This window comes from Streptomyces bugieae (assembly GCF_036352915.1).
Classification (GTDB): Bacteria; Actinomycetota; Actinomycetes; order Streptomycetales; family Streptomycetaceae; genus Streptomyces; species Streptomyces endophytica.
Genome location: NZ_JAZBJP010000044.1, coordinates 1 through 54,288 on the forward strand (window position 1 = coordinate 1; position 54,288 = coordinate 54,288).

Below are 54,288 nucleotides of genomic sequence, written 5' to 3' on the forward strand. Positions count from 1 at the left end.
CGTCGTGGCGCGGCCGAGCCCCTGGTCTTTGACTTTTCTCCCCACCGGGCAGGGGCGCGATTCCGGCCGCAGGGGGTGGGCCGGAGGGGGCGGGTTTCCGGGCTTCGCTTCCAAAGGCCTAATCAGAGCGAAGGCGGAGCGCCAGCGGAGCGTGAAGCGTCAGCAGTCCGGAAACCCGCCCCCGGAGGACCACACCCGGCACCACCCACCAAGCGAGCGCCCCCGGCCCAACAACCCCCACGCCCGCCGAAGGCGGAAGAAACAGCAACCCCCACGGCGGGAAAGCCGAAAACGTACGGCTACGTCAAAACCGTCGTGAGGAACTCGCCCACCCAGGCGAGCAACTCACGTCCCACCACCGGCTTGCCGCCGATCTTGGCCGTCGTGGGACGCGGAACCAGGATCTGGTGAGCGGCCGGCTTGAGGACCGTACGGGGGTACAACCGCTTCAGGCGGAGTTCCTGGGACTCGCGGAGGTCGACCGGGCCGAAGCGGATGTTGGCGCCCTGGAGGGTGATGTCCGAGACGCCGCAGGAACGGGCCAGCATCCGCAGGCCGGCGACGAGCAGGAGGTTCTCGACCGGCTCGGGCAGCTTGCCGTAGCGGTCGGTGAGCTCCTCGCGGACCGCCGCGATGTCCTCCTCGGAGTTCGCGGAAGCGATGGCGCGGTACGCCTGGAGACGCAGCCGCTCGCCGGGGGCGTAGTCGTGCGGGACGTGCGCGTCGACCGGCAGCTCGATCTTGACCTCCAGGGGCGGCTCCTCCTCGACACCGCCCTCCAGCGAGGCCCGGTAGTCGGCGACCGCCTCGCCCACCATCCGCACGTACAGGTCGAAGCCGACGCCGGCGATGTGGCCGGACTGCTCGCCGCCGAGGAGGTTTCCGGCGCCGCGGATCTCCAGGTCCTTCATGGCGACGTACATGCCGGCGCCCATCTCCGTGTGCTGGGCGATGGTGGCGAGACGCTCGTGGGCGGTCTCGGTCAGCGGCTTCTCGGGCGGGTAGAGGAAGTACGCGTAGCCGCGTTCGCGGCCGCGGCCGACCCGGCCGCGGAGCTGGTGCAGCTGCGAGAGGCCGAAGTTGTCGCCGCGCTCCACGATCAGGGTGTTGGCGTTGGAGATGTCGATGCCGGATTCGACGATCGTGGTGGAGACCAGGACGTCGAACTTCTTCTCCCAGAAGTCGACGACGACCTGTTCGAGGGCGGATTCCGACATCTGGCCGTGGGCGGTGGCGATCCGCGCCTCGGGGACGATCTCGCGGAGGCGGGCGGCGGCGCGGTCGATGGACTCGACGCGGTTGTGGATGTAGAAGACCTGGCCCTCGCGGAGCAGTTCGCGGCGGATGGCGGCGCCGATCTGCTTCTGCTCGTAGGGGCCGACGAAGGTCAGGACCGGGTGCCGCTCCTCCGGCGGGGTGGTGATCGTGGACATCTCGCGGATGCCGGTGACCGCCATTTCGAGGGTCCGGGGGATCGGGGTCGCGGACATCGTCAGGACGTCGACGTTGGCGCGGAGCTTCTTGAGCTGTTCCTTGTGCTCGACGCCGAAGCGCTGCTCCTCGTCGACGATGACCAGGCCCAGGTCCTTGAACTTGGTCTCGGAGGAGAACAGACGGTGGGTGCCGATGACGATGTCGACGGCGCCGTCCCGCAGGCCCTCCAGGGTCGCCTTGGCCTCGGTGTCGGTCTGGAAGCGGGACAGCGCCTTGACGCTGACCGGGAACTGGCCGTACCGCTCGGTGAAGGTGCCGTAGTGCTGCTGGACGAGCAGCGTGGTCGGGACCAGGACGGCGACCTGCTTGCCGTCCTGGACCGCCTTGAAGGCCGCGCGGACCGCGATCTCGGTCTTGCCGTAGCCGACGTCGCCGCAGATCAGCCGGTCCATCGGGACCGACTTCTCCATGTCCTCCTTGACCTCGGCGATGGTGGTGAGCTGGTCGGGCGTCTCCGCGTACGGGAAGGCGTCCTCCAGCTCGCGCTGCCAGGGGGTGTCCGGGCCGAAGGTGTGGCCGGGGGCCGCCATCCGGGCCGAGTACAGCTTGATCAGGTCGGCCGCGATCTCCTTGACGGCCTTCTTCGCGCGCGCCTTGGTCTTCGTCCAGTCGGCGCCGCCGAGGCGGTGCAGGGTCGGGGCCTCGCCGCCCACGTACTTGGTGACCTGCTCCAGCTGGTCGGTGGGGATGTAGAGGCGGTCGCCGGGCTGGCCGCGCTTGGCGGGGGCGTACTCGACGAGGAGGTACTCGCGGGTGGCGCCCTGGACCGTGCGCTGCACCATCTCGATGTAGCGGCCCACGCCGTGCTGTTCGTGGACGATGTAGTCGCCCGCTTCGAGGGTGAGCGGGTCGATGGTCTTGCGGCGGCGGGCCGGCATCCGCTGGCCGTCCTTGCCGGCGGCCTTCTGGCCGGACAGGTCGGTCTCGGTCAGCACGGCGAGCTGGAGCTGCGGGGCGACGAAGCCGTTGTCGAGGGAGCCGCAGGCGACGTGGACGAGGGCCGGCGAGATCTCGGGGAGGTCGGCGTCCAGGCGGGCGGCGATGCCCTCGCCGCCGAGCACCTCGACCGTACGGGCCGCGGGGCCGTGCGCCTCGGTGACGTAGACCGTGCGCCAGCCGTCGGCGAGCCACTGCTTGGTGTCGGCCAGCGCCCGCTGGGTGTCGCCGCGGTACGTCTCGGGGGCCTGCAGGCCCAGCTTGAGGGTGTCGCCGTCGTCCCCGCCGGCCAGGTCCTCGTCGCCGTCGGCACCGGGCCCGATGTCGCCGGAGGCGAACGGCGTCACCGACCACCACATCATGTCCAGCTCACGGGCGCGGTCGCGGACGTCCGCGATGCCCCACAGGGACGCCGCGCCGACGTCGATGGGCGCGTCGCCGCCGCCCGCCGTCGCGGCCCAGCTGGCCTGTAGGAACTCCTGACTGGTCGCGACCAGGTCGGCGGCCCGGGTGCGCACCCGCTCCGGGTCGCAGACCACGGCCATGGAGCCCTTGGGCAGGACGTCGAGCAGCAGCTCCATCTCGTCGACGAGGACCGGTGCGAGCGACTCCATGCCCTCGACCGCGATGCCCTCGGCGATCTTGCCGAGGAGTTCGCCCAGCTCCGGGTGGAGCTCGGCGAGGGTCGCGGCCCGGTCGCGGACGTCCGCGGTGAGCAGCAGCTCACGGCACGGCGGCGCCCACAGGCCGTGCTCGGCGATCTCCAGGGAGCGCTGGTCGGCGACCTTGAAGTAGCGGATCTCCTCGACGTCGTCGCCCCAGAACTCGATCCGGAGGGGGTGCTCCTCGGTGGGCGGGAAGACGTCCAGGATGCCGCCGCGGACCGCGAACTCGCCGCGCTTCTCGACCAGTTCGACGCGGGCGTAGGCGGCCGCCGCCAGGCCGTCGACGATCTCCTCCAGATCGGCGGTCTGGCCCGTGCGCAGACTGACCGGCTCCAGGTCGCCCAGGCCCTTGACCTGCGGCTGGAGCACCGAGCGGATCGGCGCGACGACGACGGAGACGGGGCCCGCGGTGGGGTCGTCCTGGCTGGGGTGGGTGAGCCGGCGGAGCACCGCCAGGCGCCGGCCGACGGTGTCCGAGCGCGGGGAGAGCCGCTCGTGCGGCAGCGTCTCCCAGGACGGGTACTCGACGACGGAGTTGTCCTCGCCGGCCGGCATCAGGCTGCGCAGCGCGGCGGCGAGGTCCTCGGCCTCCCGGCCGGTGGCGGTGACCGCCAGCACCGGGCGCTTCGCCTCGCGGGCGAGCGCGGCGATCACGAACGGGCGGGCGGCCGGCGGGCCCACGAGATCCACGTGCGGGCGGCGTCCGTCGGTCGCGGCCCGGACCGCTTCGGCGAGCGCCGGGTCCCGTACGACGGCGTCGAGCAGACCAGTCAGGCTCATGAAAGGCTTCCGTCCCAGAAAGCGAGGCGAACAACGCGAACAGCCCGCGGCGTCACACGGGCGGGGGTTGCCCACGATACGCCCGACCGCCGACAAACCGCCGACCGAGCGGACGGCGCCCGGCCAGGGGCGGACCGCCCGGTCCCGTTCCGGATCCCGGTCCGGCATGGAAGGCTGTGACGGGAACGGTGTCCACTACACACAACGGTGGCACGGAAGCGGAGGGGGACCCATGAGCCGCACGACCAGGGGCAGCGACAGCCCCACGGACCGGGGGACGGACGGCCCGCGGACGCCGGCACCGGACACCGGGGACGCCCGCACCGGGCGGCGCGGCCCGGTCGTCGCCGCCCTGATGCTCGGCATGGCGCTGGCCGCGCTGGACTCCACGATCATCGCCACCGCCGTCCCCCAGATCGTCGGCGACCTCGGCGGCTTCGCGGTCTTCTCCTGGCTGTTCTCCGGCTACCTGCTGGCCGTCACCGTCACCCTGCCGGTCTACGGCAAGCTCTCCGACACCTTCGGCCGCAAGCCCATCCTGATCACCGGCATCGTGCTCTTCCTGGCCGGCTCGCTGGCCTGCGCCGCGGCCTGGAACATGGCGTCGCTGATCGCCTTCCGGGTGCTGCAGGGCCTGGGTGGCGGCGCCCTCCAGGGCACCGTGCAGACCATCGCCGCCGACCTCTACCCGATGAAGGAACGCCCCAAGATCCAGGCCAAGCTCTCCGGTGTCTGGGCCACCTCGGCGGTCGCCGGGCCGGCGCTCGGCGGACTGCTCGCCGCGTACGCGGACTGGCGGTGGATCTTCCTGGTCAACCTGCCGGTCGGCGCGGTGGCGCTGTGGCTGATCGGGCGGCACTTCACGGAGCCGCGGCGCGCCGCGGACCGCAGCGGCGGCCCGGCCGGCCGGCCCCGGGTGGACTGGCCCGGCGCCCTGGCGATCTTCGCCTGCGGCGGGCTGCTGCTGACCGCCCTGGTCCAGGGCGGCGTCGCCTGGGCCTGGCTCTCCACCCCGTCCCTGCTGCTGTTCGCCGGCAGCGCGCTGTGCGCCGCGGCCACCGTCCTGATCGAACGGCGCGCCGCCGAGCCGATCATCCCCGGCTGGGTGTGGCGCCGCCGCACCATCTCCGCGGTCAACCTCGCCCTGGGCGCGCTCGGCCTGCTGATGGTCGCCCCCACCGTCTTCCTGCCCACCTACGCCCAGTCGGTGCTGGGCCTGGGCCCGATCGCGGCCGGTTTCGTGCTGTCCGTGATGACCCTGAGCTGGCCGGTCTCGGCCGCGCTGAGCAGCCACGTCTACAACCGCCTCGGGATCCGCAACTGCGCCCTGCTCGGCATCGGCGCGGCCGGGCTGATCCTGCTCGCCTTCCCGCTGCTGCCCTACCCCGGCGCGGCCTGGCAGCCCGCGCTGATCATGCTGGCGCTGGGCGCCGCCCTCGGCCTCTTCCAGCTGCCGCTGATCATCGGCGTGCAGTCGTCCGTCGGCTACGCCGAGCGCGGCACCGCCACCGCGTCCATACTCTTCTGCCGCCAGGTCGGCCAGTCCGTCGGCGCCGCCCTCTTCGGCGCCGTCGCCAACACCACCCTCAAGGACCGCCTCGCCGACGCCCCGGCCGACATCCGCCCCGGCCTGCCCGGCGACCTCGACGCGGTCTCGCACGCCCTGGAGCACGCCGGCACGCTCACCGCGCACGCCACCGACTACCTCCGCCGCGCGGTCGCCACCACCGTCGGCCATGTCTACCTCGGCGCCGCCACGGCCGCCGCGCTCGCCGTGCTCGCCCTGCTCCTGCTCGCCCCGCGGCGCTTCCCGGTGCACGCGGACGCCGGTACGGCGGAGGCCGAGCCCGGCGGGAAGTAGCCGGGCCGGAACCCTTGCGGGTCAGCCGCCGGCCTGGCGCGGCAGCTGGCTCTCCACGGTGTCCTCCTCGTCGGGGCCGAAGGGGCCGGCCGCCGGGCGGTCGTCCTCCGGCACCGGGGCCTTCCCGGTCAGCGCCGCCAGGCTGTTGCGGACGTGCGCCATGTGGGAACGGAGCTCCTCGCGCTCCTCGTCGTGCTCCCGCAGCACCCGCTCCGTGGACCGCTCGACGCGCTCCGCCGCGACCCGGGCCTGCGCCAGCAGTTCGGCGGCCTGGTCCTCGGCGGCCTCCTGGTGGTGCCGGGCGGCCTCCTCGGCCTGGGCGTAGCGCCGGCGCTCGTCGGCGAGCAGCGCCTGGCCCCGCTCGTCCAGCTCGGCCACCAGCCGGTCCAGCGCCGCCTCCCGCTCGGCGATCTCCCGCCCGGCCGCGTCCCACTCCTCCGCCTGCCGCTTCTCCTGGTCGCCGAGCAGCTGGTCGGTGCGCCGCACCACGTCCGCGAGCACCTCGGCGGCCTCCGTGCGCAGCTGCCCGGCCTCCCGGGACGCCGTCGCCACCAGCTTCGTGGCGTTGTCCCGGGCCACCTCCTCGGTGTGCCGGGCCCGTTCGTCGGCGTCGGCGCGCAGCACGGACGCCGCCTTGTCCGCCGACTCCCGGACCTTCTTGGCGTGCGCGTCGGCCGCGTCCCGCTCCTGCTCGGCGGCCTCCTCGGCCTCCGCGCGCAGCCGCGCCGCCTCGGACTCCGCCGTGGTCAGGATCAACCGGGCCTCGCTGCCGAGGGATTCGTACGTCTGCGGGGGCAGCTTGGCCAGATAGAGCCGCAGCTCGGCGAGTTCGGCCTCCATCTCGTTGCCCAGGACGGTGAGCCGCGCGGCCCGCTCCCAGCAGGAGTCACGGTCGATGGAGAGCCCCTCGAAGCGGCGGTCCACATCCTCCGGCCGGTACCCACGGCCCCGTACGATCTCGAACCCGTGAGGCGAAACCGATGCACTCATCCCTCAAGCCCCTCTGTGCAGTTGCGCGCACTTCTCCTCGGACCGGCCGGCGGCGGCGTCCTCGCGACCCTCCGGCCGACCCACTGCACCAGGATGCGTTATTTATCGACAGAAGTCGGAATTGGATCATCGTGGCGCAACGCCCGGAACAACCGGCTCGCCCCGTTTTCGTCCCACAGCAGTACCGACCCGGCCCCGGCCACCATCACCCCCGGCTGCCGCACCGGCACCGTCGTCGCCGCCCCGCTCCCGCCCGCGAGCCGCTTCATCGCCCAGCCCATGTCCAGCAACTGCGCCATTCCGGCCTGCTGATCCACCCTCAGCGCCGCCACCGACACATCCAGCACCCGCCGCAGCCGGAACGGATCGAGCAGCACCCGGGAGTCCGTCATCCCGTCCGCCAGCGCACCGATCAGCCGGCGCTGCCGCTTCACCCGTCCGAGGTCCCCCTGCGGGTCGGCATACCGCGCCCGGACGTACGCCAGCGCCTGGGTGCCGTTCATCCGCCGGCAGCCGGCCGGGAAGTCCGCCCCCGACCTCTCGTCCCGCAGCGGCCGCTCCAGACACAGCCGCACGCCGTCCGGCAGCGCGTCCACCACCTGCACCAGCCCCAGGAAGTTGACCTCCGCGTAGCGGTCGATCCGCAGCCCCGTCGCCTGCTCCACCGTCCGGGTGAGCAGCCGCGGGCCGCCGTCCGCGTATGCCTCGTTGATCTTCCGGCTGCCGTACCCCGGCACCGGCACGTAACTGTCACGCGGCAGGCTGACCAGCGAGGGACCGTGCTCGCCGTAGTGCAGCACCATGATCGTGTCGGTGTTCCGCACCTGGTTGTTGCCGACGTGCAGCTCCTTGCGCTGCTGTGGGGTCAGCTCGGCCCGGCTGTCCGAACCGACCAGCAGCCAGTTCGTGCCCCGGCCCGCGGCCGGCCGCCCCGCGTAGTCACCCAGCGCATCGACGTGCTGCAGCTGCCGCCCCGCCCGCACATACAGCCCCGCCCCGCCCGCCACCACCAGCAGGACCAGCACCAGCAGCGCCACCAGCAGCCACCTCAGCCAGGACAGCCGGGACGACCGGGGCCCCGTCCCCCGGCGCCGCGGCGGGCGCCGGGGCGGCAGCGAACGGTCGATCCGCCGCCGGTGCCACCACGGCGGCCGCCGCGCCCGGTACAGCGTCGTCGACGAGGCAGGCCACGGCGACGGCCACGACGGGGGGATCGGACGGCCCATACAGGCATGGTCAGGGCGCCGGGCCCGGCCCGCAGGTCGAGCGCCCCCGCCCTAGCCGGGAGCGCCCGTTACAGCAGGCCGTCCCACATCTGCTCCAGCAGCACCGACCACCAGGTCTCCGGCGAACCGAGCGCCGGCGGATCCAGCGCCACCAGCTGCGCCTGGAAGTCCACCGTCCAGCGGCCCGCCTGCTCCGGCGTGAGCCCGTACCGCAGCCGCCACATCCGGCCCAGCATCGCCAGACAGCGCACGAACTCCGGCAGCCCGGAGTTCACGAACTGCGGCGCGGCCGGCTGACCGCCCGGACCGGCCTCCATCGGCACCGCCACGATGTTCGCGGTCCCGTACTGGACGCACAGCTGACGGCCGAAGTCGTTGCCCATCACCAGGTACGACCCGGCGTCCGACGCCGGCTGCACCCCGCGCTCCGCCGCCAGCTCCGCCAGCGTCGGCACCGGACGGCCCGGCTGCGCCTGCGCCCAGAAGAACGGCCCGAAGTCCACCGGCAGCCCGGCCCACACCAGCATCTGCGCCACCACGTCGGGCACGCCGTGCCGGGAGACCGCCCGCTGGTCGAACCGGAAGATGCCCTGCGGCCCGAAGGACTGCTCCAGCTCCTGCCCGATCACCTGCGGCGGCACCGGCGGAACCGGCGGCACCTGCGACGGATGCGGCAACGGCACCCGCACCGGGGCCGGCCGCGCCGGACCGTCCGCGACCTGGTGCAACTCGCCCTGGTGCTCGACGAGATGACGCACACCCTGCTGACGCGAGGCGTGGTCCCGGCCGTACGCGGCGGTGTGGCTGATCCGCACCTGCGGCCAGTTGTCCCGGATCATCCGCGCGCAGTAGCCGCCCGGCAGATCACAGCACTCCAGCTCGGTGTGCAGCTCCAGCACCTGCTGCGGCGGGACGTTCATCCCGCGCAGCTCGTGCAGCAGCTGCCACTCCGGATGCGGCGTACCGGGCGCCGAGCGGCGCACGATCTTCTGCTCCGAACCGTCCGGGGCGCGATAGCTCAGCACCGCCATGTAGCCCGGGCCGACCGTCGGCTGACCACTGGGCGCCGGCGGGTAGCCGTACGCACCGGGAGCCGCACCACCGGGGCCCGGCACACCGGGCGGCGGGGCGGACTGCCCTTGCGGCGGACCCGGCACACCGGGCGGCGGAACACCGGGACCGGCGGCCGGCGGCACACCGGGCGCGCCCGGACCACCGGGGCCGCCCGGACCACCGGGCAGCGCCGCGCCACTGGCCAGCATCGTCGCCGCGGCGTGCACCCCACCGGAGGCACCGCCCGTGGCGGGCGCCGGCGGGGGCGGCGGCGGACCGCCCGGCGCACCCTGGCCCCCCTGCGCGCCCTGAGCGCCGTGCGCCCCCTGGCCGGGCCGCCCCGGCGGACCGGGCGGCTTGGGCACACCGGGTACGCCCGGAGGCGAGGGCGGCGGCGGCACACCCGGCCCCGCACCCGCACCACCCGGACCACCGGCACCACCGGCACCACCGGCACCCACGAGATCCTGCAGCGACGCCCCGTCGGCGAGCATCGTCGCCGCGGCGTGCACTCCGCCGCCCGGACCGCCGGCACCCGTACCGCCGGAACCCGCCGCGTCACCCGCACCGGGTCCGTCCGCGCCGCCCGGCCCGTCCACCGCACTCAGATCGAGACCGTCCGCATCCAGCTGCGAGACCAGCTGCGTCGGCACGTACCCGCCGGCCGGCGCACCGGCCGCGGGCCCACCGGACGGACCCGCGCCGGTCCCGCCCGTGCCCGCGGCCGGGGGTTCCGCGGCCCGCGGGGCGGGCGGGGGCGTGCCGGGGCCGGGAGCGCCCGGTGCCGCGACACCGGGCGGCGGCGGGACGTCCGCGACCGGCGGCCCCGACGGCGGCGGCAGGTCCGGCAGCCCCGGAACGGCCGGCGGCGCGGACGGCATCGGCGGCAGCGGCGCGCCGGGACCGCCGGCACCGTCGGACGGCAGGTCCAGCGCCGGCGCGACCTGGGTACGCGGCAACTGGCTGCCGCCCTGCAGCAGTTCGGTCTTGGCGTCCGGCCGCGCCCGCGGCGCCACCGGGGCGTCCTCCTCGTCGCAACCGGCCAGCGGCGGCGCGAAGACCGTCGCGGGCAGCCCCACCGAACGGTCCCCGCCCCCCGCGTCGGAATGGGTCGTGTCCGCCGCCGCCCAGGGGGTGTCGTCGCCGGCACCCGAAGCGGGGGCGGGGGCAGGAGCGGGCGCGGGCGTCGCGGACGGCTGCGGGGCGGCGGCCTGGTGCGGCACCGACGGGGCCGCCGGGCCGGCACCCGCGCCGGTCCCCTCCCCCGCACTCCCCGCGCCGCCGTGCCGGTCCGGGATGCCGATCGCGTCCGCCGCCTCCTGCAGCCACTCCGGCGGCGTCAGCAGGAACGACGTCGCCTCCAGATCGATCCGCTGCGGCGGCGGCTCGGCAGCGCCGTACCCGCCGTCCACCGGCGAGCCGTACTCCTCCTCGTAACGGCGGATCACCTCGCCCACCGGCAGCCCCGGCCACAGCGTGGTCTCCCCGCTGTCCCGCGCGATCACCATCCGGGCCCGGCCGCCCTCCGACGCCGGACCCCCCTCACGGTCCTCCGCCCAGGCCACGAAACCCAGGTCGAACTCCCGCACCCGCACATCACGGTGGAGCTCCGCCGGCACCTCGCCGTTCACCCACCGCTCGGCGCGCTCCTGCGCCTGCGCGAACGTCACCACCGCGATCAGCCCCCCACCGCGACGGCCTGCGCGAAACCGCCGTCCACCATCAGGTTCGCCACCGTCTCCAGCTCCGGCGGGTTACCCGCCAGCCGCTGCAGGAAATCGTCGAAATCCGCCCCGCACGGCAACAACAGCCGCTCCACCCGCTCCTGCACCGTCCAGCCGTCCCGGTCCCGCGCATCGTCGTACGGGCAGAACCACACCGAACCCCGCCCCTCACCGCGCACCTTCACCGCGACCACACCGCCCTGCGCGAACGCCACCCCCAGATAGTCCTTGGTGAAGTGGTCCCGCAGGCACTTGTTCACGTACACCAGGTCGTTGACCGCCGCGTCGTCCCGCACCGTGAAGAACGGCTGGTCCACCAGCAGCCCCAACTCCGCGTCCAGCGCCGCACCCACCGGCGCGCACCCGCCGGCCGCCTTCACGAACGACCGGTACGCACCCGGCAGCCGGTACCCCAGCGCCTCCTCGGCCTGGACCACCTGCTCCTCACCCACCGACAGATCGCGGTGCGGCAACCCGAAGTGCGCCGGCCGGGTCTCCTGCAACGGCCGCGTCCCGCGCTTGTCGTGCGCCACCGCCGCCGTCGCCAGCCCACCGTGATGCCGCAGCAGCGCCTTCACCTCGACCGGGATCAGCTCCATCCGCCGCGTACCGGCCACGTGGTGCCAGGTCCAGCCGTGCGGCGTGGCCACCGACGGCACATCTATCCACAGCTCATGGCCCTGCGCGTGCAGCGCCGCGTTCGCCGACACGTAGTCCGTCAGCCTCAGCTCGTCGACCCCGAAGCCCTCCGGCGGCTCGGCGATCTCCGCCGCGGCCCGGGCGTACGGCGTGAACTCCGGGAAGCCCCGCCCGTCCATCCGCACTCCCGCGGGATACCGCGCGGCACGCACCGGATCCGGAAAATGCACGACCTGTCCGGCATAGGCCGCATTCGGTGGCGCGGCATGTCCCGCCGCCTGGGGGCCGGGTGGAACCCCCAGCCCTGGCCGACCTGTCGTCATCGCGGTTGCCCCCTGGCTGAAGCTGGCTTTGAGGCACAGCCTATGCCGTACCGCAACACCCTCCGCCGCCCCCGCCCCGCACGTCAGCGCCGCCCCCCGGGCCCGCGACACGGCACCTCCGCCCCCGCGGAACCTCACCCTCCGCCCGCACGCCCCCCGCCCGTCAGCCCCGCGACACACCGGCGTCACCCGCCGGCCCACCACCCCCGAACCCCGCACACCACCCCGCCCACCAGCCCCGTTGACCCCCGACCGACACCCCGTCAGCTCGTGGTGATCACCGCGACAGGCCGTCCGACTACCGGAACACCCAGCACATTTGGCAGGCTGACCCCCGCAACCGGGGGGTTTGCAGGGAGGGAAAGCACCACGGATGAGCACCACGGCACGCCACGGCACCGGCACCGAAGCCGGCGACCCCCGCATCGGCTGGAGCGGCACCGCCGACACGCACCGCCCGCCCACGCTGCACCACCGCCGCGACGGCATCCTCCCCACCATCGGCGCCGCCCTGTCCGTACGCGGACACACCCTCACCTGCACCGCCAGCAAGGCCGAACAGCCCCCGCCGCTGCACCCGCTCGTCCAGGACTTCCTCGACACCCTCGCCACCGCACAACGCGAACGCTTCACCGGACGATGTCCCGAGGCCGTCCTGCTCTCCCGCCACCTCACCGCCGTCGAGGCCAACCGCGGCAAACGCGCCTCCCGCAAGCCCCTCACCAACGGCGAAGCCCGCCGCTCCCTGAAACACTCCAAGATCACCGCACGCCACATCCGCGAGGACGGCGACCCCCAGCACGGCAGCTACGCCCCACCCTGCCGCTCCTGCGACGCCCTCCTCGCCCACTTCGGCGTCATGCCGATCGGCGCGACGCCCACAGGGAGCTGAACCGCCACCATGCCGCCCACCACCCCCGGACCCCGGGACGCCGCCCACGACCGGACCCCCGGCCCCGGCCGCACCGACTCCACCCGGTTCCCCGCCGCCGTCGACGTCGCCCTCCAGGAAGCCGGCTGGCAACCCGGCCGCTGGGACATAAAGCAGGCCGAACGCTGGGCCGACACCCTCCGCGCCCACACCTCCCCCGCCGGCCACCGCCACACCGTCTTCCCCGCCGCCGTCGAAGCCTGGGCCGAATTCGGCGGCCTGCGCATCGCCGGCCCCGGACCCGGCCGCCACATCGCCCCCGCGCCCTTCGTCATCGACCCCCTGCACGGCCTCCACCTCGCCCGCACCCTCGGCGACCTCGGCCGCGCCCTCGCCACCGACGTCGCCCCCCTCGGCCGCGAGGAACTCACCACCCACGACGGCGTCCACCCCCAGGCCACCCTCGCCATCGACGCCGAAGGCCGCGTCTACAGCCTCGACCACACCGGCGACTGGTACCTCGGCGCGGACATCGACACGGCGCTGGGCACCCTCGTGCTCGGCACACGACCGGGCCGGCTCTCCACACAAGGGGCGGACTGACCGCGGCGGCGCACCACGGCACCTCCCGCGGACGAGACACCCCGCCCACAGGGCAGGGCAGAAAGGACGTCCGGGTCAGCCCGCGACGTGCGGAGCCGGCTGCGGCGTCGGCAGCACCGCCGAGACCCGGAAACCACCGGTGTCCGTCGGACCCGAGACGAAGACGCCCCCCAGGGCCGTCACCCGCTCCCGCATCCCGACCAGACCGTTGCCACCGCTCGGCAACCCGGCATCCGCCGCCCCGCCCTCACACGGACCGTTCTCCACCTGCACCGCCAGCTCACCCTCACGATGCGCCAGCCGCACCCGCGCCCGGGCACCCGGCGCATGCTTGTGGACGTTCGTCAGCGCCTCCTGGACCACGCGGTACACCGCCCGCTCCACCCGCGCCGCATAGCGCGGACGCGACGACTCCCCCTCGTCGCCGTCCACCGACAGCTCCACCACCATCCCGGCCGCCCGGGACTGCCCCACCAGGTCCCCCAGGTCATCCAGACCTGGCCCGTCCGGATCCCCCTCCACCGCCGACGAGGACTCCACGGCGGACCGGTCCCGCGCCCCCTCGGCCGCCTCCTGCGCCCGCACCCGCGACGCCACCGCCGCCAGCCGCTCCGGCACGTCCGCCCCGGCGGCACCCCGCACCGCCGACCCCTCGGCCGTCCGCAGCACCCCCAGCATCTCCCGCAGCTCCGTCAGCGCCTGCCGGCCCATGTCCCCCACCAGAGCCGCGTTCTTCGACGCCTTCTCCGGGTCCTTCAACGCCACCGCCTGCAGCGCCGCCGCATGCACCACCATCAGGCTCACCCGGTGCGCGACCACGTCGTGCATCTCCCGCGCGATCCGCGTCCGCTCCTCGTTACGGGCCCACTCCGCCCGCTCCTCGGCCCGGTCCGCCAACAGCGACAGCTCACGCTCCAGACCGTCCGCACGCTCCCGCAGACTCTCCACCAACCGCCGCCGCGCACCGACGTACAGACCCCACAGCACCGGCGGCGCCGTCAGCACCAGCCCCAGCGCCAGCGCCATCACCGGCACCAGCCACACCGGCGGATTGAAGTCCGGCTGCGACGCGATGTCCTGCCGCATGCTGAGGAACGTCATCACCAACGTCCCCGTCACCGTCATGCCGGCCAGCAGCGCGGTGATCCGCCGCGGCACATCCGACGCGGCCAGGGTGTACAGCCCCACGACGCTCAGCAGCCCGCCCATCTCCGCAGGCATCACCGCTATCGAGACCAGCACCACCACCACGGGCCACCGGCGACGCACCAGCAACACCGGGCCCACCAGCAGACCGAGCAGCATCCCCAGCAGCTCCGGCAGATCCGCCCCATGCGCGAAACTCGCGCCTTCGAGCAGGCACTCCACCGTCGAAGCGGCCGCCAGCGACGCGTCCAGTACGGCGCTGCGCCGCCGCGCCCACCACCACGGCCCACCTATCGGCGCACCCCGCGCCCCCACACCTTCACTTGCCCCCGTCGCGGTCATACCGACCAGCCTACGGGGGCCCACCCCCGTTCCTCCGCCCTCTTGTGGACGCCCGCTCGCCCGGATACCAGCCTTACCCTCGGTTATCCCTCGAACTGTTGAATCGCCCACATTTTCGACTCATTCCACCGCCTTGCCCCCCATGCCGAACACTCATCCCACCCACCGCGACTACGAAGTGTTACGCCACCGGACCGCCACCCTCCCGCCGCGCCGTGACCCACGAATCCGCCGACGCGGCAGGGGGCGAGCAGCGCCGGACGGATCACCCGGGCTCCACCCTCCGGGTTCTCCAGCGCGCGGAGCTATACCGTCGCGTCGAAGGCCGCTGGTACGGCATAGTGTTGGGTGCCAAGCGGCCAGCCTGACGGAATGTCCGGTTTGAACCGCCCTACCATCCCCTGTGGTGTAATTGGCAGCACTGAGGCTTTTGGTGCCTTATGTCCGGGTTCGAGTCCTGGCAGGGGAGCCAAGCAAAGTTCGGGTCCTGATCGCAAGATCAGGACCCGCCGTCGTTTCGCCCGCAATACGCCCCGGTATCCTTCGGGTGACCACCACCCGAAGTAGCCAAGAAGCCGAAGGGCATCCCCGTGAGCGCCAACCGCCCGGCAGCCGTCGTCGTTCTCGCAGCGGGTGAAGGTACCCGCATGAAGTCGGCGACCCCCAAGGTCCTGCACGCACTCTGCGGCCGCTCCCTCGTCGGCCACGTCGTCGCCGCCTCCCGTGAGCTGGATCCCGAGCATCTCGTCGTGGTCGTCGGCCATGCCCGTGAGCAGGTGCGGGCACACCTCTCCGAGGTCGATCCCGGGGTGCGGACCGCCGTCCAGCACGAGCAGCTGGGTACCGGGCACGCGGTCCGTACGGCGCTGGAGGAGCTGAGCGACAGCGGTGTCGTGCTCGACGGCACGGTGATCGTGGTCTGCGGTGACACCCCGCTGCTGACCGGGGAGACCCTGCAGCGGCTCGCGAAGACGCACGCGGCGGACGGGAACGCGGTGACCGTGCTGTCGGCGGAGGTGCCGGATGCGACGGGTTACGGGCGCATCGTGCGGGATGCGGCGTCGGGCGCGGTGACGGCGATCGTCGAGCACAAGGACGCGTCCGAGGCGCAGCGGGCGGTCCGGGAGATCAATTCGGGGGTGTTCGCCTTCGACGCCCGGCTGCTGGTGGATGCGCTGGGGAAGGTGCGGACGGACAACAGCCAGGGTGAGGAGTACCTCACGGATGTGCTGGGGATCGTGCGTGAGGCCGGGCACCGGGTGGGGGCCGCGGTGGCGGTGGACCACCGGGAGATCCTGGGGATCAACAACCGGGTGCAGTTGGCGGAGGCCCGGCGGCTGCTGAACGAGCGGTTGCTGGAGCGGGCGATGCTGGCGGGTGTGACGGTGGTGGATCCGGCGTCGACGTTCGTGGATGTGTCGGTGTCGTTCGAGCAGGACGTGACGGTGCACCCGGGCACGCAGCTGCTGGGTGCGACGCATGTGGCGTCGGGCGCCGAGGTGGGCCCGCATTCCCGGCTGACGGATACGTCGGTGGCCGAGGGTGCGGTGGTCTCCTTCACGGTCGCCGAGGGTGCGCGGATCGGTGTGGGCGCGAATGTGGGCCCGTATGCGTATCTGCGGCCGGGCACGGATCTTGGTCCGCGTTCGAAGGCCGGCGCGTATGTGGAGATGAAGAACGCGTCGGTGGGTGAGGGCACGAAGGTGCCGCATCTTTCGTATGTGGGGGATGCGACCATTGGCGAGTTCACCAATATCGGTGCGGCCAGTGTGTTCGTGAACTACGACGGTGAGGCGAAGCACCACACGACCGTTGGTTCGCATTGCAGGACGGGGTCGGACAACATGTTTGTGGCTCCTGTCACGATCGGGGACGGCGCTTATACGGCGGCGGGCTCGGTCATCACCAAGGATGTGCCCCCGGGTTCGCTGGCGGTCGCGCGTGGCCAGCAGCGGAATATCGAGGGCTGGGTCGCGCGTAAGCGGCCCGGAAGTGCCGCCGCGCAGGCTGCTGCGGCCGCTCGCCGGGAGACGGACGGCGAGCGGTGATCGGAGTGGGGGAACCTCCCAGCGCCAGCTGGGGGAAGGTGCGCCGTGCGGGGCGTACCGTGATGAGCGCACGCAAACTGTGATTCGAGGAGATTTGCTGTGACCGGGATCAAGACGACCGGCGAGAAGAAGCTGATGCTCTTCTCCGGCCGCGCCCACCCCGAGCTGGCGGAGGAGGTCGCGCATCAGCTGGGTGTCGGCCTGGTCCCGACGAAGGCTTTTGACTTCGCCAACGGTGAGATCTACGTCCGCTATCAGGAGTCGGCGCGCGGTGCGGATTGCTTTTTGATTCAGAGCCACACGGCTCCGATCAATAAGTGGATCATGGAGCAGCTGATCATGATTGATGCGTTGAAGCGGGCGTCGGCCCGTAGCATCACGGTGATCGTGCCGTTCTACGGTTATGCGCGTCAGGACAAGAAGCACCGTGGTCGTGAGCCGATTTCGGCGCGACTGATCGCGGATTTGATGAAGACCGCGGGTGCGGACCGTGTGGTGACGGTGGATCTGCACACGGACCAGATCATGGGTTTCTTCGACGGTCCGGTGGATCATCTTTTTGCGCTGCCGGTGCTGGCGGATTACGTCGGCGCGAAGGTGGACCGGGACAAGCTGACCGTGGTGTCGCCGGATGCCGGCCGGGTGCGGGTGGCGGACCGTTGGTGTGACCGTCTGGGTGCGCCGCTGGCGATCGTGCACAAGCGGCGGGACAAGGACGTGGCGAATCAGGTCACGGTGCACGAGGTCGTCGGTGACGTGAAGGGCCGGGTGTGTGTCCTGGTCGACGACATGATCGACACCGGTGGCACGATTTGCGCGGCGGCGGATGCGCTGTTCGCGAATGGCGCGTCGGATGTGATCGTGACGGCGACGCACGGTGTGCTGTCGGGTCCGGCGGCGGACCGGCTGAAGAATTCGAAGGTGAGCGAGTTCGTGTTCACGAATACGCTGCCGACGCCTTCGGAGCTGGAGCTGGACAAGATCACGGTGCTGTCGATGGCGCCGACCATCGCCCGGGCGATCCGTGAGGTGTTCGAGGACGGTTCGGTGACGAGCCTGTTCGAGGAGCAGTGATCGTCGGCGTCCGTGGGCCGGGGTAGGTCCCCGCGTCCGCCGGGCGCTTGAGATCCATTTTGGGGCGGCCTTCCTGCCGGGTAGACTCGTGGAGTTGCTCGGCGAGGGAGGCCGCCTTTTTTGGGTGGTTGTCCGTTATCGACGCGCTCTTCGTAGCAGGTCTGTCGTGGGCCGGGTGACGCCCACCAGATGTTTCTGAGATACGAGGAGTGCTGTCATGGCCGAGATCAAGCTTTCCGGCGAGCTGCGGAGCGACTTCGGTAAGGGTGCGGCCCGCCGTCTGCGTCGTGAGTCCAAGGTTCCGGGTGTCATCTACGGTCACGGCGCGGAGCCGCAGCACGTGGCGATCGACAGCCACGCGCTGATGATGGCGCTGAAGACGCCGAACGCGCTGCTGCGTCTGGAGTTCGACGGCAAGAGCGAGCTGGTCATCCCCAAGGATGTGCAGCGTGAGGCGATCCGCCGCTTCCTGGTGCACGTGGACTTCCTGGCCGTGAAGAAGGGCGAGAAGGTCACCGTCGAGCTGCCGATCCAGACCGAGGGTGAGCTGGCCCCGGGCGGCAACCTGCTGGAGCACGTGCTGAACACGCTGCCGGTCGAGGCCGAGGCGACGCACATCCCGGAGTCGGTGACGGTGTCGATCGCGGGCCTGGACGCGGGTACGTCGGTGCTGGCGAAGGACATCGCGCTGCCGTCGGGCGTGTCGCTGGCTGTCGAGGACGAGGCCGTCGTCCTCCAGGTCGTGTCGGCGCAGGCCGAGGCTCCGGCCGAGGAGGCCGAGGGCGAGGCCGAGGGCGCCGAGGCCTGATTCGCTTCCGGGGCCGGCGTGCCCTGGTGATTCTTTTGGTGACCGTCGTCCCGTGCCGTTGGCGCGGGGCGGCGGTCGTGCCGTTGGAGGAGGGTGCAGATGGCGGATGCGGACAGCCCGTGGCTGGTGATGGGTCTCGGTAATCCGGGTGCGGAGTACGCGGGTAATCGGCACAACGTCGGTTTCATGGTGGCCGATCTTTTGGCGGAGCGGATGGGGAGCCGTTTCAAGGCGCACAAGGCGCGGGCCCAGGTGGTGGAGGGCCGGCTGGGTACGCCGGGGTTGTCGAGCCGCCGGGTGGTGGTGGCGAAGCCGTTGTCGTTCATGAATCTGTCGGGTGGGCCGACCACCGCGCTGCGGGATTTCTACAAGGTGCCGGTGGCGCATGTGGTGGCGGTTCATGACGAGTTGGACATTGATTACGGTGCGCTGCGGCTGAAGCTGGGCGGTGGTGACAACGGTCACAACGGGCTGAAGTCGATCACGAAGTCGCTGGGTGCGGATTACCACCGGGTGCGGTTCGGAATCGGGCGTCCGCCGGGTCGTATGCCGGTGGCGGATTTCGTGTTGAAGGACTTTTCGTCGGCGGAGCGGCGGGAGTTGGACTATTTCGTGGACCGTGCGGCGGATGCGGTGGAAACGTTGATCGTGGACGGTTTGGAGCGGGCGCAGGGTACGTACAACTCGTGATCGAGCACCTTTAGGGGACGGGTCGGGGCAGGGCCTGACGAATTGTTGTCGGAGGTTGACCGGGTGCTGGTGAATGGCCAAGGATCGCGGCCATGCCCAAAAGCAGTACGCGCACCCGTTCGGTCAGACGCAGTCGTTGGCGGCGGCTCGGTGAGAGTGCCTATGGGGTGGTGCTGGTCGCCCGGACGGGGTTGATGGGGCTGCTGGCGTTGCTGTTGCTGGTGGCGGGGGTGTGGACGTCCTGGAGCACGGCGAAGTACGCGATGCTGGTCAAGGGCCGGGAGCACGGGGTGCTGACGGTGTCGGCATGTGCGGGTGAACGGTGTTCGGGCCCGTATGTGCCGATGGCGGGGACGGGTCGGCCGCGGCCTTCGGTGTCGATCGCGCAGGCGGCGGCGCCGGAGAAGGGTGAGCGGGTCGAGGTGGTGCTGAAGCCGGGGACGTCGCGTGCGGTGCGGACGGGGCCGGCGGGGGTGCTGCATGCGTGGGTGCCGTTCGCGGGGGCGTTGTTGCTGGCGGCACTGGTGGTGGCCGGGGGGATGCGGCTGCGGCGTACGGCGTGGGGGATGGGGTTGTTGGGAGCGGCGTTGCTGGGGGCGGCGTTCGCGGCGATGTAGCGCACGGGGAATTGAACGGAATTGATACGGCGGCGACGCCGTTGACGGTGAGGAGCAGGGCGCGGGCGAGCACCGGGTCGGGCTCCTCACCGCGTTCGGCGGCGGTGCGCTGGCGGTGGAGGAGGGAGACCTGGAGGTAGGAGATCGGGTCGAGGTAGGCGTCGCGGATGTGGAAGGTCTGCTTGAGGACGGGGCTGGCGTCGAGGAGTTCCTTCTCGCCGGTGATGCGCAGGACCTCGGCGACGGTGAGTTCGTGTTCGGCCTTGATGACGTCGAAGACGTGCTTCAGCTCGTCCGGCACGAGGGTGTCGACGTAGTGCTGGGCGATCCGCAGGTCGGTCTTGGCCAGCGTCATTTCGACGTTGGAGAGGAAGTTGCGGAAGAAGTGCCAGTGTTCGTGCATTTCGTCGAGGACGGTGTCGAGGCCGGCTTCGCGGGCGGCCTTGAGGCCGGTGCCGACGCCGTACCAGCCGGGGACGATCTGCCGGGACTGGGTCCAGCCGAAGACCCACGGGATGGCGCGGAGGCCGTCGAGGCCGGCGCCGGAGTCGGGGCGGCGGGAGGGCCGGGAGCCGAGGTGGAGTTCGGCGAGCTGGTCGACGGGGGTGGAGGCGAAGAAGTACGCCGGGAGGTCGGGGTCCTCGACGAGGCGGCGGTAGGCGCCGTGGGCGGCTTCGGAGACGGTTTCCATGGCCGCGTCCCACCGGGCGAGGGCCTCGTCGGACTGGCGGGGCGCGGTGTGCAGGGCGGAGGCCTGGAGGGTGGCGGCGACGGTCAGTTCGAGGTTTTCCCGGGCGAGGGACGGGATGAGGTACTTGTCGGAGATGACCTCACCCTGCTCGGTGACCTTGATCTCGCCTTCGAGGGTGCCGTAGGGCTGGGCGAGGATCGCGTCGTGGGAGGGGCCGCCGCCGCGGCCGACGGTGCCGCCGCGGCCGTGGAAGAGGCGGAGGCGTACGCCGTGCCGGTGGGCGACGTCGCGGAGGAGTCGCTGGGCGCGGTGGATCTCCCACTGGGAGGTGGTGATGCCGCCGAACTTGGAGGAGTCGGAGTAGCCGAGCATGACCTCCTGGACGTCGCCGCGGAGGGCGACCAGGCGCCGGTAGGAGGGGTCGGCGAGCATTTCGTCGAGGAGCTGGTCGGCGATCTTGAGCTCGTCGGTGGTTTCGAGGAGCGGGACGATGCCGATCTTGGCCCAGCCGGCGTGCAGGTCGATGAGGCCGGCCTCGCGGGCGAGCACGGCGGCGGCGAAGACGTCGTCGGAGCCCTGGCACATGGAGATGATGTAGGACTCGGTGACCTCGGGGCCGAAGGTTTCCTTGGCCTTGAGGATGGTGCGGAAGACACCGAGGGTCTTGGCGCCGGCTTCGTCGAGGGGGGCCGGGGTGGGGGCGAGCGGGCGCCGGGAGCGGAGTTCCTTGGCGAGGAGCTTGCGGCGGTAGTCGCGCGGCATGTCGGCGTAGCGCCAGGATTCCTCGCCGAGGCGGTCGAAGAGCTGGCCGAGGGTGTGGTGGTGCGCGTCGGCGTGCTCGCGGATGTCCATGGTGGCGAGCTGGAGACCGAAGGCGCCGATGGTGCGGAGGGTGCGTTCGAGGTGGCCGTCGGCGACCAGGCCGCCGCGGTGTTCGCGCAGCGAGGTCTGGAGGAGGGTGAGGTCGTCCAGGAGCTCGGTGGTGCCGAGGTAGTCGCGGCCGGGGACGTGCGGGGTGTCGCCGGCGAGCCGCTCGCGGGTGTTGAGGAGCTTCTGGCGGATGCAGGTGGCCTTGAGGCGGTAGGGCTCCTCGGCGTTGAGGCGCTTGTAGCGGGGGCTGATCTCGGGGAGGACGTCGAGGTCGCGCTGGAGGGATTCCAGCAGCTCGTCGGTGGCGCCGCAGTTGCGGATGGAGTTGGACAGGGCGCCGCGCAGCTCGTCGACGTGCTCGAGGGCGTCGGTGATGCCGTGCTCGTGCTGGAGGATCAGCACGTCCCAGGTGACCTGGGGGGTGACGTTGGGGTTGCCGTCGCGGTCGCCGCCGATCCAGGTGCCGAAGGTGAGCGGGCGGGTGCCGGGGGGCAGCGGGGAGCCGGCGCGTTCGAGCTCGGCGGCGAGGTCTTCGAGGACGTCGCCGACGGCGCCGCGGGCGAGCTCGTCGAGGTAGTAGATGGCGTTGCGGGCCTCGTCCGTGGGCTCGGGGCGGGCGACGCGGAGCTCGTCGGTCTGCCAGATGAGGTCGATGCTCTCGGCGAGGCGGAGGTCGGTGCGGCGCCGCTCGGTGGCGTCGGTCCGGTCGAGCAGCTCGGCGACCTTGCGCAGCTTGGTGAGGACGGAGCGGCGGGCGGCCTCGGTGGGGTGGGCGGTGAAGACGGGGCGTACGCCGAGGTGGCGGGCGGTGTTCCGCAGGTGCTCGGGGTCGGCGTCCTTGAGCATGTCGGCGGTGCGGGCGAGGATGCCGCCCTCGGCGGCGCGCTTGGCGCGCAGCTCGCGGCCGCGGTGGACCTGCTCGGTGACGTTGGCGAGGTGGAAGTACGTCGAGAAGGCGCGGACGAGCTTGGCGGCGGTGGCCAGGTCGGTGTCGCCGAGGAGGCGGGCCGCGGCCTCGCCGTCGGAGCGGGTCAGGGCGCGTACCCGCTCGACGAGGTCGAGGAGCTCGGGGCCTTCCTGCCGGACGAGGGTCTCGCCCAGGAGGTCGCCGAGGCGGCGGATGTCGGCGCGCAGGGCGACGCCGGCGGCCTCGCCGGGCTCGGTGGTCGCGGTCTCGACGGGGGTGTTGTCGGCACTGCTCACTGGTGCTCCTTGCGGCGATCAGGGGCGTCGCTCCGCGGCTCGCGGGGAGGGGTGTGGCGGCGACGCGTGGGCAGGTCTGATGCGGGCGGGTTGCGGACCGCGCTGTCCGACGTCCCCAGGATAGGACTGCCCACTGTCAGCAGATCACACCGTCCGATGGGTGGGCATCCGTGGCGGGAGGTGGTGGTGTGGGGCCTGTCACGGCCTTGCCCGTGGCGGTGTCACTGCCATACTTACGAGACCGTAGGTTACGGTCCCGTAGGCCGTAGCCGTGCCCCCGAGCCCCCGACGAGGGACACCATGACTACTGGTCCTGAAGCTGTAGAAGATGCGCCGCTTTCCACCGATTCACCCGGGCGGGCGGGGGGGCCGGCGCCGTCCGCGACGCTGGGTGGCGAGCAGCGCCGGTCGGTCGAACAGATCACGCTGCTGTTGTTCATCACCGTCCCGTTCGTGGCGCTGGTGGCCTCGGTGCCGCTGGCCTGGGGCTGGGGGGTGAGCTGGCTGGACCTGGCCCTGATGACGGCGATGTATTTCATCGGTTGCCATGGCATCACGATCGGTTTCCACCGTTATTTCACCCATGGGTCGTTCAAGGCGAAGCGTCCGATGCGGATCGCGCTGGCGATCATGGGGTCGCTGGCGGTGGAGGGTCCGCTGGTCCGCTGGGTGGCGGATCACCGCAAGCACCACAAGTTCTCCGACGCGGAGGGTGATCCGCACTCTCCGTGGCGGTTCGGTGAGACGGTGCCGGCCCTGATGAAGGGCCTGTGGTGGGCGCACATCGGCTGGATGTTCGACGAGGAGCAGACACCGCAGCACAAGTACGCGCCGGATCTGATCAAGGACGACGCGATCCGGACCATCTCGCGCCAGTTCGTGCTGTGGACGACGGTGTCGCTGCTGGTCCCGCCGCTGGTGGGCGGGCTGGCGACGTGGTCGTGGCAGGGTGCGGCCACCGCGTTCTTCTGGGGTTCGCTGGTCCGGGTGGCGCTGCTGCATCACGTCACGTGGTCGATCAACTCCATCTGCCACGCGGTGGGCAAGCGCCCGTTCAAGTCCCGCGACCGTTCCGGCAACGTGTGGTGGCTGGCGGTGCTGTCCTGCGGCGAGTCCTGGCACAACCTGCACCACGCGGATCCGACCAGTGCCCGGCACGGCGTGATGAAGGGGCAGCTGGATTCCAGTGCCCGGCTGATCCGCTGGTTCGAGAAGGCGGGCTGGGTGTACGACGTCCGCTGGCCGAACGCGTCGCGCATCGACGCCCGGCGCAAGGAGACCGCCGCTGTGGGGTAGCCCGCGGCGGTGACGGGGGAAGGCATCATTGACGGGTGGCGATCGACGACAGCAGCAGTACGAGCAGCAGCAAGAGCAAGTCTTCCGCCGCCGCGGGCACGCGGCGGGCGCGCAGGGTCCGGATGACCGGCGCGGAGCGCCGTGAGCAGCTGCTGGACATCGGTCGCGCGCTCTTCGCCGAGCGCGGCTTCGAGGGCACGTCGGTGGAGGAGATCGCCGCGAAGGCGGGAGTCTCCAAGCCGGTGGTCTACGAGCACTTCGGCGGCAAGGAGGGGCTGTACGCGGTGGTGGTGGACCGCGAGATGCGTCAGCTGCTGGACATGGTGACCGGCGCGCTGACCGCCGGCCACCCCCGTGAGCTCCTCGAACAGGCCGCGTTCGCGCTGCTCGACTACATCGAGACGTACACCGACGGTTTCCGCATCCTGGTCCGCGATTCGCCGGTCGCCCAGTCGACGGGCACGTTCGCGTCGCTGATCAGCGATATCGCCACCCAGGTCGAGGACATCCTCGGCCTGGAGTTCAAGGCCCGCGGCTTCGACCCGAAGCTGGCCCCGCTCTACGCCCAGGCCCTGGTCGGCATGGTCGCCCTGACCGGCCAGTGGTGGCTCGACGTCCGCAAGCCGAAGAAGGCCGAGGTCGCCGCCCATCTGGTCAACCTGGCCTGGCACGGCCTGGACGGCCTGGAACAGAAGCCGCGGCTGATAGGGCACCGGAAGAACTGAGCGAGGGCATCCCCACGAGGAGGTCCGACGCTTACCCGGGGCTGCGTCCGTGACCTGCCGTTCGGCGGCCACGTGAGCCGTGGTCCCGGTCACGCACCCGGGCCGTACCCCTGATCCGTGCCGGCCTCAAACCAGCGGGCTTGCCTTGCCTCCCCAGGCAGGCGGCGAGCTGGTGTGGTCGAGGCCGGTTTCACGGGGCGTGGATCAGGCCGACGGCTTCTGGGCCACCGCGAAGATGCGGCGGAAGGGGAAGACGGTGCCGTGGGGGCCGGTGGGGTAGGCCTTGCGAAGAGCGTCGCGGTATTCGGCGAGGAATGCCTCGCGGGTCGCGGGGTCGTCTTCCAGGGCCGTCAGGACGGGGCGCAGGGCGGTGCCCTTGACCCAGTCGAGGACCGGGTCGTCGCCCTTCAGGAGCTGGACGTAGGTGGTTTCCCAGACATCGGCGTCACAGCCGAGGTCGGTGAGGCGTTCGAGGTAGCCGGCGGGTTCGAGGATGTGGACGAAGCGCCGGCCGTGGGTGGTGAGGCGTTCGCGCCACTGGGGGGCGTCGCACAGCTCGCCCAGGAGGGCGTGGCTGGGCGAGGTGAAGTTGCCGGGGACCTGGAAGGCGAGGGTGCCGCCGGGCGTGAGGGCGTCGATCCAGCGCGGCAGGGACTCGGGATGGTTGGGCACCCATTGCAGCGCCGCGTTGGAAACGATCAGGTCGAAGGGCTCGTCGGGGGTCCAGTCGGTGGCGTCGGCGGGGGCGAAGTCGAGGTGGCCGCCGCCCGGGGTGGGGCCGGCGTGGGTCTCGGCCTCCTTGAGCATCTCGGGGGAGTTGTCGTAGCCGGTGATGTGCGCGTCGGGCCAGCGGATGGCGAGCTGGGCGGTGACGTTTCCTGGGCCGCAGCCGAGGTCGGCGATGCGGGCGGGGCGGTCCCGCCGGGGCAGCTCCGGTATCCGGGCGAGCAGGTCGAGGAAGGGGCGGGTGCGGTGCCCGGAGTGGCGGAGGTACTGCTGCGGATCCCAGGTTGGTGCGTCGTGCATGTTCATAACCCTTTCGTCGTGCAGGGCTGGCACAGGGCTGGCGCGGTCGGGTGGGCAGGTCCGGTTCGAGCCGTGGCGGCCGGAAACCGAGCCTCCGCCGACGATGCCCCATAGTCCAGCGAAATATATCTCGACGTCAAGAGACTTCATGTCGACAGACCCTTTACACTGATCGTCATGGAGGACGAGGTCGACCGACTGGTCGCAGCATGGCGCCGGGAGCGCCCGGACCTCGACGTGGAACCGCTTGAGGTCCTCAGCCGCGTCTCCAGGCTGGCCAGACACCTCGACCGGGCCCGCCGCATCGCGTTCGCCGAGGTGGGCCTGGAACCCTGGGAGTTCGACGTCCTGACGGCGCTGCGCCGGGCCGGGGCGCCGTATCAGCTCTCCCCCGGAGCGCTGCTGACGCAGACGCTGGTCACCTCGGGGACGATGACCAACCGCATCGACCGGCTCGCCAAGAAGAACCTCGTCGAGCGGCTGCCCGACCCCAGCGACCGGCGCGGAGTGCTGGTCAGACTGACTCCGGAGGGCCGCGACAAGGCCGACCAGTCACTGGCCGGACTGCTGGTACAGGAACGCGCCATCCTGGCCGAACTCTCCCGTCACCAGCGCGGCGAACTGGCCGGCCTGCTGCGGAAGCTGACCGGGCCGTTCGACAACATCCCGGGATAGCCGGTCGCCGACACCCCGGTGCGCCCGTCCGGCTTCCGACGGCGGCCCGACACCCCTGCCCACGTCGACTCTTCGGGGTGGAAGAGGGGCGCGCACTCCCCGGGCAGCGGCGCGGGCGCTGTCGCCAGAGGTCGCAGGGGCGGCGGCACCGCCGCGACAACACACCGTCAGCCCGCGTGCGCCACAGTGTCACAGGCGGCAATTGGGGGCGCGTAAGCCCGCCTAATGCGCCTCCTGATTCGACGCGCGCCCCCTGTGCACCCCGTCCCCTTGCAGCCCGCTCCCGTTGTGCACTTGGATCGCGCCATGAGCCAGCAACGCGCACCGCGCCGGCCCCGCGGCCCGTACGGCAGGCGGTTCGAGGGCCGTACGGTCGTGGTGTCCGGGGCCGCCGCCGGCATCGGGGCGGCCACCGCCGACCGGCTGGCCGCCGAGGGCGCCGGCGTCCTGCTGCTGGACCTCGACGACGCCCGCGGCGAGCACCTCGCCCGACGGATCCGCGCGGCCGGCGGCCGGGCCTCGTTCGAGCACGGCGACGTGGCCGGCGAGGCGGACTGGCAGCGGGCCGTCGAGGCCGCGCGGCGGCGCTACGGCCCGGTGGACGGGCTGGTGAGCAATGCCTACCTGCCGTACGTGGCGCCGGCCGACCGCACCCCGCTCGCCGACTGGGAGCGACAGCTCGCGGTGAACCTGACCGGCTCGTTCCTCGGCGTGCGGGCCGCGCTCGCGGACCTGCGGGAGCGGCACGGCGCGGTGGTGCTGACCTCGTCCGTGCACGCCCTGGTGGGGCTGCCGGGCCGGCCCGCCTACGCGGCGGCGAAGGCCGGGCTGACCGGGCTGGGCCGCCAACTGGCCGTCGAATACGGGCCGGAGATTCGGGTCAACAGCGTGCTGCCGGGCCCCGTGCTGACCGCGGCCTGGGACGGGATCGGCGAGGAGGAACGGCAGGCCGCCGCCGCGGAGACGGCCGCGCGGCGGCTGGGGCGGCCCGAGGAGATCGCCGCCGCGATCGCCTTCCTGCTCTCCCCCGAGGCGTCCTTCATCACCGGCGCGAGCCTCGTCGTGGACGGCGGCTGGAGCGTGTACAAGAACTCGTCCTGACCGGGACACGGGTCCCGGGCGCCCGCGGGCCGCGGACCGGCCCGCCCGAGCTTCGACCCCTGGGGGGACCGATGGGCATCCATTTCGGCGGCGACTACAACCCCGAGCAGTGGCCCGAGGAGGTGTGGGCCGAGGACCTGGAGCTGATGAAGGCGGCCCACGTCACCATGGTCACCGCCGGGATCTTCTCCTGGGCGAAGGTCGAACCCCGGCCCGGGCAATGGGACTTCGGGTGGTTCGACCGGGTCATGGACGGGCTGGCCGGCGCCGGCATCGCCGTCTGTCTGGCGACGATGACCGCCTCACCGCCACCCTGGCTGTCCCGCGCGCACCCCGAGATCCTCCCCGAGGGTCCGGACGGACAGCGCCGCTGGCCCGGTGGCCGGCAGCACTACTGCCCCTCCAGCCCCGTCTACCGCACCCACGCCGTACGCCTCGTCGAGCAGCTCGCCACCCGTTACGCCGACCATCCGGCGCTGGCCATGTGGCACGTCGGCAACGAGTACGGCTGCCACACCCGGCAGTGCTTCTGCGACGTGTCGGCCGCGGACTTCCGGCGCTGGCTGCGCACCCGCTACGGCAGCATCGACGCGCTCAACGCGGCCTGGTCGACGGCCTTCTGGTCGCAGGGCTACGGCGATTTCGACGAGGTGCTGCCGCCGCGCACCGCACCCACCTTCCCCAACCCCGCCCAGCAGCTGGACTACCTGCGGTTCGGCGACGAGGCACTGCGCACCTGCTACCTCGCCGAGAAGGAGGTCCTGGAACGGCTCACCCCCGGGGTACCGGTCACCACCAACCTGATGCCGCAGCACAAACCGGTGGACGCGTTCGCCTGGGCGCCCCATATGGACGCGATGGCGCTGGACTTCTACCAGGACCCGTACGCCGCCGACGACCACGTCCGGGCCGGCTACGTCTTCGACCTGATGCGGTCCGCGCGGTCCGGGCAGCCCTGGCTGCTGCTGGAGCAGGCACCGAGCGCGGTCAACTGGCGGCCCCGCAACGGTCCCAAGCCGCCCGGTGCGATGCGGCTGTGGAGCTGGCAGGCGGTCGCACAGGGCGCGGACGCGGTGCTGTTCTTCCAGTGGCGGCAGTCGCTGGGCGGCGCCGAGAAGTTCCACTCGGCGATGGTGCCGCACGGCGGGACCGGTACCCGGATCTTCCGCGAGGTGACGGAACTGGGACGGGAGCTGGCGGCCGTACCCGGCATCGAGGGCACCCGGTCCCGGGCCGAGGTGGCACTGCTGGCGGACTGGCACAGCTGGTGGGCACTGGAGCTGGACTCCAAACCGTCCACCGCACTGGACCACTCCCGGATCGCGCTGGACCACTACCGCCCGCTGTTCGAGGCCGGCGTGGCCTGCGACGTGCTCCCACCCCAACGCGACCTGACCGGCTACCGCCTGGTCGTCGTCCCCAACCTCTACCTGCTGACCGAACGGGACGCGGAGCGGCTGGCCGACTACGTGCGCGACGGCGGGCGGCTGCTGGTGTCGTTCTTCTCCGGCATCGTCGACGCACACGACCGCGTCCATCCGGGCGGCTACCCGGGACCGCTACGAGAACTGCTGGGCCTGCGCGTCGAGGAATTCTGGCCACTGGCCACACACCAGTCCGTGAGCGTCGGAGACGGCACGTACACCGGCCGGGCAGACCTGTGGTCCGAAGCCGTCGACCTCCAAGGAGCCGAGCCACTGGCCCACTTCACCAACGGCGACCTCACCGGCCGCCCCGCCCTCACCCGCCACACCTACGGCCAGGGCACAGCCTGGTACGTCGCGACCCGCCCCGACCCCGCGCTGCTGCGCGCCCTCCTGGACGACGTACGGTCGGAAGCAGGCGTCACCCCCGTACTCCCGAACCTGCCCCCCGGCGTCCAGGCCACCGTCCGGGAGGGCACCGACGTCCGCTACGTCTTCCTCCTCAACCACGGCGCAGACCCCGCCGACATCACCCTCCCGAGGCCGCTCCGCGACGCACTGACCCCCGACGGCCCGACCGTCACCCAGCTCACCCTGCCACCCCGCGGCGTAGCGGTCCTGACGGGACCTTCCACACCCACCACACACGCATAGGCATGACGCCCACCCCCACCGGCCTCAACTTCCCCCCCACGGGAGGGGACGGGCCGGAGGGGCCTGGTGTGTGGACGTAAAGCGAAGCAGTCCACACACCAGGCCCCGGAGGCCCGTCACCGCACCCGACAACAACCCAGCCCGCCGCAGGCGCAACGGCGAGAACAACCGCGGCGCCGCAGACAGGTACGTGGGAGGCGCCGCAAAGCGCACAACGGCGAGCAACAACCGCGGCGGGACAGCCAAGTACGTGGGGCTACGGCACAGCCGGCACCGGCTCCAGCTCCACCGGCCCCACCCCCGCCCGGCGCGCCAGCGCCACCGCGGCGAGGGTCGAGTGCACCCCCAGCTTGCCGAGCACGTTCTGCATATGCGTGCGGACCGTGTGCGGGGAGAGGAACAGCCGCTCGGCGACGGCCTTGCGGCCCAGGCCGGCCACCATGCAGCGGAGCACCTCGCGTTCGCGCGGGGTGAGCGACTCGACCAGCCGCTCGCTCTCCGAACGGTGTTTGCGGGCGGCCGTCAGCTCGCGCAGCACACCGGTCAGCAGCGCCGGCGGCAGATGCGTTTCGTCACGCAGCACGCCGCGGATCACGGCGAGCAGCCGGGACAGCGAGCAGTCCTTGGCGACCCAGCCGGACGCGCCGGCCTGCAGGGCGGCGGCCGCCCGGCGCGGGTCGTCGCGGTCGGCGACGACGACCGTACGCAGGTACGGGTGGCTGGTGCGCAGGCCGGAGACCAGCGCGATGCCGTCCCGCGGGCAGCTGCGCGGGACGACCGGCTCGCGGGCCGCGCCCTGTGCCGGCACCGCGAGCAGCGGCGCGGCCAGGTCGGCGTCGGCGAGCAGCACGTCGAAGCGGCGGCCGTCGGTGACCGCCCGGTCGAGATTGCGCAGGGCGGCCGGGGCGCTGCCCGCGGCCGCGACGTCCACGTCCTGCTCCGCGGCGAGCGCGGCTGCCAGGGATTCGGCGAAGATGCGGTGGTCGTCGACCACCAGAACCCGGATGCGTTGCACAGAGACCCCCTGTCTCGGTGAACGGACCATAGCGGGCACGACGCCCGGATTGAAGATCGCCTCGGTCGCACGGCCGCCGCCGTGCCGACATGACTACCCCCACCCCAGGCGCCGTACCCGAACGGTCTCGCCCCCTGATCAGCACCGGCCCCCACCGGTGCAGGATCTCAGGGTACGGACGGGCCGCGGCGAGGGAAGGTGAATGGCCAAACTGCTGTCGCACCCGGTCCATTTGGTGACGTGCCGATGGCCGCACGCCGCCCGTCGCGCCCTACTGGAGCCGGTGCGCTCCGGCGCTGGGTACGGCTTCGAAGATCCGCGGTTCCAGATGGCCGGCGGCCGCGAAGGCCTCGGTGACCGCCGTGCCGATCCCGGTGGCGGCCGCTTCCTCGACGAGGACGATCGCCGAGCCGCCGAAGCCGCCGCCGGTCATCCGGGCCCCGAGGGCGCCCGCGGCGAGGGCGGTGTCGACGACGAGGTCGAGTTCCGGGCAGGAGATCGCGAAGTCGTCGCGGAGCGAGGCGTGGCCGGCGGTCAGCAGCGGGCCGATGGCGCGGGTGCGGCCGGCGTCCAGGCAGGCGATGACCTCTTCGACCCGCTGGTTCTCGGTGACGATGTGGCGGACCAGGGCCGGTACGCCGGGTTCGCCGGCGAGCTCGGCGAGGGCCTCGGGGAGATGCGCACCGGACACGTCGCGCAGGGCCCGCACCCCGAGCGCCCGCGCACCGCGCTCGCAGCCGGCGCGCCGCTCCGCGTACGCGCCGTCCCCCAGCTCGTGCTTCACCCGGGTGTCGACGACCAGCAGCCGCAGCCCCTCCCCCGCGAGGTCGAACGGCACCTGGCGGTGGGTCAGGTCGCGGGTGTCCAGGAACAGCGCATGGCCTTCGGTGCAGCAGGCCGCGGCGGTCTGGTCCATGATCCCGCAGGGCACGCCGACGAAGGCGTTCTCGGCCCGCTGGGCGATCCGGGCCAGCCGCTGCGGCTCCAGGCCGAGGGCGTAGAGGTCGTTGAGGGCGAGGGCGGTGGCGACCTCCAGGGCGGCGGAGGAGGAGAGTCCGGCGCCGGTGGGCACGGTGCTGTCGTAGTGCAGGTCCGCGCCGCCCACGGGCAGTCCGGCCTCCCGCATCGCCCAGACGATGCCGGCCGGGTAGGCGGCCCAGCCTCCCTGGGCGGTGGGCCGCAGGGCGTCGATGCGGAGTTCGACGACGCCGCCGTCGGCGCCGCCGGAGTGCAGCCGCAGCACCCCGTCGGTGCGGGGTGCTGCGGCGGCGAGGGTGGTGTGCGGGAGCGCCAGCGGCAGCACGAAGCCGTCGTTGTAGTCGGTGTGTTCACCGATCAGGTTGACCCGGCCGGGCGCCGCCCAGATTCCCGTGGGGGCGGCGCCGTACACCGCGGCGAACCGGTCCGCGGTGTGCCGGGCGCCGTGCGGGCGCCCGGTGGTCGGGGTGGCGGCTTCGTGACCTGCCATCGAGGCTCCTTCGTCCGGTGCGGCTAGCTGGTGTGGTCGAGGCTCTGCGCGAACGCCCAGGCGTCGGCGACGATGCCCGCGAGGTCGGCGCGGCGGGGCTGCCAGCCGAGGCGGTCGGCGGCGGTCTTGGCGGAGGCCACCAGGACGGCCGGGTCGCCGCCGCGGCGCGGGGCGGTGACCTCGGGGATGGGGTGGCCGGTGACCGTGCGGACGGTCTCGATGACCTCGCGGACGGAGAAGCCGTTGCCGTTGCCGAGGTTGCAGATCAGGTGCTCGCCGGCGGTGGCCGCGTCCAGGGCCAGCAGGTGGGCCTCGGCCAGGTCGGCGACGTGGATGTAGTCGCGGACGCAGGTGCCGTCGGGGGTGGGGTAGTCGTCGCCGAAGACGGAGATCGCCTCGCGCCGGCCCTGGGCGACCTGGAGGACGAGCGGGATGAGGTGCGACTCGGGGTCGTGGCGCTCGCCGCAGCTGCCGTAGGCGCCGGCGACGTTGAAGTAGCGCAGCGAGACCGCGGCCAGACCGTGGGCGGCGGCCTCACCGCTGATCATGTGGTCGACGGCGAGCTTGCTGGCGCCGTAGGGGGAGGTGGGGGCGGTCGGGTCGGTCTCGGTGATGGGGGTGTTCACCGGCTCGCCGTAGGTGGCCGCGGTGGAGGAGAAGACCAGCTTGCGCACGCCCGCGGTGCGCATCGCCGCCAGCAGCGCCATGGTGCCGCCGACGTTGTTGTCCCAGTACTTCTCGGGCTTGACGACGGACTCGCCGACCTGGGAGAACGCGGCGAAGTGCAGCACCGCGTCGTAGGAGGCGTCCAGCCACTTCGCGGCGTCGCGGATGTCGCCCTCGATGAAGTCGACGCCCGCGGGGACGCCGGCCCGGAAGCCGGTGGAGAGGTTGTCGAGCACGGTCACGGTGTGGCCGGCCTCCAGCAGATGCTGGGCCACCACACTTCCGACATACCCCGCCCCGCCCGTCACCAGGTACTTGCTCATGGCTTGCTCGCTACCTCTCGCAGTCGCTCGGCCGCGGCTTCCGGCGGCACGTCGTTGATGAACACGTTCATGCCGGATTCGGAACCCGCGAGGAACTTCAGCTTGCCGGAAGTCCGGCGAATGGTGAAAAGCTCAAGGTGGAGGGCGAAGTCCGGGCGCTGTGCGGTGCGGTGCGGCGCCTGGTGCCAGGCGGCGATGTAGGGGGTCGGCGGGGCGCCGGCGCCGGTGTCGAAGATCCGGTCGAAGCGCCGCAGGAGCTCCAGGTAGAGCCGGGGGAATTCGGCGCGGGCGGCGTCGTCGAGGGCGAGCAGGTCGGGCACCCGGCGCTTGGGGTAGAGGTGCACCTCGTAGGGCCAGTGGGCGGCGTACGGGACGAACGCCACCCAGTGGTCGCCGTCGAGGACGATGCGGCGGCCGTCGGCCCGTTCGTCGGCGACGACGTCGTCGAAGAGGTTGCGTCCGGTGGCCTCGCGGTGGGCGGCGAGTGAAGCCAGCATCCGCTCGGTGCGCGGGGTGACGAAGGGGTAGGCGTAGATCTGGCCGTGCGGGTGGCCGAGGGTGACGCCGATCTCCGCGCCGCGGTTCTCGAAGCAGAAGACCTGCTCGACGCCGGGGAGTTGGGAGAGTTCGGCGGTGCGGTCGGTCCAGGCGGCGAGGACCAGGGCGGCCTGTTCCTCGGTGAGGTCGGCGAACGAGGCGTCGTGGTCGGGGGTGAAGCAGACGACCTCGCAGCGGCCGCGGTCCCCGGCGAGGGAGGGGAAGCGGTTCTCGAAGACGACCACGTCGTAGTCGGCGGCGGGGATCTCGGATTGCCGGCCCGCACGGGAGGGGCACAGCGGGCACGCGTCGGCCGGCGGGTGGTAGGTGCGGGCCTGGCGGTGCGAGGCGATGGCGACGCGGTCACCGAGGAGCCGGTCGGCGCGGATCTCGGCGGCGGTGGCGACCGGGTCGAGGGGGCGCCGGTCGACGGCGTCGCGTACGACGTCGTCGCGCGAGTCGTAGTGGATCAGCTCCCGGCCGTCCGCGAGCCGCGTCGTCGTCTTCTTCACCCCGGGGGCTCCTCACCTCACCGACCAAACACAAACAAACACAATGAAGCACAACTAAACAGTTGCGTCAACGCCGGACCGGGCCGCCGCGGTCGCGCGCGCAGTGCCGGACGAGACGGGGCATATGCCTCTTCCTCATCACGATCCAACAACTCAAACGAACAAAAGTGTTCAGTTTCTGACCGCCCGAGCGTAGCTTTCTGTGCGTTCCGACCGCCCGCACCGCCGCACGCAAAGAAGCGAGCTACGACATGATCAATCTGGCCGAAGGGCTACGGCTGCCCACCAACGGGCTCGACTACACGATCCTGGCCCTCTACTTCGTCGTCGTCCTCGGCATCGGCTTCGCGGCCAAGCGCAGCGTGAGGACGAGCCTGGACTTCTTCCTCTCCGGGCGGTCCCTGCCCGCCTGGGTCACCGGCCTGGCGTTCGTCGCCGCCAACCTCGGCGCCACCGAGATCCTCGGGATGGCCGCCAACGGCGCGCAGTACGGCGCCTACACCGTCCACTGGTACTGGATCGGCGCCATCCCGGCGATGGTCTTCCTCGGCCTGGTGATGATGCCGTTCTACTACGGCTCCAAGGTCCGCTCGGTGCCGGAATTCCTGCTGCACCGCTTCGGCCCGTCCTCGCACCTGCTGTCGTCGGTCATCTTCGCGGTCTCGTCCGTGCTCATCGCGGGCGTCAACCTCTACGCGATGGCGATCGTGCTGCAGGCGCTGCTCGGCTGGCCGCAGTGGGTGGCGATCGTCGTCGCCGGCTTCTTCGTGCTGGCGTACATCACCATCGGCGGGCTGTCCTCGGCGATCTACAACGAGGTGCTGCAGTTCTTCGTCATCCTCGCCGCGCTGATCCCGCTGACCGTCGTCGGCCTCAAGCGCGTCGGCGGCTGGCACGGCCTGACCGACTCGCTGACCTCCTCGCACGGCGACGCGTTCCTGACCGCCTGGAAGGGCACCGGCATCGGCGAGGGCAACCCGCTGGGCGCCAACTGGCTGACCATCGTCCTCGGCCTCGGCTTCGTGATGAGTTTCGGCTACTGGACCACCAACTTCGCCGAGGTGCAGCGCGCGCTGTCCGCGAAGAACCTCTCGGCCGCCAAGCGCACCCCGCTGATCGCCGCCTTCCCGAAGATCTTCATACCCATGGTCGTCGTCGTGCCCGGCCTGATCGCGCTGGTCATGGAGCCGACGCTGGGCAAGAGCAAGGACGGGCTGCAGTACAACGACGCGATCCCGGTCCTGATGCGCGACCTGCTCCCCAACGGCGTCCTCGGCATCGCCGTCACCGGTCTGCTCGCCGCCTTCATGGCCGGCATGGCCGCCAACGTGTCGTCCTTCAACACGGTCTTCACCAACGACATCTGGGCCGCGTACCTGAAGAAGGGCCGCGAGGACGCGTACTACCTGAAGACCGGACGCGTGGTCACCGCGGTCGGCGTGCTGATCGGCATGGGCACCGCCTTCATCGCCTCGTCCTTCAGCAACATCATGAACTACCTCCAGACGCTGTTCTCCTTCTTCAACGTCCCGCTGTTCGTGGTGTTCATCATCGGCATGTTCTGGAAGCGGACCAGCGCCGCGGCCGGCTTCTGGGGGCTGCTGTCCGGAACCGCCGCCGCCATGGTCAACTACTTCGGCTTCTACAAGCAGGGCATCATCGCGATCCCCTCGGACCAGGGCGCCAACTTCGTCTCGTCGATCGTCGCGTTCGTCGTCGGCGCGCTGGTGATGGTCGTGGTCACCATGGTCACCAAGCCCAAGCCCGCCGAGTCCCTGGCCGGACTGGTCTACGGCACGAGGTCCCCCGGCATGGAGGAACCGCCCGCCGAGGGCGACGACGCCTGGTACCGCCGCCCGGCCCTGCTGGGCTGGGGCGCGCTCATCCTGTCCGCCGTCTGCTACGTCCCGTTCTCCTTCTGAACCCCGGCCCCCAACAGCGGAGTTGACCCACCATGAGTGATCACCAGCACGAGGTCGAGGAGCTGGAGCGCGAATCGGCGACCGCCGCGCGGCTCTTCGACGTACGGCGCATCATCGGCGGCCTGTTCGTCGTCTACGGCGTGATCGTCACGATCGCCGGAATCACCGCGTCCGACGCGGACCTCAAGAAGGCCCAGGACATCAACATCAACCTCTGGACGGGCCTCGGCATGCTCGTCCTCGGCCTGTTCTTCCTGGTCTGGCTGAAGCTGCGGCCGACCGTGCCGCCCACGGCCGAGGAACTCCGGGCCGCGGCCGGCGACGGGCCCGCCGAGGGCTGACCGGCGCCGGTCTGGCCGCGGCGGCCCGGCCTCACTGCGGCGGCGGGGACGGCTCGTCCGTCCCCGCCGCCGTCGTCGTCCGGGCCGGCCGCCCGCGGCCCGCCCGGTCCAGCAGCCCGGTGCGCGCCGCCAGCGCGGCCGCCTCCAGCCGGGACCCGACCTCCAGCTTCATCAGCACCCGCTGCACGTGCGTGCGCGCGGTGCTCGGCGCGATGTCCATCCCGGCCGCGATCAGCCGGGTGTCCTCGCCGTCCGCGACCCGCATCAGGACCTCGACCTCGCGCGGGGTGAGCAGTTCCAGCAGCCGCGCGCCCTCGTCGTCCGGCTGCGCCGCCGGGTGCAGCAGCTCCTCGAACGCCTGCTGGAGCAGTTGCGGCGAGACCGCCGACTCCCCCGCCCGGGCCTTCATCATGGCCCGCTCGACGCCCTCGATCCGCTCGTCGTTGCGGACGTACCCGGACGCCCCGGCCGCGAACGCCGCGGCGATCCCGCGCGGGCTGGGCACCGGCCCCAGCACCACCACCGCCACCTGCGGCCGCTCCTTCTTGATCCGTACGACCGGGTCGAAGGTGCCCGGCTGGGCGGGCGCCGCGGTCCCCAGCAGGCACACCTCGGGTGCCCGGCTCACCACCAGCTCCGCGGCCCCGGCGCTCGGCGCGGCGGCCGCCAGCACCCGGTGCCCGCGCAGCTTCAGCGCCGAGGCGAGCGCCTCCGCGAGCAGCCGGTGATCGTCGACCACCATGAGCCGCACGCCCATAGAGCAACCCCCTCCCTCCGCCCGCCCCCGGCGCGCCCCGGCCGGGCCGTTCGTCCCCGGGAAGCTACACGCTCGATTGCCGATGCGCGCCCCCTACCGGGCAGAAGCCCCCCGGAATGCTGGAATCCCGGCCATTCGGGGCCGATTGCCGCCTGAACGAGACCCTCCGCCGGGGCCCGGCCCGCGCGAGGAACGCCTCCGGGGGCGGTGTCGGTGCCGTGTGCCACAGTTGACGTCAGCAGGCGGGGGACCGGGGCGACCGGCTCCATGCGGTGCACACGGCACGCGGTTCGATGCCGGGGTGGGGCGAAACGTGAGCGAAGGAAAGTCATGAGTACACCGCAGCAGCCGCACAACGGCTTCGGGGGCGCGCCGGGTTACGGATATCCGCAGCAGGTACCGGGCGGCCAGGTACCGGGCGGTCAGATACCGCCGCTCCCGGGGCCGTACGCGCCGCAGGGGCCCTACGACGCCCCCGCACAGGGCCCGTACGGAGCGCCGCCGCAGCCTCCTTACGGGGTGCCGCCGCAGGGCTACCCCGGTTACGGCGGGCCCGGAATGGTGCCGCCGCCGGTCCCGCCCCGCAACAAGAGCGGAAAGGTGTGGGGAATCATCGGCGCGATCGTCGGTGTGCTGGTGGTCGGGAGCATCGCGTCGACCGTGGCGCTCCGCGGGGGCGGCTCGGGCGGTTCCGGCGGCCCGAAGTACCGGATCACGGTGCCGCAGACGCTGGCGGGCGGGGAGTACAAGCTCGCCAAGGACATCTCCCAGCAGGCCGACAGCGCGGTGCCGCACGACGGGGCCAACGAACACGGCCTACGGACGGTCGGCGGGCAGTACACCAGCGGGACCAAGTCGATGGTGATGCTGGGGATGTACGGCTCCATAGACGACCCGGAGACGAGCGTCGAGCACGCCATCCAGGGGATGACGCGCGACGGGAAGACGGTCGTCGCGGTGCCGGAGAAGAAGTTCACGCCGAGCGGCGGCGGGGACCCGCTGACTTGTGGCGTGGACGTGCGCACGGAGATGGGGCAGAAGGTCACGCTGACCTTCTGCATATGGGCCGACTCCAGCGCGTCCGTGAACGTCGCCCAGACCGACGCCGCGGAGCTGTCCAAGGACCCGCAGTCCGTCGACCTCCAGGCGTTCGCGGACAAGGCGGGCAAGATCCGCAACGAGGTCCGCAAGCCGCTGGACTGAGGGCCCGGTGCGGTGGGCCGCCGGCCCACCGCAGCTGCCCGCCCCTACGCGTCCTCCGCCAGCTCCAGCCAGCGCATCTCCAACTCGTCGCGTTCCCCGGCCAGTTCGCGGAGCTGGGCGTCGAGGCCGGCGACCTTCTCGAAGTCGGTGGCGTGCTCGGCGATCTGGGCGTGCAGCTTCGCCTCCTTGTCACCGATCTTGTCCAGCTGGCGCTCGATCTTCTGGAGCTCCTTCTGGGCCGCGCGGTTGAGCGCCGCGGGCTTCTTCGCCGCCGCGGCCGGCTGCGCGGGCGCCGGGGTGGCGGCCTCGATGACCTTCTGGCGGCGTTCCAGGTACTCGTCCAGGCCGCGCGGCAGCATCCGCAGCGTGGCGTCGCCGAGCAGGGCCTGGACCCGGTCGGTGGTGCGCTCGATGAAGTAGCGGTCGTGGCTGATGACGATCAGCGAGCCGGGCCAGCCGTCGAGCAGGTCCTCCAGCTGCGTCAGCGTCTCGATGTCCAGGTCGTTGGTGGGCTCGTCGAGGAAGAGGACGTTGGGCTCGTCCATCAGCAGCCGTAGGATCTGCAGCCGGCGGCGCTCACCGCCGGACAGGTCGCCGACCGGCGTCCACTGCTTCTCCTTGGTGAAGCCGAACTTCTCGCAGAGCTGGCCGGCGGTCATCTCCCGGCCCTTGCCCAGGTCGACGCGCTCCCGGACCCGCTGTACGGCCTCCAGCACCCGCCAGTCCGGGTCGAGTTCGGCGACCTCCTGCGAGAGGTAGGCCAGCTTCACGGTCTTGCCGACGGCGATCCGGCCGCCGGCCGGCTGCGCCTCGCCCGCTGTACGGGCCGCCTCGGCCAGCGCCCGCAGCAGCGAGGTCTTGCCCGCGCCGTTGACGCCGACCAGGCCGATCCGGTCACCGGGGCCCAGCTGCCAGGTCAGGTGCTTGAGCAGCACCTTCGGGCCGGCCTGGACGGTCACGTCCTCCAGGTCGAAGACGGTCTTGCCCAGCCGGGAGTTGGCGAACTTCATCAGCTCGGCGCTGTCGCGGGGCGGCGGGACGTCCGCGATCAGCTCGTTGGCGGCCTCGATGCGGAAGCGGGGCTTGCTGGTCCGCGCCGGGGCGCCGCGGCGCAGCCAGGCCAGCTCCTTGCGCATCAGGTTCTGCCGTTTGGCCTCCTCGCTGGCCGCGATCCGCTCCCGCTCGGCGCGGGCGAAGACGTAGTCGCTGTAGCCGCCCTCGTACTCGTGCACAGCGCCGCGCTGCACGTCCCACATGCGGGTGCAGACCTGGTCGAGGAACCAGCGGTCGTGGGTGACGACGACCAGGGCCGAGCGCCGGGCCTGCAGGTGCCGGGCCAGCCAGGAGATGCCCTCGACGTCGAGGTGGTTGGTGGGCTCGTCGAGGACGATCAGGTCCTGCTCGGCGATCAGCAGCTTGGCGAGCGCGATCCGGCGCCGCTCGCCGCCGGAGAGCGGGCCGATGACGGTGTCCAGGCCGTGCGTGAAGCCGGGCAGGTGCAGATCGCCGAAGAGGCCGGTCAGCACGTCGCGGATCTTGGCGTTGCCGGCCCACTCGTGGTCGGCGAGGTCGCCGATGACCTCGTGCCGGATGGTGGCGGCCGGGTCGAGCGAGTCGTGCTGGGTCAGCACGCCGAGCCGCAGCCCGCCGGCGTGCGTCACCCGGCCGTCGTCGGCGCCCTCCAGCTTGGCCAGGATCCGGATGAGGGTCGTCTTGCCGTCGCCGTTGCGCCCGACGACGCCGATCCGGTCCCCCTCGTTGACGCCGAGGGAAACACCGTCGAGCAGGGCACGGGTCCCGTAGACCTTGCCGACGGCTTCCAGATTGACGAGGTTGACGGCCATCTCACTCCTGCGCTTCGCATCGATCGACCTTCCCAGCGTAGTCGGCCCACGGAAGCACCCTGACGGGGAAAGCGGCTGAGGGGCAGCGGCGGGGTTGGATAGCGTGATCATCATGACTTCCGCCACTCCTGAGACACCTGACACGGGCACGACAGTGGAAACGGAAAGCGGGCTGGTCTACGGCCCGGACGGCAAACAGCTGGACGTCCACCGCCCCGCGGGGGCGGCCGGACCGCTGCCCACCGTCCTCCTCTGGCACGGCATCGGCCCCGACGAACGCGACGTCCTCGAACCCCTGGCGCGCACCGCGGCGGCGCGCGGTCTGCTGGTCCTCGTACCGGACTGGCGCTCGGACGCCGCGGACGGCGGCCGGTCGCAGCTCCTGGAGTCGCTGGCCTTCGCCCGCAAGGAAGCGGGCGGGCTGGGCGGCAACGGGGAGTCCTTCGTGCTGGCCGGCTGGTCGGCGGGGGCCGGCGCCGCGCTGGGGGTCGCGCTGCGGCCCGAGGTTGCGGAGGAGTGGCGGCCGAGGTCGGTGGTGGGTGTAGCGGGCCGCTACGACCTGCCGGCCCGCACCACCGGGAGCGCCCCGCTGGCCGACCTCGCCGCGGGCCGGGACCCGGCCGTCCCGGTGCACCTCGTCCACGGCAGCCGCGACCCGATCGTGGCACCCCAGTACTCCCGCGACCTTGCCGGGGCGCTGCGCGCCGCGGGCCGCCCGGTGACGTTGCAGGAGCCGGACACCGACCACGCCGGTGTGATCATGACCGCCTACGACCCGACGACGGACCGCTGCGTCCCGACCAACGACGGGTCCGCGGTGGCGGCAGGACACCTGGTGGCAGGAGCACTGGCAGCAGCGGCCGCCGATCAGCCCCAGTAGACCCTGCAAGCCCTGCAAGCCCCGGTCACCGCCGCCCGCACCCACCGGACGACCATGCGTTGAGCATCCGCACCCGCTCCGCCAGCTCCCGGCGCCTGACGTCGTGGGCCGGCGGGCTCTGGCATGCCTTCGGCGCGCGCACGTACGGCCGGACGAGGCGGCTGTCCTCCCCGCACAACAGGAGCAGACCGGGCGGCACCCGGCGGACGTGCACCAGGCGGCGCGGCGCCCGGGGCGCCGTCGAGGCGACGGTGGCGGTCGCGACGGCCGTGCCGCAAAGGACGCCGGTACCGCTGCTCCCTCGATGACCGCCCCGCCCCGGAAGTAACCAACTCAGCAGCGCGTCAAGGCGCGTTCGGAGCCATTCCGCCATGCCGTTCACCGCGCGGCCGCCTTGCGGAGAACCTCGGCGAGCTTGCGCGCGGTGACCGCGTTGCAGTTACCGAGGGCGACGAGCGGGACGGCGTAACTGCCCGCGAGGCCGGGCAGATCGACACCGAGCGACGGCAGCGTGATCCCGTTGTCCTTGAGCGCGGTACGCAGCTCCTCGGCGCTGTCGTGGACGTCTTCGGGGGTGGACTGGTGATGGATGGGCATACGGCTACACCTTCCTGTGCGCTGCGTTCGGTTCGGCGCACTGACGCAGGGACCGCCCCTTGGGCGGCCCAACGGGTATGCAGGCGGCGGCACTTCCGGAGGCCGCGGCGTGCGACGCGGCACTACCCAGACCGTAGGGGCATATATGCCCCGGGGCAAGGTTGTCGCTCGGGATTAATCAGGTTGGGTGGAACGTGGCACCGTTAGGCGCGACACTGTGCGCGGACAGGGGAAGGTGACATGCCGCCAAGGGACAACCCAACGGCCCGCCAAGCCCGACTCGGGGGCGAGCTGCGGAAGTTGCGGGAACGCGCGGGCAAGACCGCCCGAGAGGCGGCGGGGCTGGTTTCGACCGACCAAGCCAAGATCAGTCACATCGAGGCGGGCCGCGTCGGAGTCAGCGAGGACCGCATCCGCCGGCTCGCCGTCTTCTATGCCTGCGACGACGAGGCCCTCGTCGAAGCGCTGTGCGCCATAGCGCGCGAGCATCGCGGACAGCACTGGTGGGACGACTATCGCGGCATCCTCGCTCCCGGATTCCTCGACATCGCCGAGCTTGAACACCACGCCACCGCACTGCGGTGCCTACAACCTGTCACGTTTCCCGGCATTCTCCAGACCGAGGAATACGCGCACGCCCTCTTCGCCAGCGCGATTCCACGGCTTCCCGACGACGAGCTGAAGGCCCGGGTCGAGCATCGCATGAAGCGGCGAGGCATCTTGGAACGAGATGAACCACCGAAATTCGAGGCCATCGTGCATGAGGCAGCGCTGCGCATGCGCGTAGGCGGGCGAAAGGTTGCACGCAGGCAGCTCGAACACCTCTTGTCCATGTCCGAGCGGCCGGGCCTGGCTCTCCGGGTCATCCCATTTACCAGCGAGGACTTCGTCGACGTGACGCAGACGGTGATGTACGCGAGCGGCGTCGTCCCACAGCTCGACACCGCACACATCGACACCCCCTTGGGCGGCCGCTACTTGGATGCAGCCGCTGACCTTGACCGCTATCGCGCGCAGCTCGGCGTCGCTGATCAGGCGGCGCTCACGCCCGAAGAGTCGCGAAATGTTATCCGACACATCGCAAGGGAATTGTGAGAGCCAAGGTATGAGCAGAGAAATCAAGTGGCAGAAGTCCAGCTTCTCCAGCGGCAACAGTGAGCAGTGCCTCGAAACGGCCAGAGATTCGGGTGAAATACTCCTACGCGAAAGCGACGATCCCCACGTGATCGTCAGAACCACCCCGGAGAAGCTCGCCGCCTTCATCCTCGGCGTGAAGAACGGCGAGTTCGACCACTTCGTCAACTGAGGTTACCGAAATGACCAGCAACCGCATTGACTTGAGCACCGCCGTCTGGCGCAAGAGCACCTACACCAACGGTGACGGCGGAAACTGCGTCGAGGTGGTCGACGGCCTCCCCGGCGTCGTCCCCGTCCGTGACTCCAAGGACCCGCACGGGCCGGCGATAGTCTTTCCCGCCGCGGCCTGGGCGTCCTTCGTTTCCGCCGTCAAGGGTGCGGCGCTGCCCCGCAGTTGAGACGTACGGGGCGGGCGGGGGCCGCGGGCCGCGGGAATATTGCCCGCCCCAGCCCCGTTGTGGCCCCGCAGGGGGGCCTCGCGTCCCCTACGGGACCCGTTCGAACGCCCCCTACGGGAGGTAACCGGACCGTCCGCCCCGGCTCACCCCGCCCCGCCCCGCTCTAGATGACGGTCGCCCCCGCCGCTGGAGAGTCCGCCACCCGCACCGCCCGGCAGGTCCCCGAGGCCAGCAGTGCCGCCGCGACGGCCTGGGCGGACTCCGCGTCCTTGGCCAGGAAGGCGGTGGTCGGTCCCGAGCCGGAGACCAGGGACGCCAGGGCGCCGGCCGCGGTGCCGGCGTCCAGGGTGGCGGCCAGGGACGGGCGCAGCGAGAGGGCCGCGGCCTGCAGGTCGTTGGTCAGGGCGGCGGCGAGGGCCGCGGTGTCGCCGGCGGCGAGGGCGGCGAGCAGCGCGGGGTCGGCCTCGGGCTCCGGGACGGCGGTGCCGGCGGTCAGCCGGTCGAACTCGCGGTAGACGGCCGGGGTGGACAGTCCGCCGTCGGCGACCGCGAAGACCCAGTGGAAGGCGCCGCCGAGCGGCAGCGGGGTGAGCAGTTCCCCGCGGCCCCGGCCCAGCGCCGCGCCGCCGACCAGGCTGAACGGCACATCGCTGCCCAACTCGGCGCAGAGGTCGAGGAGTTCGCCCCGGGAGGCGCCGGTGGACCACAGGGCGTCGCAGGCCAGCAGGGCGCCCGCGGCGTCGGCGCTGCCGCCGGCCATGCCGCCGGCGACCGGGATGTCCTTGGTGATGTGGAGGTGGACGTCCGGGCTGCGGCCGTAGCGGGCGGCGAGGAGTTCGGCGGCGCGGGCGGCCAGGTTCGTCCGGTCCAGCGGGATCCGGTCTACGTCGTGGCCCTCGGCGGTGATCCGCAGGGTGTCCGCGAGGGTGGCGGTGACCTCGTCGTAGAGGCCGACCGCGAGGAAGACGTTGGCGAGGTCGTGGAAGCCGTCGGGGCGGGCGGCGCCGACCGCCAGCTGGACGTTGACCTTCGCCGGGACCCGTACGGTCACCGTCGCGGTAGCCGTCACTTTCCCGCCTCCTTCTCCGTGCTCACCCGGTTCTCCGCGATCCGGGCGAATTCCTCGACCGTCAGTGCCTCCCCGCGGGCCTGCGGCGAGACGCCGGCGGCGACCAGCGCGGCCTCGGCCGCGGCGGCCGAGCCGGCCCAGCCCGCCAGCGCGGCCCGCAGCGTCTTGCGGCGCTGGGCGAACGCGGCGTCGACGACGGCGAAGACCTCCTCGCGGCCGGCCGTGGTGTCCACCGGCCGCTCCCGGCGGACCAGGGAGACCAGGCCGGAGTCGACGTTGGGGGCGGGCCAGAAGACGTTGCGGCCGATGGCGCCGGCCCGCTTGACGTCGGCGTACCAGTTGGCCTTGACGGACGGCACGCCGTAGACCTTGTTGCCGGGGCGGGCGGCGAGCCGGTCGGCGACCTCGGACTGGACCATGACCAGGGTGCGCTCGATGCCGGGGAAGGTGGCGAGCATGTGGAGGAGTACGGGCACCGCGACGTTGTAGGGCAGATTGGCGACCAGCGCGGTGGGCGTGGGGCCGGGAAGTTCGGTGACGTGCAGGGCGTCGCTGTGCACCAGCGCGAAGCGGTCGGCGCGCTCGGGCAGCCGGGCGGCGACGGTGGCCGGCAGCGCGGCCGCCAGGACGTCGTCGATCTCGACGGCGGTGACCCGGTCGGCGGTCTCCAGCAGGGCCAGGGTCAGTGACCCGAGGCCGGGGCCGATCTCGACGACGACGTCGTCGGGCCGGACATCGGCGGTCCGCACGATCCGGCGGACGGTGTTGGCGTCGATGACGAAGTTCTGGCCGCGCTGCTTGGTGGGGCGTACGCCCAGCGTCGCGGCCAGTTCGCGGATGTCGGCGGGACCCAGCAGCGGGCCGGACTCGTCGGTCGTACTCTTGCTCACCCGTGAAGCTTACGGCCGCACACCGGCCACGGGCTCGCCCCCCGGCTGATGTAGAGCTTCTTGGCCCGGTAGGTCTGTTCCTCGGCGGGGGCGTCCTGGGGACGGCCGCGGCCGCCGAGGGCGTGCCAGGTGGCGACGTCGAACTGGTAGAGCCCGCCGTAGGTGCCGGAGGAGTCGACCGCGTCGGGCCGGCCGCCGGCCTCGCACCGCGCCAGGGCGCCCCAGGCGAGGTGGTCGGCGCCGCGTACGGAGAGCGGCAGTTCCTTGGTGCCGAGGTGCACGATCTGCGGGCGGGGCGCCCGGACGATCTCGCTGTGCAGCCGTTTCGGTTTTTGTTTGACGCCGTTGACGGTGCGCAGCCGGTAGGTGACCCGCCGCACGCCGGGCCGCCCCTGCTGGACGATCGCCTCGGTGCCGCGGGCCAGCTGCGGGTCGGTGCGCTTGACCGTGCGGAACGGGACGGGCTCCTCGCGGACCTCCTTGCCGCCGGTGATCCGCAGCACGGAGACGGTCTGGCCCTCGCGCGGGAAGCTGTCCGGCGGTACGGAGGTGGTGTCCTGGTCGCGCAGGGCCAGCCCGGCCTCGGCGAGGGCCTCGCGGACGGTGGCGGCGTTGGTGCGGACGCGGTGTTCGCGGCCGTCGGCGACGAAGACGACGGTGCGTTCGGTGCGGACCGCCAGTTCCATGCCGTGCCGCTCGATGCGGCGGGAGCGGGAGGTGGAGAGGTAGGCGCCCTCGGCGCGCACCCCGAGCTGGTGGAGGGCGCCGGCGACGGTGTCGGCGGTGGTCCACACCTGGTGGCGCCGGCCGTCGATGGTGAGCACGACCGGGCGGCCGTGCCGGACCACGACGTGGTCGCCGCTGTGCAGGGTGCTGCCGGGGGCGGGCGCGACGATGTCGTGGTCGCCGATGCCGAGCTCTTCGTCGGCCAGCAGGTCCTCGACGTCGTCGGCGAAGGTGTGCAGGGTGCGGGGGGTGCCGTCGATGCTGAGCCGGACGGCCTTGTCATGGGCGATGAAGGCGGTGGTGCCGCCGGCGAGGAAGGCGACGACCGCGGCCCGGGGCAGCAGCCGCCGCAGGGCTTCGGGGCGTTCGGCGCGGCGTCTGCGACGGCCGCGCGCGGCGCGGTGGCTGCTGCTCTGCGGAAGACTCACGGCGCGCTCCACATGCCACGGATGCGGTTGACGGGCGGAGGCTAGCCGAGCGTCGACCACTCTCCAAAGTCGGATCGATACGGAAAGTGGTCACTTCGGGGGACGTCCGGCCCGCCGCGGTGACGGCGGCGGGCGCGGTGATCAGTACCCGAAGGCGCGTGCCGTGTTGGCCGCCACGGCCGTCGCCAGGGCGTCCTCGGTCATCCCCTTGACGTCGGCCATCGCGCGCAGGGTGACCGGAATGAGGTAAGGGGCGTTGGCCCGTCCGCGGTACGGGGCGGGGGTGAGGAAGGGGGCGTCGGTCTCGACCAGGACGAGTTCCGGCGGGGCGACGGCGAGGGCGTCACGCAGCGGCTGGGCGTTCTTGAAGGTGACGTTGCCGGCGAAGGACATGAAGTAGCCGGCCGCGGCGCAGGTCCTGGCCATCTCGGCGTCGCCGGAGTAGCAGTGGAAGACGGTCCGCTCGGGCGCGCCCTCCTCGCGCAGGATCCGCAGCACGTCCTCGTGGGCCTCGCGGTCGTGGATGACCAGGGCCTTGCCGTGCCGCTTGGCGATCTCGATGTGGGCGCGGAAGGACCGCTCCTGGGCGGCGATGCCGTCGGGGCCGGTGCGGAAGTGGTCCAGGCCGGTCTCGCCGACGCCGCGGACCTGGGGCAGGGCGGCGAGCCGGTCGATCTCCGCGAGGGCCTCGTCCAGCGCGGCGTCCCCGCCCGGCTCGCGCGCGCCCTGCCGCGACCACCCGTCGGGATCGCCGAGGACGATCCGGGGGGCCTCGTTGGGGTGCAGGGCGACGGTGGCGTGCACGCTCTCGTACGCGGCGGCGGTCTCGGCGGCCCACTGCGAGCCCTTGATGTCGCAGCCGACCTGGACGACCGTCGTCACACCGACGGAGGCGGCCTTGGCAAGGGCCTCGTCGACCGTCCCGTCCTGCATGTCCAGGTGGGTGTGCGAGTCCGCGACCGCCACCCGAAGGGGCTCGGGCAGCGGCGGCGGGGTGTTCTTGTCCTGCGGTGCCATGGCCGCGATCCTACGAGGGCCGCGGCCGGGCCTCACCGGCGGTGGTGCTGGAAGGGGTGCAGCAGGTCGGAGAGGTGCCAGTGGTGCTTGCCGGCCTCCGGGGGCGCCTCGGCGGTGCTGCCGGTGCGCTCCGCGGCCGGCGTCCCCTTCTTCTCGTTCCTGTCGTGCTTCTCGGCCCGGGGGCCCTTCTCGCCGGCGGGCTGGCGCTGGTGCATGTTCGCGATCGCGTGGGAGACCATCGAGACCTGTCCGGAGCGCATGATGCGTACGACGTTGCTGCCGCAGCTCAGGCAGGTGGGGCAGGTCAGCGGCGACGGCACCCGCTCGCCGTCCGTGTAGTAGACGACCCGCTCACGGCCCTTGGTGTCGAGCTGGTGGACTATCTCGTACGCCTGCTCCCAGCCGTATCCGCACTTCATGCAGGCGAAGGAGTACGCCTCGTGGGCGGAGGGCTCGGGCTGGGGGATGGGGTGGACGCCGGTGGCGTTCGCCGCGGTGGTCTTAGCGATCTCGCTCATGTGCGCTCCTCTTGTCCGCTGGACAAGGTCTTCGGGAACGGTTCGTCCCTCCCCCAGTGGACGCCTTTCCGTGGCGCAATGCAGCAGGTCTCCGACGGTATTGGCGCAGATTTGGCCGACGGTAGGAAAATCACCCCAACGCCTCGGCCTGCGCTTTACCTTTCCGGCCAGTCATTTACCTTCTGATGAGTCGGTTTTCTCCGTGGCCTGCGCATTATTCTTCGGCGGCCGGTTTCGGAGTGGCCGGTGAGCCCCCGGTAAGGGGCTTCTGCGGGGCGTCTTTCTCCGCCTACGGGGCGCTTTTCTCCGCGTTCTTCGCCGCGACCACCGCGTCGAAGACCTCCCGCTTGGGCAGCCCCGCCTCCGCCGCGACCGCCGCGATGGCCTCCTTGCGCCGCTCGCCCGCCTCCTCGCGGACCCGCACCCGGCGCACCAGCTCCTCGGGCGCCAGCTCCTGCGGCCCGCTCTCGGGGGCGCCCTCGACGACGATCGTGATCTCGCCCCGTACGCCCTCGGCCGCCCAGGCCGCCAGCTCACCCAGCGTCCCGCGCTTGACCTCCTCGTACGTCTTGGTCAGCTCGCGGCAGACCGCGGCCCGGCGGTCCGCGCCGAAGACCTCGGCCATCGCGGCGAGGGTGTCGTCGAGCCGGTGCGGCGCCTCGAAATACACCAGGGTGCGCCGCTCGTCGGCGACCTCGCGCAGCCGGGAGCGCCGTTCGCCGGCCTTGCGCGGCGGGAAGCCCTCGAAGCAGAAGCGGTCCACCGGCAGTCCGGAGACGGCCAGCGCGGTGAGCACCGCGCTCGGGCCCGGTACGGCGGTGACCTTGATGCCGCGCTCGACGGCCGCCGCCACCAGCCGGTAGCCCGGGTCGGACACCGACGGCATCCCGGCGTCGGTGACCAGCAGCACCCGGGCGCCGCCGGCCAGCGCGTCGGCGAGCTCCGGCGTACGGGCCGCCTCGTTGCCCTCGAAGTAGGACACGATCCGGCCGGTGGGCGTCACGTCCAGCGCCTGGGTCAGCCGGCGCAGCCGCCGGGTGTCCTCGGCGGCGATCACCTCGGCGGCGGCCAGTTCGGCGGCGAGCCGCGGCGGCGCGTCCGCGATGTCGCCGATGGGCGTCCCTGCAAGTACCAGCACTCCAGTCACCCGCCCATCCTCCCAGGACACCACCGGCCCGCCGACCCGCCCCGGTCAGCCCCGGCCCGCCGGGCATCCGCCGGTGGCGCTCCGCACCGGTCCACAGGCTGCTTCCCTACGATGGGCCGGGTGACGAGTGACACCACCGCGACCGACGCCGTCGCGCACGCCGCTCCGGAGCCGGCCCGGCAGCCCCCCGTCTGGCAGCGGCGGCTGCGCCGATTCGGATATCCGGCCGCGCCGCCGGCCGACGTCCGGACCCGGCTGGTGCCCGCGTTCCCGACATCGGGCGGCCGGCTGTGGGCGGTGTTCGGCGCGGGTCCGGACGCGGCGGCCCGGCTGGCGCGCTGGTCGGGCTGGGGCGGCCCGCTGCTGGTGGCGCTGTTCGCGGGGGTGCTGCGGTTCTGGAACCTCGGCAGCCCGCGCAAGGTGATATTCGACGAGACGTACTACCCCAAGGACGCCTGGTCGCTGCTCCAGTACGGCTACGAGGGCACCTGGGCCAAGAACGCCAACGACGCGCTGGTGGCCCACCCGCCGCAGATCCTGCTCTCGCCGGAGCACTCGTACGTCGTGCACCCCCCGATGGGCAAGTGGCTGATCGCGGTCGGCGAGTGGGCGCTGGGGATGAACCCCTTCGGCTGGCGGTTCATGGTGGCGCTGCTCGGCACCCTGTCGGTGCTGCTGATCTGCCGGATCGGGCGGCGGCTGATGCGGTCGACGGCCCTGGGCTGCCTGGCCGGGACGCTGCTGGCGGTGGACGGCCTGCACTTCGTGATGAGCCGCACCGCACTGCTCGACCTGATCGTGATGTTCTGGGTGGTGGCCGCGTTCGGCTGCCTCCTGGTGGACCGGGACCGCACCCGCGCCCGGCTCGCGGCGGCGCTTCCGGTGAGTCCGGACGGCGTGGCCCGCCCGGACGACGACGTCGGTGACCGGCTTCTGCTGGGGTGGCGGCCCTGGCGGATCGCGGCCGGTCTCTGCCTGGGCCTGGCCTCCGCCACCAAATGGAACGGTCTGTACTTCCTCGCGGCGTTCGCCCTGATGTCGTTCCTCTGGGACGTCGCGGCCCGCCGCACGGCCGGTGCCCGGCGCCCGTTCCGCTCGGCGCTGCGCCGCGACGTGCTGGCCGCCTTCGGCTCCACCGTCGTCGTCGCCCTGGCCACCTACCTCGCGTCCTGGACCGGCTGGATCGCCACCAAGGGCGGCTACTACCGCGACTGGGCCACCACCCCGGAGGGCCGGGCGGCCGGCTGGACCTGGCTGCCGGACTGGCTGCGCAGCCTGTGGCACTACCAGACCGAGGTCTACGCCTTCCACACCGGACTGACCACCCCGCACACCTACCAGTCCAACCCCTGGAGCTGGCTGGTCCTGGGCCGCCCGGTGTCGTACTTCTACGAGGACCCCAAGTTCGGCCAGGACGGCTGCACCGCGGCCGAGGGCTGCGCCCGCGAGGTCCTGGCGCTGGGCACCCCGCTGCTGTGGTGGGCGTCCTGCTTCGCGCTGCTCTACGTCCTGTACCGCTGGCTGTTCAAGCGGGACTGGCGGGCCGGCGCCATCGCCTGCGGGGTCGCCGCCGGCTACCTCCCCTGGTTCCTCTACCAGGAGCGCACGATCTTCCTCTTCTACGCCGTCGTCTTCGTGCCGTTCCTGTGCCTGGCGCTGGCCATGATGATCGGCGCGCTCATCGGGCCACCGGGGGCGACCGAGCGCCGCCGCACCATCGGGGCCGTGGGGGCCGGCGTCCTGGTCCTGCTCATCATCTGGAACTTCATCTACTTCTATCCGCTCTACACGGGCCTGCCGATCCCGAAGAGCGCCTGGCACCACCGGATGTGGTTCGACAGCTGGGTGTGAGCGCCCGGCGGAGTTCGACGATTCCGTCACAGGCTTACAACAGCGCGTCACCGGACCGTGCCCGGATCGAGACTCGGGGCTCTCCCCGTGTCCCTTAGAGTGCGATGCACGTTCTTGTGTGCGTATTCAAGGACGAGGCTCCAGGGAGGGAATCGGTGGCATGCGCCGTGAGGTGAAGTACGGGCTGATCGGCGGATCGGTGGCCCTGGTAGCGGGAGTCGTGGGCGGCTTCACGCTGTTCGGAGGATCGGACGACGCGACGCCGCAGGAGGTCCGGTCCGCGGACGCCGCGGCCGGTGACAACGCGCCCAAGGTGCCGACCGGCCCGCTGTCCGCCAAGGAGGTGCAGACGGCCGGCCAGGAGTTCCTGACCGCCTGGCAGTCCGGCGACGCCGCCAAGGCCGCGAAGCTGACCGACAGCCCGGACACCGCGCGGGCGGCGCTCACCACCTTCGCCAAGCGGGCCGGCTTCTCCAAGGTGACGGTGACGCCCGGCACCCCCGCCGGCGACAAGATCCCGTACACCGTCGCCGCGCAGATCGACTACAAGGGCACCAAGGCGCCGTACTCCTACCGCGGCTCGGCGACCCTCCACCGGGACAAGGCCACCGGCAAGCCGGTGGTCGCCTGGCAGCCGTCCGTGCTGCACCCGGGCCTGGTCAAGGGCGACGAGCTGCGGACCGGCGAGGCCGAGGCGCCGCCGATCAAGGCCGTGGACCGCAACGGCGCGGTGCTGACCCCCGAGGCGCACCCGACGCTGGCCGCGATCCTGGACAGCCTGCGCGACAAGTACGGCGACAAGACCGACGGCAAGCCCGGCGTGGAGCTGTTCATCAAGCGCGCCAAGGCCGCCAAGCCGGCCGACCAGCAGCCCGACAAGACCCTGAAGGTGCTCTCCAAGGGGACCCCCGGCACCCTGAAGACCACCCTGGACGCGAAGCTCCAGGCCGCGGCCGAGAAGGCCGTCCAGGGCAAGAAGTCCGCCTCGGCGGCCGCGGTCAAGCCCAGCACCGGCGAGATCCTGGCGCTCGCCAATTCCCCGGCCAAGGGCTTCAACATGGCCACCCAGGGCTCGCTGGCGCCCGGCTCGACGATGAAGATCGTCACCTCGGCGCTGCTGATGGACAAGGGCCTGACCTCGCCGGGCAAGAAGAACCCGTGCCCGAAGTACGTCACGGTCGGCGGCTGGAAGTTCCAGAACCTCAACAAGTCCGAGATCAAGGACGGCACCTTCGCGCAGAGCTTCGCCGCGTCCTGCAACAACGCCTTCATCGCGCACGCCAAGGACCTCAGCGACGACGACCTGACCAACGAGGCCCGCGACGTCTTCGGCATCGGGCTGAACTGGCAGACCGGCATCCCCACCTTCGACGGCGCGGTGCCGGTGCAGCACGACGCCCAGATGGCGGCCTCGCTGATCGGCCAGGGCGGTGTGCGGATGAACCCGCTCAACGTCGCCACGCTCGCCGCGACGGTCCGCGCCGGCTCCTTCCACCAGCCGTACATCGTCGCCCCGTCGCTGGACAACCGGACCCTCGCCAACGCCGCCCGCACCATGAAGCCGGCCACCCTCAGCGGGCTGAAGTCGCTGATGAAGCTGACCGCGACCTCCGGTACGGCCGCCGAGGCGATGTCCGGGGTCAGCGGTGACATTGGCGCCAAGACCGGCTCCGCCGAGGTCGACAACCAGAAGAAGCCGAACGCCTGGTTCACCGCGTACCGCGACGACCTGGCCGCGGCGGCCGTCGTCCCGGCCAGCGGCCACGGCGGCTCCAACGCGGGCCCGGTGGTCCGCGCGATCCTCACCGCCCGCTGAGCGCGGGGGCGCCCGCGGTGGGCGCCCCTCTCACGCTCCGGAACCCGGTCGCATGGCCCGTACAGCTTTCGCTAGCGTGCGGGCCATGTCCCTTTCCCCATCCGACGCTCCCTCCCCCACCCACCCACGCTTCGCCCAGGCCCTCGCCGGCCTCGGCCTCACCGTGCCGGTCCGCAGCTTCCCCGAGGGCACCCGCACCGCCGCCGACGCCGCCGCGGCCATCGGCTGCGAGCTGGCCCAGATCGTCAAGTCGCTGATCTTCGCCGTGGACGGCGAGCCGGTCCTGGTCCTCATGGACGGCGCCTCCCGCGTCGACGTGCAGCGGGTCCGCGCGGAGCTGAACGCCACGGAGGTCACCCGCGCCGACGCCGCCCTGGTCCGCGAGACCACCGGCTACGCGATCGGCGGCGTACCGCCCTTCGGCCACCGCGTCCGCACCCGCGTCCTGGCCGACCGCGGGCTGCTCGCCCACGACGAGGTCTGGGCCGCCGCCGGCACCCCGCACACGGTCTTCCCGCTCGCTCCCACGACGCTGATCGAGCACGCGCGGGGCAGGCTCGTGGACGTGCGCGAGCGCTCCTCGTGACCCCGCTGGTCGTCGCGGCCGTCCTCGCGGCCGCCGTGACGCACGCCAGCTGGAACGCGATCGCCCACGGCATACGCGACCAGCTCCTCGCCTTCACCCTGGTCGGCGGCGGTGGCGCGCTCTGCGGCGCCGCCATGGCGGGCTTCACCCCCCTCCCCGCCGCCGGCGCCTGGCCCTACCTGCTGGGCTCCGCCGTCCTGCACATCGTCTACCAGGCCCTGCTCATGCGGTCGTTCCGGCTGGGCGACTTCGGGCAGATGTACCCCATCGCCCGCGGCAGCGCCCCGCTCGTCGTCACCGTCCTGGCGGCCGTCTTCGTCCACGAGATCCCCGGCCCCTGGGCCCTCGCGGGCGTGGCCCTCGCCTCCACGGGCCTGGTCGGCGTGGCCCTGTGGGGCGTCCGCGCCGCCGGCACCCGGCCGCACTGGCCGGCCATCATCGCGGCCCTCGCCACCGGCCTGTCCATCGCCTCCTACACCACCGTCGACGGCCTCGGCGTCCGCGCCGCCGGCACGCCGCTGGGCTACATCGCCTGGCTGATGATCCTCGAAGGCCTCGTCATCCCCCTCTGGGCGCTCGCCGTCCACCGGGGCGAAATCCTCACCGCCCTCCGCCCGTTCGCGGTCCGCGGCCTGGCCGGCGGATTCCTCTCCGTCCTCGCCTACGGCCTGGTCCTGTGGGCCCAGACCCGCGCCGCCCTCGCCCCCATCGCCGCCCTCCGCGAGTCCTCCATCATCGTCGGCGCGGCGATCGGCGCGGTGTTCTTCAAGGAACGGTTCGGCGCCCCGCGGATCGCTGCCGCGGGGCTGATGGTGGTGGGGATCGGCCTGATGCTGTACGCGGGGTGAGGGGCGCCGCACGTTTTCGGCTTTCCCGCCGTGGGGGTTGCTGTTTCTTCCGCCTTCGGCGGGCGTGGGGGTTGTTGGGCCGGGGGCGCTCGCTTGGTGGGTGGTGTCGGGTGTGGTCCTCCGGGGCGGGTTTCCGGACTGCTGACGCTTTACGTCCGGAAACCCGCCCCCTACGGCCCCCACCCTGCGGCCGGTAACCGCGCCCCCGCCCGGTGGGGGAAATGACAAGGGCCGGGT

Annotated in this window: 44 protein-coding genes, 1 tRNA gene and 1 pseudogene; 25 read left to right on the forward strand and 21 right to left on the reverse strand. The window is 72.1% G+C overall.

Annotated elements, in window-relative coordinates; genetic code table 11:
• Positions 1-299: 299 nt before the first annotated feature.
• Positions 300-3,875: a transcription-repair coupling factor gene (gene mfd / locus V2J85_RS36155; protein ID WP_261951036.1), complete on the reverse strand. Its 3,576-nt coding sequence runs from the start codon at positions 3,873-3,875 to the stop codon at positions 300-302.
• 232 nt (positions 3,876-4,107) lie between these two features.
• On the opposite strand from mfd, the gene V2J85_RS36160 reads away from it, so the two are divergent.
• Entirely contained in the window at positions 4,108-5,736 is a 1,629-nt protein-coding gene (locus V2J85_RS36160) for an MFS transporter (RefSeq protein WP_419836865.1), read from the forward strand.
• Positions 5,737-5,757: 21 nt separating this feature from the next.
• Here V2J85_RS36160 and V2J85_RS36165 read toward each other — a convergent pair whose 3' ends face one another.
• The 4 genes from V2J85_RS36165 to V2J85_RS36180 form a co-directional block, all read right to left on the reverse strand.
• Positions 5,758-6,660: a cellulose-binding protein gene (locus V2J85_RS36165; protein WP_330823890.1), complete on the reverse strand. Its 903-nt coding sequence runs from the start codon at positions 6,658-6,660 to the stop codon at positions 5,758-5,760.
• Between the two features lie 164 nt (positions 6,661-6,824).
• Entirely contained in the window at positions 6,825-7,763 is a 939-nt protein-coding gene (locus V2J85_RS36170) for an LCP family protein (RefSeq protein WP_410011315.1), read from the reverse strand.
• A gap of 257 nt (positions 7,764-8,020) precedes the next feature.
• Positions 8,021-10,678: an SUKH-4 family immunity protein gene (locus tag V2J85_RS36175; RefSeq protein ID WP_330823891.1), complete on the reverse strand. Its 2,658-nt coding sequence runs from the start codon at positions 10,676-10,678 to the stop codon at positions 8,021-8,023.
• A gap of 5 nt (positions 10,679-10,683) precedes the next feature.
• On the reverse strand, positions 10,684-11,691 hold the full coding sequence (locus tag V2J85_RS36180) for an SMI1/KNR4 family protein (RefSeq protein WP_330823892.1): 1,008 nt from the start codon (positions 11,689-11,691) through the stop codon (positions 10,684-10,686).
• 373 nt (positions 11,692-12,064) lie between these two features.
• Here V2J85_RS36180 and V2J85_RS36185 point away from each other — a divergent pair, with 373 nt between their 5' ends.
• Together V2J85_RS36185 and V2J85_RS36190 are read left to right on the forward strand one after the other, a co-directional pair.
• Positions 12,065-12,583 (forward strand): YwqJ-related putative deaminase, encoded by a 519-nt coding sequence (locus V2J85_RS36185; RefSeq protein WP_330823893.1) that lies wholly within the window; start codon positions 12,065-12,067, stop codon positions 12,581-12,583.
• A gap of 9 nt (positions 12,584-12,592) precedes the next feature.
• Complete coding sequence (locus tag V2J85_RS36190) at positions 12,593-13,165, forward strand: SUKH-3 domain-containing protein (protein ID WP_261951030.1); 573 nt, start codon at positions 12,593-12,595, stop codon at positions 13,163-13,165.
• A 75-nt stretch (positions 13,166-13,240) separates the two neighbouring features.
• On the opposite strand, the gene V2J85_RS36195 is transcribed toward V2J85_RS36190, so the two are convergent.
• Complete coding sequence (locus V2J85_RS36195; protein WP_330823894.1) at positions 13,241-14,653, reverse strand: sensor histidine kinase; 1,413 nt, start codon at positions 14,651-14,653, stop codon at positions 13,241-13,243.
• 397 nt (positions 14,654-15,050) lie between these two features.
• Here V2J85_RS36195 and V2J85_RS36200 point away from each other — a divergent pair.
• The 6 genes from V2J85_RS36200 to V2J85_RS41515 all read left to right on the forward strand — a co-directional run bounded on the left by V2J85_RS36200 (position 15,051) and on the right by V2J85_RS41515 (position 19,890).
• A tRNA-Gln gene (locus V2J85_RS36200) sits at positions 15,051-15,125 on the forward strand.
• A 118-nt stretch (positions 15,126-15,243) separates the two neighbouring features.
• Complete coding sequence (gene glmU / locus V2J85_RS36205) at positions 15,244-16,701, forward strand: bifunctional UDP-N-acetylglucosamine diphosphorylase/glucosamine-1-phosphate N-acetyltransferase GlmU (RefSeq protein WP_315975372.1); 1,458 nt, start codon at positions 15,244-15,246, stop codon at positions 16,699-16,701.
• Positions 16,702-16,800: 99 nt separating this feature from the next.
• The gene (locus V2J85_RS36210; protein ID WP_030413455.1) at positions 16,801-17,775 is read left to right on the forward strand and encodes a ribose-phosphate diphosphokinase; all 975 of its coding nucleotides are present in this window, start codon (positions 16,801-16,803) and stop codon (positions 17,773-17,775) included.
• Positions 17,776-17,992: 217 nt separating this feature from the next.
• Entirely contained in the window at positions 17,993-18,583 is a 591-nt protein-coding gene (locus V2J85_RS36215; protein ID WP_261951027.1) for a 50S ribosomal protein L25/general stress protein Ctc, read from the forward strand.
• Between the two features lie 99 nt (positions 18,584-18,682).
• Positions 18,683-19,273: an aminoacyl-tRNA hydrolase gene (pth, locus tag V2J85_RS36220; RefSeq protein ID WP_330823895.1), complete on the forward strand. Its 591-nt coding sequence runs from the start codon at positions 18,683-18,685 to the stop codon at positions 19,271-19,273.
• A 230-nt stretch (positions 19,274-19,503) separates the two neighbouring features.
• Positions 19,504-19,890: a hypothetical protein gene (locus tag V2J85_RS41515; RefSeq protein WP_419836866.1), complete on the forward strand. Its 387-nt coding sequence runs from the start codon at positions 19,504-19,506 to the stop codon at positions 19,888-19,890.
• Positions 19,891-19,918: 28 nt separating this feature from the next.
• Here V2J85_RS41515 and ppc read toward each other — a convergent pair.
• Positions 19,919-22,654 (reverse strand): annotated as a pseudogene (gene ppc, locus V2J85_RS36225) (phosphoenolpyruvate carboxylase); the annotation flags it as partial.
• A gap of 300 nt (positions 22,655-22,954) precedes the next feature.
• Here ppc and V2J85_RS36230 point away from each other — a divergent pair.
• Both V2J85_RS36230 and V2J85_RS36235 read left to right on the forward strand, forming a co-directional pair.
• Entirely contained in the window at positions 22,955-23,950 is a 996-nt protein-coding gene (locus V2J85_RS36230; protein WP_261951023.1) for an acyl-CoA desaturase, read from the forward strand.
• 35 nt (positions 23,951-23,985) lie between these two features.
• On the forward strand, positions 23,986-24,675 hold the full coding sequence (locus V2J85_RS36235) for a TetR/AcrR family transcriptional regulator (protein ID WP_261951022.1): 690 nt from the start codon (positions 23,986-23,988) through the stop codon (positions 24,673-24,675).
• Positions 24,676-24,879: 204 nt separating this feature from the next.
• Here V2J85_RS36235 and V2J85_RS36240 read toward each other — a convergent pair whose 3' ends face one another.
• The gene (locus V2J85_RS36240) at positions 24,880-25,701 is read right to left on the reverse strand and encodes a trans-aconitate 2-methyltransferase (protein ID WP_261951021.1); all 822 of its coding nucleotides are present in this window, start codon (positions 25,699-25,701) and stop codon (positions 24,880-24,882) included.
• 177 nt (positions 25,702-25,878) lie between these two features.
• Between V2J85_RS36240 and V2J85_RS36245 the strand changes: the two genes are divergently transcribed.
• The 3 genes from V2J85_RS36245 to V2J85_RS36255 all read left to right on the forward strand — a co-directional run bounded on the left by V2J85_RS36245 (position 25,879) and on the right by V2J85_RS36255 (position 29,555).
• Positions 25,879-26,376 (forward strand): MarR family winged helix-turn-helix transcriptional regulator, encoded by a 498-nt coding sequence (locus V2J85_RS36245; protein WP_261951020.1) that lies wholly within the window; start codon positions 25,879-25,881, stop codon positions 26,374-26,376.
• Positions 26,377-26,682: 306 nt separating this feature from the next.
• Entirely contained in the window at positions 26,683-27,477 is a 795-nt protein-coding gene (locus tag V2J85_RS36250; protein ID WP_261951019.1) for an SDR family NAD(P)-dependent oxidoreductase, read from the forward strand.
• A 71-nt stretch (positions 27,478-27,548) separates the two neighbouring features.
• Positions 27,549-29,555 carry a beta-galactosidase gene (locus tag V2J85_RS36255; RefSeq protein WP_330823896.1) on the forward strand — a complete coding sequence of 669 codons (2,007 nt, stop codon included), beginning with the start codon at positions 27,549-27,551 and terminating at the stop codon, positions 29,553-29,555.
• A gap of 256 nt (positions 29,556-29,811) precedes the next feature.
• On the opposite strand, the gene V2J85_RS36260 is transcribed toward V2J85_RS36255, so the two are convergent.
• The 4 genes from V2J85_RS36260 to galT all read right to left on the reverse strand — a co-directional run bounded on the left by V2J85_RS36260 (position 29,812) and on the right by galT (position 34,076).
• Positions 29,812-30,570, reverse strand: coding sequence for a response regulator transcription factor (locus V2J85_RS36260; protein WP_261951017.1), 759 nt, complete (start codon positions 30,568-30,570; stop codon positions 29,812-29,814).
• Positions 30,571-30,841: 271 nt separating this feature from the next.
• Positions 30,842-32,038, reverse strand: coding sequence for a galactokinase (gene galK / locus V2J85_RS36265; RefSeq protein ID WP_330823897.1), 1,197 nt, complete (start codon positions 32,036-32,038; stop codon positions 30,842-30,844).
• A 23-nt stretch (positions 32,039-32,061) separates the two neighbouring features.
• Positions 32,062-33,027 (reverse strand): UDP-glucose 4-epimerase GalE, encoded by a 966-nt coding sequence (gene galE / locus V2J85_RS36270; RefSeq protein ID WP_261951015.1) that lies wholly within the window; start codon positions 33,025-33,027, stop codon positions 32,062-32,064.
• The gene (galT, locus tag V2J85_RS36275) at positions 33,024-34,076 is read right to left on the reverse strand and encodes a galactose-1-phosphate uridylyltransferase (protein ID WP_330823898.1); all 1,053 of its coding nucleotides are present in this window, start codon (positions 34,074-34,076) and stop codon (positions 33,024-33,026) included. The genes galE and galT overlap by 4 nt, the downstream gene beginning before the upstream one ends.
• Positions 34,077-34,327: 251 nt before the next feature.
• On the opposite strand from galT, the gene V2J85_RS36280 reads away from it, so the two are divergent.
• Together V2J85_RS36280 and V2J85_RS36285 are read left to right on the forward strand one after the other, a co-directional pair.
• Positions 34,328-35,998 (forward strand): sodium:solute symporter family protein, encoded by a 1,671-nt coding sequence (locus V2J85_RS36280; protein ID WP_261951013.1) that lies wholly within the window; start codon positions 34,328-34,330, stop codon positions 35,996-35,998.
• 32 nt (positions 35,999-36,030) lie between these two features.
• Positions 36,031-36,339, forward strand: a complete 309-nt coding sequence (locus tag V2J85_RS36285) for a hypothetical protein (RefSeq protein WP_261951012.1) — start codon at positions 36,031-36,033, stop codon at positions 36,337-36,339.
• Positions 36,340-36,370: 31 nt separating this feature from the next.
• On the opposite strand, the gene V2J85_RS36290 is transcribed toward V2J85_RS36285, so the two are convergent.
• A complete protein-coding gene (locus tag V2J85_RS36290) occupies positions 36,371-37,096 on the reverse strand; it encodes a response regulator transcription factor (protein WP_261951011.1) in 726 nt (241 codons plus the stop codon).
• Positions 37,097-37,426: 330 nt separating this feature from the next.
• On the opposite strand from V2J85_RS36290, the gene V2J85_RS36295 reads away from it, so the two are divergent.
• Positions 37,427-38,299: a hypothetical protein gene (locus tag V2J85_RS36295; protein ID WP_261951010.1), complete on the forward strand. Its 873-nt coding sequence runs from the start codon at positions 37,427-37,429 to the stop codon at positions 38,297-38,299.
• Positions 38,300-38,343: 44 nt separating this feature from the next.
• Here V2J85_RS36295 and V2J85_RS36300 read toward each other — a convergent pair whose 3' ends face one another.
• Positions 38,344-40,143, reverse strand: coding sequence for an ABC-F family ATP-binding cassette domain-containing protein (locus V2J85_RS36300; protein WP_330823899.1), 1,800 nt, complete (start codon positions 40,141-40,143; stop codon positions 38,344-38,346).
• A gap of 112 nt (positions 40,144-40,255) precedes the next feature.
• On the opposite strand from V2J85_RS36300, the gene V2J85_RS36305 reads away from it, so the two are divergent.
• On the forward strand, positions 40,256-41,023 hold the full coding sequence (locus V2J85_RS36305) for an alpha/beta hydrolase (protein ID WP_330823900.1): 768 nt from the start codon (positions 40,256-40,258) through the stop codon (positions 41,021-41,023).
• 378 nt (positions 41,024-41,401) lie between these two features.
• Here the strand turns inward: V2J85_RS36305 and V2J85_RS36310 are convergent, their stop codons facing one another.
• Positions 41,402-41,620 carry a DUF2610 domain-containing protein gene (locus V2J85_RS36310; protein ID WP_261951007.1) on the reverse strand — a complete coding sequence of 73 codons (219 nt, stop codon included), beginning with the start codon at positions 41,618-41,620 and terminating at the stop codon, positions 41,402-41,404.
• A gap of 240 nt (positions 41,621-41,860) precedes the next feature.
• Here V2J85_RS36310 and V2J85_RS36315 point away from each other — a divergent pair, with 240 nt between their 5' ends.
• The 3 genes from V2J85_RS36315 to V2J85_RS36325 are packed head-to-tail and all read left to right on the forward strand — an operon-like array spanning position 41,861 to position 43,155.
• A complete protein-coding gene (locus tag V2J85_RS36315) occupies positions 41,861-42,715 on the forward strand; it encodes a helix-turn-helix domain-containing protein (protein WP_261951006.1) in 855 nt (284 codons plus the stop codon).
• A gap of 10 nt (positions 42,716-42,725) precedes the next feature.
• Positions 42,726-42,926 (forward strand): DUF397 domain-containing protein, encoded by a 201-nt coding sequence (locus V2J85_RS36320; protein WP_261951005.1) that lies wholly within the window; start codon positions 42,726-42,728, stop codon positions 42,924-42,926.
• A gap of 10 nt (positions 42,927-42,936) precedes the next feature.
• A complete protein-coding gene (locus V2J85_RS36325) occupies positions 42,937-43,155 on the forward strand; it encodes a DUF397 domain-containing protein (RefSeq protein ID WP_261951004.1) in 219 nt (72 codons plus the stop codon).
• Between the two features lie 163 nt (positions 43,156-43,318).
• Here the strand turns inward: V2J85_RS36325 and V2J85_RS36330 are convergent, their stop codons facing one another.
• The 6 genes from V2J85_RS36330 to rsmI form a co-directional block, all read right to left on the reverse strand.
• On the reverse strand, positions 43,319-44,224 hold the full coding sequence (locus V2J85_RS36330; protein WP_330823901.1) for a 4-(cytidine 5'-diphospho)-2-C-methyl-D-erythritol kinase: 906 nt from the start codon (positions 44,222-44,224) through the stop codon (positions 43,319-43,321).
• Positions 44,221-45,114, reverse strand: coding sequence for a 16S rRNA (adenine(1518)-N(6)/adenine(1519)-N(6))-dimethyltransferase RsmA (gene rsmA / locus V2J85_RS36335; RefSeq protein ID WP_330823902.1), 894 nt, complete (start codon positions 45,112-45,114; stop codon positions 44,221-44,223). Before rsmA ends, V2J85_RS36330 begins: the two co-directional genes overlap by 4 nt.
• The gene (locus V2J85_RS36340; protein ID WP_315975371.1) at positions 45,111-46,268 is read right to left on the reverse strand and encodes a resuscitation-promoting factor; all 1,158 of its coding nucleotides are present in this window, start codon (positions 46,266-46,268) and stop codon (positions 45,111-45,113) included. The genes rsmA and V2J85_RS36340 overlap by 4 nt, the downstream gene beginning before the upstream one ends.
• Positions 46,269-46,409: 141 nt before the next feature.
• A complete protein-coding gene (locus V2J85_RS36345) occupies positions 46,410-47,285 on the reverse strand; it encodes a TatD family hydrolase (protein ID WP_261951000.1) in 876 nt (291 codons plus the stop codon).
• Positions 47,286-47,317: 32 nt separating this feature from the next.
• The gene (locus V2J85_RS36350; protein ID WP_261950999.1) at positions 47,318-47,803 is read right to left on the reverse strand and encodes a hypothetical protein; all 486 of its coding nucleotides are present in this window, start codon (positions 47,801-47,803) and stop codon (positions 47,318-47,320) included.
• Positions 47,804-48,092: 289 nt separating this feature from the next.
• A complete protein-coding gene (gene rsmI / locus V2J85_RS36355) occupies positions 48,093-48,950 on the reverse strand; it encodes a 16S rRNA (cytidine(1402)-2'-O)-methyltransferase (protein ID WP_261950998.1) in 858 nt (285 codons plus the stop codon).
• A 111-nt stretch (positions 48,951-49,061) separates the two neighbouring features.
• Between rsmI and V2J85_RS36360 the strand changes: the two genes are divergently transcribed.
• The 4 genes from V2J85_RS36360 to V2J85_RS36375 all read left to right on the forward strand — a co-directional run bounded on the left by V2J85_RS36360 (position 49,062) and on the right by V2J85_RS36375 (position 54,051).
• Positions 49,062-50,801, forward strand: a complete 1,740-nt coding sequence (locus V2J85_RS36360; RefSeq protein ID WP_330823903.1) for a dolichyl-phosphate-mannose--protein mannosyltransferase — start codon at positions 49,062-49,064, stop codon at positions 50,799-50,801.
• Between the two features lie 160 nt (positions 50,802-50,961).
• A complete protein-coding gene (locus V2J85_RS36365; RefSeq protein WP_330823904.1) occupies positions 50,962-52,617 on the forward strand; it encodes a penicillin-binding transpeptidase domain-containing protein in 1,656 nt (551 codons plus the stop codon).
• A gap of 85 nt (positions 52,618-52,702) precedes the next feature.
• Complete coding sequence (locus tag V2J85_RS36370; RefSeq protein ID WP_330823905.1) at positions 52,703-53,203, forward strand: YbaK/EbsC family protein; 501 nt, start codon at positions 52,703-52,705, stop codon at positions 53,201-53,203.
• Positions 53,200-54,051, forward strand: coding sequence for a DMT family transporter (locus V2J85_RS36375; RefSeq protein WP_330823906.1), 852 nt, complete (start codon positions 53,200-53,202; stop codon positions 54,049-54,051). The genes V2J85_RS36370 and V2J85_RS36375 overlap by 4 nt, the downstream gene beginning before the upstream one ends.
• The last annotated feature ends 237 nt before the right edge of the window (positions 54,052-54,288 follow it).

Bases quoted from the DNA above. Each gene is read 5' to 3' on its own strand.
- V2J85_RS36250 (WP_261951019.1), top strand. From the start codon at position 26,683: ATGAGCCAGCAACGCGCACCGCGCCGGCCCCGCGGCCCGTACGGCAGG.
- pth (WP_330823895.1), top strand. From the start codon at position 18,683: ATGGCGGATGCGGACAGCCCGTGGCTGGTGATGGGTCTCGGTAATCCG.
- V2J85_RS36345 (WP_261951000.1), bottom strand. From the start codon at position 47,285: ATGGCACCGCAGGACAAGAACACCCCGCCGCCGCTGCCCGAGCCCCTT.
- V2J85_RS36295 (WP_261951010.1), top strand. From the start codon at position 37,427: ATGAGTACACCGCAGCAGCCGCACAACGGCTTCGGGGGCGCGCCGGGT.
- V2J85_RS36305 (WP_330823900.1), top strand. From the start codon at position 40,256: ATGACTTCCGCCACTCCTGAGACACCTGACACGGGCACGACAGTGGAA.
- V2J85_RS36185 (WP_330823893.1), top strand. From the start codon at position 12,065: ATGAGCACCACGGCACGCCACGGCACCGGCACCGAAGCCGGCGACCCC.
- galE (WP_261951015.1), bottom strand. From the start codon at position 33,027: ATGAGCAAGTACCTGGTGACGGGCGGGGCGGGGTATGTCGGAAGTGTG.
- V2J85_RS36180 (WP_330823892.1), bottom strand. From the start codon at position 11,691: ATGACGACAGGTCGGCCAGGGCTGGGGGTTCCACCCGGCCCCCAGGCG.
- mfd (WP_261951036.1), bottom strand. From the start codon at position 3,875: ATGAGCCTGACTGGTCTGCTCGACGCCGTCGTACGGGACCCGGCGCTC.
- V2J85_RS36245 (WP_261951020.1), top strand. From the start codon at position 25,879: ATGGAGGACGAGGTCGACCGACTGGTCGCAGCATGGCGCCGGGAGCGC.
- galK (WP_330823897.1), bottom strand. From the start codon at position 32,038: ATGGCAGGTCACGAAGCCGCCACCCCGACCACCGGGCGCCCGCACGGC.
- V2J85_RS36360 (WP_330823903.1), top strand. From the start codon at position 49,062: ATGGGCCGGGTGACGAGTGACACCACCGCGACCGACGCCGTCGCGCAC.
- V2J85_RS36370 (WP_330823905.1), top strand. From the start codon at position 52,703: ATGTCCCTTTCCCCATCCGACGCTCCCTCCCCCACCCACCCACGCTTC.
- V2J85_RS36365 (WP_330823904.1), top strand. From the start codon at position 50,962: ATGCGCCGTGAGGTGAAGTACGGGCTGATCGGCGGATCGGTGGCCCTG.
- V2J85_RS36285 (WP_261951012.1), top strand. From the start codon at position 36,031: ATGAGTGATCACCAGCACGAGGTCGAGGAGCTGGAGCGCGAATCGGCG.
- V2J85_RS36190 (WP_261951030.1), top strand. From the start codon at position 12,593: ATGCCGCCCACCACCCCCGGACCCCGGGACGCCGCCCACGACCGGACC.
- V2J85_RS36255 (WP_330823896.1), top strand. From the start codon at position 27,549: ATGGGCATCCATTTCGGCGGCGACTACAACCCCGAGCAGTGGCCCGAG.
- V2J85_RS36315 (WP_261951006.1), top strand. From the start codon at position 41,861: ATGCCGCCAAGGGACAACCCAACGGCCCGCCAAGCCCGACTCGGGGGC.
- V2J85_RS36160 (WP_419836865.1), top strand. From the start codon at position 4,108: ATGAGCCGCACGACCAGGGGCAGCGACAGCCCCACGGACCGGGGGACG.
- V2J85_RS36350 (WP_261950999.1), bottom strand. From the start codon at position 47,803: ATGAGCGAGATCGCTAAGACCACCGCGGCGAACGCCACCGGCGTCCAC.
- V2J85_RS36310 (WP_261951007.1), bottom strand. From the start codon at position 41,620: ATGCCCATCCATCACCAGTCCACCCCCGAAGACGTCCACGACAGCGCC.
- V2J85_RS36240 (WP_261951021.1), bottom strand. From the start codon at position 25,701: ATGCACGACGCACCAACCTGGGATCCGCAGCAGTACCTCCGCCACTCC.
- V2J85_RS36325 (WP_261951004.1), top strand. From the start codon at position 42,937: ATGACCAGCAACCGCATTGACTTGAGCACCGCCGTCTGGCGCAAGAGC.
- V2J85_RS36280 (WP_261951013.1), top strand. From the start codon at position 34,328: ATGATCAATCTGGCCGAAGGGCTACGGCTGCCCACCAACGGGCTCGAC.
- V2J85_RS36300 (WP_330823899.1), bottom strand. From the start codon at position 40,143: ATGGCCGTCAACCTCGTCAATCTGGAAGCCGTCGGCAAGGTCTACGGG.
- V2J85_RS36290 (WP_261951011.1), bottom strand. From the start codon at position 37,096: ATGGGCGTGCGGCTCATGGTGGTCGACGATCACCGGCTGCTCGCGGAG.
- V2J85_RS36215 (WP_261951027.1), top strand. From the start codon at position 17,993: ATGGCCGAGATCAAGCTTTCCGGCGAGCTGCGGAGCGACTTCGGTAAG.
- V2J85_RS36195 (WP_330823894.1), bottom strand. From the start codon at position 14,653: ATGACCGCGACGGGGGCAAGTGAAGGTGTGGGGGCGCGGGGTGCGCCG.
- V2J85_RS36320 (WP_261951005.1), top strand. From the start codon at position 42,726: ATGAGCAGAGAAATCAAGTGGCAGAAGTCCAGCTTCTCCAGCGGCAAC.
- V2J85_RS36230 (WP_261951023.1), top strand. From the start codon at position 22,955: ATGACTACTGGTCCTGAAGCTGTAGAAGATGCGCCGCTTTCCACCGAT.